The 54239-nt window shown below is 40.0% G+C and carries 49 protein-coding genes and 2 pseudogenes; 35 read left to right on the forward strand and 16 right to left on the reverse strand.

Annotated elements, in window-relative coordinates; translation table 11 throughout:
* Nucleotides 1–441: 441 nt before the first annotated feature.
* The 6 genes and pseudogenes from HT698_RS09570 (at nt 442) to rpsD (ending at nt 6081) form a co-directional block, all read left to right on the forward strand.
* Nucleotides 442–1458 (forward strand): glycosyltransferase family 2 protein, encoded by a 1017-nt coding sequence (locus HT698_RS09570; protein ID WP_173219967.1) that lies wholly within the window; start codon nt 442–444, stop codon nt 1456–1458.
* 115 nt (nt 1459–1573) lie between these two features.
* A pseudogene (locus HT698_RS09575) lies at nt 1574–2986 on the forward strand (PavB family fibronectin-binding SSURE repeat adhesin); the annotation flags it as partial.
* Nucleotides 2987–3109: 123 nt separating this feature from the next.
* Nucleotides 3110–3361, forward strand: a pseudogene (locus tag HT698_RS10555) (LPXTG cell wall anchor domain-containing protein); the annotation flags it as partial.
* A 166-nt stretch (nt 3362–3527) separates the two neighbouring features.
* Entirely contained in the window at nt 3528–4226 is a 699-nt protein-coding gene (locus tag HT698_RS09580) for a response regulator transcription factor (RefSeq protein ID WP_173219973.1), read from the forward strand.
* Entirely contained in the window at nt 4223–5275 is a 1053-nt protein-coding gene (locus tag HT698_RS09585) for a HAMP domain-containing sensor histidine kinase (protein ID WP_173219975.1), read from the forward strand. Before HT698_RS09580 ends, HT698_RS09585 begins: the two co-directional genes overlap by 4 nt.
* A 194-nt stretch (nt 5276–5469) precedes the next feature.
* Nucleotides 5470–6081 carry a 30S ribosomal protein S4 gene (gene rpsD / locus HT698_RS09590; RefSeq protein ID WP_000092756.1) on the forward strand — a complete coding sequence of 204 codons (612 nt, stop codon included), beginning with the start codon at nt 5470–5472 and terminating at the stop codon, nt 6079–6081.
* Nucleotides 6082–6788: 707 nt separating this feature from the next.
* Here the strand turns inward: rpsD and rpmG are convergent.
* The 4 genes from rpmG to HT698_RS09610 form a co-directional block, all read right to left on the reverse strand.
* Nucleotides 6789–6938 (reverse strand): 50S ribosomal protein L33, encoded by a 150-nt coding sequence (gene rpmG / locus HT698_RS09595; protein WP_001265622.1) that lies wholly within the window; start codon nt 6936–6938, stop codon nt 6789–6791.
* Nucleotides 6939–6953: 15 nt separating this feature from the next.
* Nucleotides 6954–7136, reverse strand: coding sequence for a 50S ribosomal protein L32 (gene rpmF, locus HT698_RS09600; RefSeq protein ID WP_000290417.1), 183 nt, complete (start codon nt 7134–7136; stop codon nt 6954–6956).
* A 151-nt stretch (nt 7137–7287) separates the two neighbouring features.
* A complete protein-coding gene (locus tag HT698_RS09605) occupies nt 7288–7488 on the reverse strand; it encodes a PTS ascorbate transporter subunit IIC (RefSeq protein WP_000796544.1) in 201 nt (66 codons plus the stop codon).
* 2 nt (nt 7489–7490) lie between these two features.
* Complete coding sequence (locus HT698_RS09610) at nt 7491–8498, reverse strand: SPFH domain-containing protein (RefSeq protein ID WP_000136847.1); 1008 nt, start codon at nt 8496–8498, stop codon at nt 7491–7493.
* 191 nt (nt 8499–8689) lie between these two features.
* Between HT698_RS09610 and HT698_RS09615 the strand changes: the two genes are divergently transcribed.
* The 6 genes from HT698_RS09615 (at nt 8690) to ilvD (ending at nt 16091) form a co-directional block, all read left to right on the forward strand.
* On the forward strand, nt 8690–10720 hold the full coding sequence (locus HT698_RS09615; protein ID WP_173219978.1) for a BglG family transcription antiterminator: 2031 nt from the start codon (nt 8690–8692) through the stop codon (nt 10718–10720).
* A 3-nt stretch (nt 10721–10723) separates the two neighbouring features.
* A complete protein-coding gene (locus HT698_RS09620; protein WP_000912474.1) occupies nt 10724–11008 on the forward strand; it encodes a PTS sugar transporter subunit IIB in 285 nt (94 codons plus the stop codon).
* Between the two features lie 12 nt (nt 11009–11020).
* Nucleotides 11021–12367 (forward strand): PTS ascorbate transporter subunit IIC, encoded by a 1347-nt coding sequence (locus HT698_RS09625; RefSeq protein WP_173219981.1) that lies wholly within the window; start codon nt 11021–11023, stop codon nt 12365–12367.
* Between the two features lie 3 nt (nt 12368–12370).
* Nucleotides 12371–13228: a transketolase gene (locus HT698_RS09630; protein WP_173219984.1), complete on the forward strand. Its 858-nt coding sequence runs from the start codon at nt 12371–12373 to the stop codon at nt 13226–13228.
* A complete protein-coding gene (locus tag HT698_RS09635; protein WP_173219987.1) occupies nt 13225–14157 on the forward strand; it encodes a transketolase family protein in 933 nt (310 codons plus the stop codon). The genes HT698_RS09630 and HT698_RS09635 overlap by 4 nt, the downstream gene beginning before the upstream one ends.
* A 230-nt stretch (nt 14158–14387) precedes the next feature.
* A complete protein-coding gene (ilvD, locus tag HT698_RS09640; RefSeq protein WP_000137343.1) occupies nt 14388–16091 on the forward strand; it encodes a dihydroxy-acid dehydratase in 1704 nt (567 codons plus the stop codon).
* A gap of 170 nt (nt 16092–16261) precedes the next feature.
* On the opposite strand, the gene HT698_RS09645 is transcribed toward ilvD, so the two are convergent.
* Nucleotides 16262–16603 carry a metal-sulfur cluster assembly factor gene (locus HT698_RS09645; RefSeq protein WP_001204052.1) on the reverse strand — a complete coding sequence of 114 codons (342 nt, stop codon included), beginning with the start codon at nt 16601–16603 and terminating at the stop codon, nt 16262–16264.
* Nucleotides 16604–16726: 123 nt separating this feature from the next.
* Between HT698_RS09645 and HT698_RS09650 the strand changes: the two genes are divergently transcribed.
* The 13 genes from HT698_RS09650 to HT698_RS09710 all read left to right on the forward strand — a co-directional run bounded on the left by HT698_RS09650 (nt 16727) and on the right by HT698_RS09710 (nt 27359).
* On the forward strand, nt 16727–17578 hold the full coding sequence (locus HT698_RS09650; protein ID WP_173218827.1) for an Rgg/GadR/MutR family transcriptional regulator: 852 nt from the start codon (nt 16727–16729) through the stop codon (nt 17576–17578).
* 200 nt (nt 17579–17778) lie between these two features.
* Complete coding sequence (locus tag HT698_RS09655) at nt 17779–19026, forward strand: transporter (RefSeq protein WP_173218829.1); 1248 nt, start codon at nt 17779–17781, stop codon at nt 19024–19026.
* A gap of 190 nt (nt 19027–19216) precedes the next feature.
* The gene (hisS, locus tag HT698_RS09660) at nt 19217–20497 is read left to right on the forward strand and encodes a histidine--tRNA ligase (protein WP_070479542.1); all 1281 of its coding nucleotides are present in this window, start codon (nt 19217–19219) and stop codon (nt 20495–20497) included.
* A complete protein-coding gene (locus tag HT698_RS09665; RefSeq protein ID WP_173218869.1) occupies nt 20497–20961 on the forward strand; it encodes a hypothetical protein in 465 nt (154 codons plus the stop codon). The genes hisS and HT698_RS09665 overlap by 1 nt, the downstream gene beginning before the upstream one ends.
* Before the next feature lie 9 nt (nt 20962–20970).
* The gene (locus HT698_RS09670) at nt 20971–21177 is read left to right on the forward strand and encodes a helix-turn-helix transcriptional regulator (protein ID WP_001176233.1); all 207 of its coding nucleotides are present in this window, start codon (nt 20971–20973) and stop codon (nt 21175–21177) included.
* Complete coding sequence (locus HT698_RS09675; protein ID WP_033681059.1) at nt 21177–21374, forward strand: hypothetical protein; 198 nt, start codon at nt 21177–21179, stop codon at nt 21372–21374. Before HT698_RS09670 ends, HT698_RS09675 begins: the two co-directional genes overlap by 1 nt.
* 2 nt (nt 21375–21376) lie before the next feature.
* Nucleotides 21377–22117, forward strand: a complete 741-nt coding sequence (locus tag HT698_RS09680; protein WP_173218831.1) for a DUF3169 family protein — start codon at nt 21377–21379, stop codon at nt 22115–22117.
* A 10-nt stretch (nt 22118–22127) separates the two neighbouring features.
* Nucleotides 22128–22952, forward strand: a complete 825-nt coding sequence (locus HT698_RS09685) for an ABC transporter ATP-binding protein (RefSeq protein ID WP_173218833.1) — start codon at nt 22128–22130, stop codon at nt 22950–22952.
* A complete protein-coding gene (locus HT698_RS09690) occupies nt 22945–23643 on the forward strand; it encodes an ABC transporter permease (RefSeq protein ID WP_173218835.1) in 699 nt (232 codons plus the stop codon). Before HT698_RS09685 ends, HT698_RS09690 begins: the two co-directional genes overlap by 8 nt.
* A gap of 9 nt (nt 23644–23652) precedes the next feature.
* Nucleotides 23653–24294: a type II CAAX endopeptidase family protein gene (locus HT698_RS09695; RefSeq protein ID WP_173218837.1), complete on the forward strand. Its 642-nt coding sequence runs from the start codon at nt 23653–23655 to the stop codon at nt 24292–24294.
* Between the two features lie 17 nt (nt 24295–24311).
* Nucleotides 24312–24542 carry a hypothetical protein gene (locus HT698_RS09700; protein ID WP_173218839.1) on the forward strand — a complete coding sequence of 77 codons (231 nt, stop codon included), beginning with the start codon at nt 24312–24314 and terminating at the stop codon, nt 24540–24542.
* Between the two features lie 134 nt (nt 24543–24676).
* The gene (aspS, locus tag HT698_RS09705) at nt 24677–26440 is read left to right on the forward strand and encodes an aspartate--tRNA ligase (protein ID WP_173218841.1); all 1764 of its coding nucleotides are present in this window, start codon (nt 24677–24679) and stop codon (nt 26438–26440) included.
* Entirely contained in the window at nt 26418–27359 is a 942-nt protein-coding gene (locus HT698_RS09710; RefSeq protein WP_173218843.1) for a YitT family protein, read from the forward strand. The genes aspS and HT698_RS09710 overlap by 23 nt, the downstream gene beginning before the upstream one ends.
* A gap of 106 nt (nt 27360–27465) precedes the next feature.
* Here the strand turns inward: HT698_RS09710 and HT698_RS09715 are convergent, their stop codons facing one another.
* The 5 genes from HT698_RS09715 to HT698_RS09735 form a co-directional block, all read right to left on the reverse strand.
* Nucleotides 27466–28452: a LacI family DNA-binding transcriptional regulator gene (locus tag HT698_RS09715; RefSeq protein WP_001145438.1), complete on the reverse strand. Its 987-nt coding sequence runs from the start codon at nt 28450–28452 to the stop codon at nt 27466–27468.
* A 9-nt stretch (nt 28453–28461) separates the two neighbouring features.
* Nucleotides 28462–29262 carry a DUF1189 domain-containing protein gene (locus HT698_RS09720; protein WP_173218845.1) on the reverse strand — a complete coding sequence of 267 codons (801 nt, stop codon included), beginning with the start codon at nt 29260–29262 and terminating at the stop codon, nt 28462–28464.
* Between the two features lie 261 nt (nt 29263–29523).
* The gene (locus HT698_RS09725) at nt 29524–30366 is read right to left on the reverse strand and encodes a sugar ABC transporter permease (RefSeq protein ID WP_004236955.1); all 843 of its coding nucleotides are present in this window, start codon (nt 30364–30366) and stop codon (nt 29524–29526) included.
* Nucleotide 30367: 1 nt separating this feature from the next.
* Complete coding sequence (locus HT698_RS09730) at nt 30368–31660, reverse strand: sugar ABC transporter permease (RefSeq protein ID WP_173218847.1); 1293 nt, start codon at nt 31658–31660, stop codon at nt 30368–30370.
* Nucleotides 31661–31770: 110 nt separating this feature from the next.
* Complete coding sequence (locus HT698_RS09735; protein WP_061439896.1) at nt 31771–33042, reverse strand: extracellular solute-binding protein; 1272 nt, start codon at nt 33040–33042, stop codon at nt 31771–31773.
* 554 nt (nt 33043–33596) lie between these two features.
* Here HT698_RS09735 and malQ point away from each other — a divergent pair.
* Together malQ and glgP are read left to right on the forward strand one after the other, a co-directional pair.
* Nucleotides 33597–35114: a 4-alpha-glucanotransferase gene (gene malQ, locus HT698_RS09740; RefSeq protein WP_173218849.1), complete on the forward strand. Its 1518-nt coding sequence runs from the start codon at nt 33597–33599 to the stop codon at nt 35112–35114.
* 25 nt (nt 35115–35139) lie between these two features.
* Complete coding sequence (gene glgP / locus HT698_RS09745) at nt 35140–37398, forward strand: glycogen/starch/alpha-glucan family phosphorylase (RefSeq protein WP_173218851.1); 2259 nt, start codon at nt 35140–35142, stop codon at nt 37396–37398.
* 971 nt (nt 37399–38369) lie between these two features.
* On the opposite strand, the gene HT698_RS09750 is transcribed toward glgP, so the two are convergent.
* From HT698_RS09750 to HT698_RS09760, 3 genes are all read right to left on the reverse strand, one after another.
* Nucleotides 38370–39718, reverse strand: a protein-coding gene (locus HT698_RS09750; protein ID WP_173218853.1) for an IS3 family transposase whose coding sequence is annotated in 2 segments (ribosomal slippage) — nt 38370–39268 and nt 39268–39718 — 1350 coding nt in all. Because the reading frame shifts where the segments join, the coding sequence is not laid out codon by codon here.
* Between the two features lie 93 nt (nt 39719–39811).
* Nucleotides 39812–40000, reverse strand: coding sequence for a hypothetical protein (locus HT698_RS09755; RefSeq protein ID WP_153226407.1), 189 nt, complete (start codon nt 39998–40000; stop codon nt 39812–39814).
* 436 nt (nt 40001–40436) lie between these two features.
* Complete coding sequence (locus tag HT698_RS09760) at nt 40437–41285, reverse strand: putative RNA methyltransferase (protein ID WP_173218855.1); 849 nt, start codon at nt 41283–41285, stop codon at nt 40437–40439.
* A 150-nt stretch (nt 41286–41435) separates the two neighbouring features.
* On the opposite strand from HT698_RS09760, the gene HT698_RS09765 reads away from it, so the two are divergent.
* On the forward strand, nt 41436–41714 hold the full coding sequence (locus HT698_RS09765) for a DUF6110 family protein (RefSeq protein ID WP_000910910.1): 279 nt from the start codon (nt 41436–41438) through the stop codon (nt 41712–41714).
* A gap of 1 nt (nt 41715) precedes the next feature.
* Nucleotides 41716–43779, forward strand: a complete 2064-nt coding sequence (locus HT698_RS09770) for a heavy metal translocating P-type ATPase (protein ID WP_173218857.1) — start codon at nt 41716–41718, stop codon at nt 43777–43779.
* A 76-nt stretch (nt 43780–43855) separates the two neighbouring features.
* Here HT698_RS09770 and tyrS read toward each other — a convergent pair whose 3' ends face one another.
* Nucleotides 43856–45112: a tyrosine--tRNA ligase gene (gene tyrS / locus HT698_RS09775; RefSeq protein WP_173218859.1), complete on the reverse strand. Its 1257-nt coding sequence runs from the start codon at nt 45110–45112 to the stop codon at nt 43856–43858.
* Nucleotides 45113–45253: 141 nt separating this feature from the next.
* Here tyrS and pbp1b point away from each other — a divergent pair, with 141 nt between their 5' ends.
* The 6 genes from pbp1b (at nt 45254) to HT698_RS09805 (ending at nt 52068) form a co-directional block, all read left to right on the forward strand.
* Complete coding sequence (gene pbp1b, locus HT698_RS09780; protein WP_173218861.1) at nt 45254–47737, forward strand: penicillin-binding protein PBP1B; 2484 nt, start codon at nt 45254–45256, stop codon at nt 47735–47737.
* Between the two features lie 82 nt (nt 47738–47819).
* Entirely contained in the window at nt 47820–48731 is a 912-nt protein-coding gene (locus tag HT698_RS09785) for a DMT family transporter (protein WP_173218863.1), read from the forward strand.
* Between the two features lie 228 nt (nt 48732–48959).
* A complete protein-coding gene (gene dapD, locus HT698_RS09790) occupies nt 48960–49658 on the forward strand; it encodes a 2,3,4,5-tetrahydropyridine-2,6-dicarboxylate N-acetyltransferase (RefSeq protein WP_050392043.1) in 699 nt (232 codons plus the stop codon).
* Between the two features lie 67 nt (nt 49659–49725).
* On the forward strand, nt 49726–50856 hold the full coding sequence (locus tag HT698_RS09795) for an N-acetyldiaminopimelate deacetylase (RefSeq protein WP_050392044.1): 1131 nt from the start codon (nt 49726–49728) through the stop codon (nt 50854–50856).
* An 11-nt stretch (nt 50857–50867) separates the two neighbouring features.
* Nucleotides 50868–51407, forward strand: a complete 540-nt coding sequence (locus HT698_RS09800) for a 5-formyltetrahydrofolate cyclo-ligase (RefSeq protein ID WP_050392045.1) — start codon at nt 50868–50870, stop codon at nt 51405–51407.
* Nucleotides 51391–52068, forward strand: a complete 678-nt coding sequence (locus HT698_RS09805) for a rhomboid family intramembrane serine protease (protein WP_173218865.1) — start codon at nt 51391–51393, stop codon at nt 52066–52068. Before HT698_RS09800 ends, HT698_RS09805 begins: the two co-directional genes overlap by 17 nt.
* Nucleotides 52069–52134: 66 nt before the next feature.
* On the opposite strand, the gene galU is transcribed toward HT698_RS09805, so the two are convergent.
* Both galU and HT698_RS09815 read right to left on the reverse strand, forming a co-directional pair.
* Nucleotides 52135–53034, reverse strand: coding sequence for a UTP--glucose-1-phosphate uridylyltransferase GalU (galU, locus tag HT698_RS09810; RefSeq protein ID WP_050392047.1), 900 nt, complete (start codon nt 53032–53034; stop codon nt 52135–52137).
* A gap of 21 nt (nt 53035–53055) precedes the next feature.
* Nucleotides 53056–54072 carry an NAD(P)H-dependent glycerol-3-phosphate dehydrogenase gene (locus HT698_RS09815; RefSeq protein ID WP_173218867.1) on the reverse strand — a complete coding sequence of 339 codons (1017 nt, stop codon included), beginning with the start codon at nt 54070–54072 and terminating at the stop codon, nt 53056–53058.
* Between the last annotated feature and the right edge of the window lie 167 nt (nt 54073–54239).

Raw genomic sequence — 54239 nt, forward strand, 5'->3', positions numbered from 1 at the left:
TTGATTGAGACAGACTATCAGATTAAGACAGGACTTTATGAAAAAGGTTTCCTTTTTGAAAAGGCACTCTTACAGATTGCTAGTCAGGTAAATTGAAATTATTTTTGAAACTATAACCCGTGTCAAGATTATCTTGTCGTGGGTTTCTTGCTGATTTGCTTGTTTTATACTCAATGAAAATCAAAGAGCAAACTAGGAAACTAGCCGCAGGTTGCTCAAAGCACTGCTTTGAGGTTGTAGATAGAACTGACGAAGTCAGCTCAAAACACTGTTTTGAGGTTGTGGATAGAACTGACGAAGTCAGCTCAAAACACTGTTTTGAGGTTGCAGATAGAACTGACGAAGTCAGTATCATATACCTACGGCAAGGCGACGTTGACGCGGTTTGAATTTAATTTTCGAAGAGTATAAGAAAAAATCAGTCCCCTAAAGGAGCAGATTATGAAGTTATTGTCTATCGCCATCCCTAGCTATAATGCCGCAGCCTATCTTCATTACTGTGTGGAGTCGCTAGTGATTGGTGGTGAGCAAGTTGAGATTTTGATTATCAATGACGGATCTCAGGACCAGACTCAGGAAATAGCTGAGCGTTTAGCCAGCAAGTATCCTAGCATCGTTAGAGCCATCTATCAGGAAAACAAAGGCCATGGCGGTGCGGTCAATCGCGGCTTGGCGGAGGCTTCTGGGCGCTATTTTAAAGTAGTTGACAGTGATGACTGGGTGGATCCTCGTGCCTACTTGAAAATTCTTGAAACCTTGCAGGAACTTGAGAGCAAGGGTCAAGAGGTTGACGCCTTTGTGACCAATTTTGTCTATGAAAAAGAAGGTCAGTCTCGCAAGAAGAGTATGAGTTATGAGTCAGTCTTGCCTGTCCAGCAGATTTTTGGCTGGGATCAGGTCGGAAATTTCTCAAAAGGCCAGTATATCATGATGCATTCGCTGATTTATCGGACAGATTTGTTGCGAGCGAGCCAGTTCCAACTGCCTGAACATACTTTTTATGTCGATAATCTTTTTGTCTTTACCCCCCTTCAGCAGGTCAAGACCATGTACTATCTGCCTGTCGATTTCTATCGTTATTTGATTGGGCGTGAGGACCAGTCTGTCAATGAGCAAGTGATGATTAAGCGCATTGACCAGCAACTGAAAGTCAATCGACTCTTGGTAGACCAGCTTGATTTATCCAAAGTGAGCCACCCCAAAATGCGAGAATATTTGCTGAATCATATTGAGATTACGACGGTGATTTCCAGTGCCCTGCTCAACCGAGCTGGAACAGCGGAACATCTGGCAAAAAAACGGGAGCTGTGGACCTATATTCAGCGGGAAAATCCAGAGGTTTTTCATGCTATCCGCAAGACCATGTTGAGTCGTTTGACCAAACATTCAGTCTTGCCAGCTCGCAAACTTTCCAATGTTGTCTATCAAATCACCAAATCTGTTTATGGATTTAATTGATATAAGTATTTTATAAGAGGGATTTAAGAAAAATTTTAACTTTTTCTTAGTCCTTTTTAATTTTAGGAGATTATACTAGAGTCATCAAATAAAGAAAAACTCTAAGGAGAATCCTATGAAATTCAATCCAAATCAAAGATATACTCGTTGGTCTATTCGCCGTCTTAGTGTCGGTGTTGCCTCAGTTGTTGTGGCCAGTGGCTTTTTTGTCCTAGTTGGTCAACCAAGTTCTGTACGTGCCGATGGGCTCAATCCAACCCCTGCTCAAGTCTTACCTGAAGGGGAATCGGTAACGAAAGAGGGTGACTTAGCAGAAACTCAGGGAGACACCGTTCTTGCTCAAGCGAAACCTGAGGCCGTTACTGGAAATACAAACTCACTTTCTACACCTACAGAAGGAACTGAAGTGAGCGAGGAAACAAGCCCTTCTCGTCTGGATACACTTTTTGAAAAAGGTGAAGAAGCTCAAGAAAATCCAGAGCTAACAGATGTCTTAAAAGACGCTGTAGATACAGCTGATGTGGATGGGACACAAGCAACTCCAGAAGATATTAAAAAAGCTGTCGATGAGGATGTTAAAGACAGTATCGATGTCCCAGCGGGCTACCTAGAACAAGCCAAAGCTTCCGGTCCTTTCTTGGCTGGTGTAAACAAACCGCTTAAATATGAACTTTTCGCAGGCGATGGTATGTTGACTCGTCTCTTGCTCAAAGCATCTGACAAGGCTCCATGGTCAGATAATGGTAAGGATAAAAATGAAAAAATTCCACCAGTGAAAAATTTACCTGATGGCAAGTATTACTATCAAGTATCTTTGAATGGTAACACTACAGGTAAGCAAGATCAGGATTTGTTAGATACACTTCGTACTAATGGTACAAATACCTATGAAGCTACCCTGACTGTCTATGAAGCAGCCGGTGATAAACCAAATTTGAATAAGGTTGTCAAGGAACGTAAAGTCAATATTACCTTGAACGGTCTTGTAACAAGAAGCGATGTTAACTCTGCAGTTGAAAACAACGTTAAAGACAGTATCGATGTTCCAGCAGCTTATCTTGAAAAAGCTGAAGGAAAAGGTCCTTTCACTGCCGGTGTAAATCAAGTAATTCCTTATGAATTCTTCGCTGGTGATGGTATGTTGACTCGTCTCTTGCTCAAAGCATCTGACAAGGCTCCATGGTCAGATAATGGTACAGCTAAAAATCCTGCTTTATCTCCATTAGGAGAAAATGTGAAAACAAAAGGTCAATATTTCTATGAAGTAGACTTAAATGGCAATACTGTTGGTAAACAAGGTCAAGATTTAATTGATCAGCTTCGTGCTAATGGTACTCAAACTTATAAAGCTACTGTTAAAGTTTACGGTAACAAAGATGGTAAAGCAGATTTGACAAATGTCGTAGCAACTAAACAAGTTACTATTAAGATAAATGTTAAAGAAACATCAGGCACAGCAAATGGTTCATTCTCACCTTCTAACTCTGGTTCTGGCGTGACTCCGATGAATCACAGTCATGCTACAGGTGCGACTCATCAAACAGCTGCTGACCATAAGGACATGATGGCACCAGCCAAAGAGACTGATAAAGCAATGCCAGCAAATGACCAAATGGAAAAATCAGGTATGAAGACTGAGACTCCAGCTCCAGGTACTACAGATAGCATGCCTGCTGACACCATGACAAGCTCTACCAATACGATGGCAGGTGAAAACATGGCTGCTTCTGCCAATAAGATGGCTGATACGATGATGTCAGACAAGATGATGTCAGATGATAAAGCTATGCTACCAAATACTGGTGAAGCTCAAACATCAATGGCAAGTATTGGTTTCCTTGGGCTTGCACTCGCAGGTTTACTCGGTGGTCTAGGTTTGAAAAACAAAAAAGAAGAAAACTAATCAGCTAAGGAAATAAATGATGGATAGTGGGCTGACTAAGGCTAGTTTACCAACTCAATCAGCTATCAGGACTTTCTTTCAATAGCAGATTAAAATCATCGTAAAACAATAAAAATAGTGTTATACTTAAAGCAGTATAGCACTGTTTTTATCAAAGGAGAGACAGATGGGAAAGACAATTTTACTCGTTGACGACGAGGTAGAAATCACCGATATTCATCAGAGATACTTAATTCAGGCAGGTTATCAGGTCTTGGTAGCCCATGATGGACTGGAAGCGCTAGAGCTGTTCAAGAAAAAACCGATTGATTTGATTATCACAGATGTCATGATGCCTCGGATGGATGGTTATGATTTAATCGGTGAGGTTCAATACTTATCACCAGAGCAGCCTTTCCTATTTATTACTGCTAAGACCAGTGAACAGGACAAGATTTACGGTCTGAGCTTGGGAGCAGATGATTTTATTGCTAAGCCCTTTAGCCCTCGTGAGCTGGTTTTGCGGGTTAACAATATTTTGCGCCGCCTTCATCGTGGGGGCGAAACAGAGCTGATTTCCCTTGGCAATCTGAAAATGAATCATAGTAGTCATGAAGTTCAAATAGGAGAAGAAATGCTGGATTTGACTGTTAAATCATTTGAATTGCTGTGGATTTTAGCTAGCAATCCAGAGAGAGTTTTCTCCAAGACAGACCTCTATGAAAAGGTCTGGCAAGAAGACTATGTGGATGATACCAATACCTTGAATGTGCATATCCATGCTCTTCGACAGGAGTTGGCAAAATATAGTAGTGACCAAACGCCCACTATTAAGACAGTTTGGGGCTTGGGATATAAGATAGAGAAACCGAGAGGACAAACATGAAACTAAAAAGTTATATTTTGGTTGGATATATTATTTCAACCCTCTTAACCATTTTGGTTGTTTTTTGGGCTGTTCAAAAAATGCTGATTGAGAAAGGTGAGATTTATTTTTTGCTTGGAATGACCATCGTTGCCAGCCTTGTCGGTGCTGGGATTAGTCTCTTTCTCCTATCGCCTGTATTTACGTCGTTGGGCAAACTCAAGGAACATGCCAAGCGGGTAGCGGACAAGGATTTTCCATCAAATCTGGAGGTTCAAGGACCTGTAGAATTTCAGCAATTAGGCCAAGCTTTCAATGAAATGTCCCATGATTTGCAGGCAACCTTTGATTCCTTGGAAGAAAGCGAACGAGAAAAGGGCTTGATGATTGCCCAGCTATCGCATGATATCAAGACTCCCATTACTTCGATTCAAGCGACAGTAGAAGGGATTTTGGATGGGGTTATCAAGGAAGGAGAACAGGAGCATTATCTAGCAACCATTGGGCGTCAGACGGAAAGGCTCAATAAACTGGTTGAAGAGTTGAATTTTTTGACTCTAAATACAGCTAGAAATCAGGTGGAAACTACTAGCAAAGACAGCATTTTTCTGGATCAGCTCTTGATTGAGTGCATGAGTGAGTTTCAGTTCTTGATTGAGCAGGAGGAGCGAGATGTCCATTTGCAGGTAATCCCAGAGTCTGCCCGGATTGAGGGAGATTATGCCAAACTTTCTCGTATCTTGGTGAATCTGGTCAATAACGCTTTTAAATACTCAGCACCAGGAACCAAACTGGAAGTGGTGGCTAAGCTGGAGAAGAACCAGCTTTCAATCAGTGTGACCGATGAAGGACAGGGGATTGCCCCAGAGGACTTGGAGAATATTTTCAAACGCCTTTATCGTGTCGAAACTTCACGTAACATGAAGACAGGTGGGCATGGCTTAGGGCTTGCGATTGCGCGTGAATTGGCTCATCAATTGGGTGGGGAAATCACAGTCAGCAGTCAGTACGGCCTCGGAAGCACCTTTACCCTCCTTCTTAACCTCTCTGGCAATGAAAATAAAGCTTAAAACCCCTTTACAAATCTAGCCATTCATGGTAGAATGGATTTTGTGCGAAATATCAGCAGGAAAGCATGAAGCTCGTCAACAGGTGTCTTATGATAAGTAACCTTGGCTGTTTAGGCGAAGGGCATCTGCACGAATCAGGGCTTTCTAAGTGACTATTTCCACCGAAATATTATTTATATCAGGAGGACATTCACATGTCACGTTATACAGGACCATCTTGGAAACAAGCTCGTCGCCTTGGCCTTTCACTTACAGGTACAGGTAAAGAATTGGCACGTCGTAACTACGTACCAGGACAACACGGACCAAACAACCGTTCTAAATTGTCAGAATACGGTTTGCAATTAGCTGAAAAACAAAAACTTCGTTTCACTTACGGTGTAGGTGAAAAACAATTCCGTAACTTGTTCGTACAAGCTACAAAAATCAAAGGTGGAATCCTAGGTTTCAACTTCATGCTTCTTTTGGAACGTCGTTTGGATAACGTTGTTTACCGTCTTGGTCTTGCGACTACTCGTCGTCAAGCTCGTCAATTCGTAAACCACGGTCACATCCTTGTTGACGGAAAACGCGTTGATATCCCATCATACCGCGTAACTCCAGGTCAAGTGATCTCAGTTCGTGAGAAATCATTGAAAGTTCCAGCAATCCTTGAAGCAGTAGAAGCTACTCTTGGACGTCCAGCATTCGTATCATTCGACGCTGAAAAATTGGAAGGTTCATTGACTCGCTTGCCAGAACGCGACGAAATCAACCCAGAAATCAACGAAGCACTTGTCGTTGAATTCTACAACAAAATGCTTTAATTTTAAGAAATATCTTACAGAAAGCCTACAACAGTGGGCTTTTTGCTTTGTCTTAAAACGTTGATTTCTGGGTTTGTATAGAGATTTGTTAGTAAGGTTATTTGTGTATCTAAGTCTATCTATTCCAATAATTAAGTGATGTTGATGATATAAATCTGGTATGATATAATGTTTTGGCCCCCTCAATTTAATGAAGGGAGGTGTTACATATGTTAGAAACTTTACTCACAGTGTTTCTAGCTCCGTTACTTATTAACGTGTTATCTGAGCTTTTCAAGTTATGGCTTAAGAAACGTAAGAAGTAATGGTTAACCCTTTAAGAGGGTAGCAAAAAACCCCATCGGTGGCACGGTGGGGCTTTTTAGTTACATATGCTGTAACTTTACTCACATTGTAAGTTCATTCTAACATATAACACCCAATATTTCAAGTTTTTATTTTTATATTTCCTCAGAGTGTGTTTGTGGTTTGAGTCCATTTTACTGAAATTAGAACCCGTGTTACCAATTTCCATTTTGCATATCAGGTATAATATAGGTAAACAATGATGACATTGGTTAAGTAGAGTCCTAAAATTACCTGAATCAAATCAGTTTTACAAAAAAGATTGTAGGACGAGTAGAGTTTGAATTGAAATATAAGATAATTAACAAAAAGAAAAAACGCTGATCAAGCGTTTTTCTTCTGTATTGATTCGTATTGAATGCTTACTTCACTTCTGTAAACACAACGTGTTTGCGAAGTTTTGGTGAGTATTTCTTCAATTGAAGACGGTCTGGAGTATTACGTTTGTTTTTAGAAGTAAGGTACAAGCGTTCACCAGATTCTTTGTGTTCAAGTGTAATATTTACGCGCATGGTATCTCCCTTCTATTATTCAGCTGATGCAGCTTTAGCGATTTTACGTCCTTTGTAGTATCCTTTAAGTGATACACGGTGAGAACGTGAGTAATCTCCAGTAGTTTCGTCAAAGTTTACAGATGGAGCTGTTACTTTGTAGTGTGTACGACGTTTGTTTTTCTTCGCTTTTGAAGTGCGACGTGCAGGTACTGCCATTTTGATTTCTCCTTTAGGTATTTATATTCGATTCAATCTACTGATTTTCATCAACCATACTAGGATAACACATTTTTTTTGTAAAGTAAAGTTACTTGACAAAAAAAGATGAAAAAATTCTCCTGTCTGACAAGTCGGACAGGAGAAGATGTTAAATATCAATCTCAAATGGTTCGTCAATGGTTTCTGATACGTATTTTCCGTCTTTCTTCCGTTGCTTGACACACTCTGTGAGGAGATATTCGATTTGCCCATTGACTGAACGAAAGTCGTCTTCTGCCCATGATGCGAGTGCAGCGTATAACTTTGTTGAGAGTCGAAGGGGGATCTGCTTTTTTTTAGCTTCAGCCATCTTTAGTAAAGACTTCCTGTGTTGACAATTGGTTGTGCATCATGATTGCCACAAAGAACGACAAGGAGATTTGAAACCATGGCAGCTTTTCGTTCTTCGTCAAGTTCTACCAATTCCCCTTCATTGAGCCGTTCTAGTGCCATTTCAACCATTCCTACAGCACCATCTACAATCATCTTCCGTGCATCAATAATGGCAGATGCTTGTTGGCGTTGAAGCATAACGGCAGCAATTTCTGGAGCATAAGCTAGGTAAGTGATACGTGCTTCAAGGATTTCCAAGCCAGCATCCTCAACACGACTTTGGATTTCTTCACGAATACGGTTAGCAACAATTTCGCTAGAGCCACGGAGACTACCTTCATCTGCTTGCCCGTCACCCGTAGTATCCACATTAGGAGACACATCGTAAGGATAGATGCGGACAATATTACGGAGGGCGCTATCACATTGCAATGAAAGATATTCTTTGTAGTTATCAACGTTGAAGACTGCCTTAGCGGTATCGACAACTCTCCAAGTTACCGCGATACCGATTTCTACAGGGTTTCCTAAGCAATCATTGATTTTTTGACGAGAATTGCTCAAGGTCATGACTTTGAGGGAAATCTGTTTCTTGCCAATTTCAAGATTTACATCATTGCCATTTGATGATTTAGCTCCTAAAAAAGGAGATTTTGTGCTAACATCACCACTTTGTCCAAGTCGAGTGTGGTTTGCAGGGTTGACTGCTACGCTGAAGGGATTGACAAAGTAAAAGCCAGGTTCTTTGATGGTACCTGTATAGTTACCAAAGAGTGTCAGAACCAGAGCCTCCTGAGGTTTGACAACTTTTAAACCAGCATGAGTTAGCGCTGCAATTACGATTAGTAAAGGTCCGATAATAATTCCAAAAATGTTTTCCGAACCAACACCCATTATAAATATAAAGACACCAAGTACGAGCGTCAACTCAATGAGAATCAATGCGAATACACCATTTGGTTTTGAATTGATTAGTTTTTCAGTCATAAGAATGACCTCCCATTATTTGATATCTAAATAATATCGCTTTAATTTATAAATTCAAGAAAAAGTAGAAAAATAATCACTAAAAACTTTCAGCCCAATAATTTCTTTTAAAAGGTGAGATTATATTGTGCTCAAATACTCTTTTATTCTTATAACTTTTACACTATAATTGTAGTTAGAAAGGAAGAGAAATGTTTGATTATAGAGCACTAGTTATTTTGATGACTTTGATGGATCATTGTGAGCTATCATTATATGAATTATCTGTTAAGGTGAGCTTACCTATAAAGGAAGTCAAAGAAGGAATAGATTATTTAGTGCCTTATCTAGCTAATAAGGGGATAGTGCTGGATAAAAAGCAAGGTCGCTATAGTTTATCAAATCGTACGAAGCAGTCTTTGACAGATATTATTAAGTCGGATGAATTGGTTTTACCAAAGTCGACTCGCTTAGCTTTAATCTATCTTTACACTTTTTGCCGATTAGATTTTATATCGAATAATCATTACCAAGACTTTTTGAAAGTAAGTAAGAATACAACCTTATCTGATATTCAATCATTAAGAAAGATTATGTTAGATAATGATTTGGAGCTAGGGTACAGTAGAGCAAAAGGTTATACTTTACACGGTTCAGAGTGGAATAAGCACCGTTTAGCTTTTCAAATGGTTAGTGAGTTGCTGGAATCCTCCATAGGGATTTGGGGTTTGGATTATGTTTTATCCAGTTGGGGGTATTCATTAACTTATGATTTGATAAATCAGGTAGTTAAAGATTATTATGAGAAGCTACAGCTAGTACCTATTGTTAATCAATTAAAAGTTTGCCTTTTCGGTTTAGTATTCATTCTGTGTAGGTATCAAAGGGATGTTGAAAGAGTATGTCTTTCAGAGACATTAGTATCTCCTGTTATTCAAGATATAACCACTATTTTATTGGATACAGTGGTTGATTTGGGAATTATAGATACGGTGTTTTCTGAGGATGATTATCGCTATATCACAGTTTTATTATCAAGTTGCTTTGAAGGTGAAGTAGATGTTGCTCCGGTTTACTTTAATCAATTAACAGAGGCTATTATAAGTAGAATGGAAGATATTTCTTTGTTACATTTTAAACAAAGGGAAGGATTGAGAGAAAATCTTCGCCGCCACCTTATACCGGCTTACTATAGATTAAAGTTCGGCCTACCTAGTTCAAATGAATATGTATTGCATGTTAAAGAACATTATCCTGATTTATTTGAATTAGTCAAAGATTCTTTGATGCCCTTGATGGACGCTATTGACAATCCCATACCTGATAGTGAAACAGCATATTTTGTTATCCATTTCGGAGGTTATTTAAAGAAAGCAGATACTTTGCCTCAAAAATGGTATAAAGCAGCAATCATTTGTCCTAATGGTGTTAGTTCTTCATTGATGTTAAAAGAGAATCTATTAGCATTATTTCCTCAAATTGAGTTTATAGGAACCTCAAAGATTGATGATTTACAGGTGAAAGTTAGTAGTGACTATGATATGGTTTTTTCTACCATAAAGGTGGAGACAGAAAAGCCAAATTATCTAGTTTCGGTTATGATGACTGAAGAGCAAGCAATACAACTAGTAGAACTAGTGTTAAAAGATTTTCCGAATTTAGAGTATGAAGATTTTGAGATTGAACAAATCCTGAATATTGTCAAAAGATATGGAATTATTACACAAGAATTGGAATTAAGATTGGCGTTAAAGAATTATCTTTATCAAAAAAATGATAGAAAGGAAATTGTACCAGTGCTAGAACAACTTATTACCAAAGAAACCTATCAGGTTAGTTCGCAAAAATTAGGATGGAAGGAGGCGATTCGTTTAGCAGCTAAACCGCTTTTGGATCAAGATAAGATAACTGAGAACTATCCTGAGGCAATGATTCGAAAAGTAGAAGAGTTTGGGCCTTTTATTAATTTAGGGAAGGGAGTAGCAATTCCTCACGCTCGGCCAGATGAAGGTGTGAATGAAATAGGAATGTCAATGTTAGTTTTGGAAGAACCGATTTATTTATTGGACAATCCAGAACAAGAGGTAAGATTGTTGATTTGTATTGCAGCCATTGATAATGAGAGTCATTTAAAGGCTTTGTCACATTTAACAACAATTTTAAGAGATAAAAATCATGTTCAAACTTTAATATCATCAAAAAACTATGATGACATTAAAATGATAATTAAACAGGAGGATTAGATAATGTTAAAAATTGGTACAGCTTGTGGTTCAGGATTAGGTTCAAGTTTTATGGTACAGATGAATATTGAATCTGTATTGAGTGATTTGAATGTTTCGGATGTAGAAGTTGAACATTATGATTTAGGTGGAGCAGATCCAAATGCAGCTGATATTTGGATTGTTGGTCGTGATCTAGCTGATTCAGCTAGTCATCTTGGAGATGTTCGTATCTTAAATAGTATTATTGATATGGACGAACTACGAGAATTAATTACTAAAATTTGTGAAGAAAAAGGACTTATATAGGAGGCTAGCGTCATGATGAAGTTCATATTGGATATTGTTAGTACACCAGCTATTTTAGTAGCTTTAATTTCAATCTTAGGATTAGTTCTTCAGAAGAAGAAATTACCTGATATTATTAAAGGTGGAATTAAGACCTTTGTTGGTTTCTTAGTTGTATCTGGTGGTGCAGGAATTGTACAAAATTCTTTAAATCCATTTGGTACCATGTTTGAGCATGCTTTTCATTTATCTGGCGTTGTGCCGAATAATGAAGCAATTGTAGCTGTAGCTTTAACAACATATGGCTCAGCTACTGCAATGATTATGTTTGCAGGCATGGTGTTCAATATCTTAATCGCTCGTTTTACTCGATTTAAATATATCTTTTTAACAGGGCACCACACTCTATATATGGCGTGTATGATTGCGGTCATTTTATCAGTTGCTGGCTTTACTAGCCTGCCTCTTATCTTACTAGGAGGATTAGCACTCGGTATTATTATGAGTATTTCCCCAGCATTTGTGCAAAAATATATGGTTCAATTAACTGGAAATGACAAGGTGGCTTTAGGTCATTTCAGTTCTTTGGGATATTGGTTGAGTGGTTTTACTGGTAGCCTTATCGGTGACAAATCAAAATCAACAGAGGACATTAAATTTCCAAAGAGTTTAGCTTTTTTACGTGATAGTACTGTTAGTATTACTTTATCCATGGCAGTTATTTACATTATTGTAGCTATCTTTGCAGGGTCAGAATATATAGAAAAAGAAATCAGTAGTGGTACAAGTGGTCTAGTTTATGCTTTACAATTAGCAGGTCAATTTGCAGCAGGGGTATTTGTTATTTTAGCAGGTGTTCGCCTTATTTTGGGTGAAATTGTTCCAGCCTTTAAAGGTATTTCAGAGCGTCTTGTACCTAATTCAAAACCTGCTTTGGATTGTCCGATTGTTTATACTTATGCACCCAATGCAGTTCTAATTGGATTTATCTCTAGTTTTGTTGGTGGTTTAGTAAGTATGGCAATTATGATTGCTTCAGGAACGGTTGTTATCTTACCAGGTGTTGTGCCTCATTTCTTCTGTGGAGCGACTGCAGGTGTCATTGGAAATGCATCTGGTGGTGTTCGTGGAGCCACTATTGGAGCATTTTTACAAGGTATTTTAATCAGTTTTCTTCCAGTCTTTTTAATGCCAGTTTTGGGAGGACTTGGTTTCCAAGGATCAACTTTCTCAGATGCAGATTTTGGTCTATCAGGAATTATTTTAGGAATGTTAAATCAATTTGGCTCACAAGCAGGCATTGTGATTGGTCTTGTTCTTATTTTAGCAGTTATGTTTGGAGTATCCTTTATTAAAAAGCCATCTGTAAAGGAGGAATAAGGGATGATTTTAAGTAAAAATAGAGAATATGAGTTAAGAAAATTTGCAACAAAAATCCGATTAAATACTCTTGAAACCTTGAATCATCTTGGATTCGGACATTACGGAGGAAGTCTGTCTATCGTAGAAGTTCTAGCAGTGCTTTATGGTGAAATAATGCCAATGACTCCAGAAATATTTGCATCACGAGATAGAGATTATTTCATATTATCAAAAGGTCACGGAGGACCAGCTCTATACAGTACACTCTATTTGAATGGTTTCTTTGACAAAGAATTCTTATATTCTTTAAATGCAAATGGAACCAAATTACCGTCTCATCCTGATAGAAATCTAACGCCGGGCATAGATATGACAACTGGCTCTTTAGGACAGGGAATTAGTGTTGCAACCGGACTTGCATATGGTCAGAGAATAAGAAAAAGTCCCTTTTATACCTATGCTATTGTTGGAGATGGTGAGTTAAATGAGGGACAATGTTGGGAGGCTATACAGTTTGCTTCTCATCAACAGTTATCCAACTTAATTGTATTTGTAGACGATAACAAAAAACAATTAGATGGTTTTACAAAGGATATTTGTAATCCAGGTGATTTCGTAGAAAAATTTTCAGCATTTGGATTTGAATCCATTAGGGTCAATGGTTCAGATATTAGAGAAATTTATGAAGGGATTGTCCAATTAAAACAGTCAAATAATTCATCTCCTAAGTGTATTGTATTAGACACTATTAAAGGTCAAGGAGTTAGAGAGCTGGAAGAAATGAAATCCAATCATCATCTTCGCCCTACTGTAGAGGAGAGACAAATGTTAACTTCAGTTGTAGAAAGATTAAGTCAGGAATTGGAGGAAACAGAATGATGAGAAGTACGAAGGAATTACGGCATGTATATAGAGACTTCCTTTTAGAGGCTAACCAAAGTTATTCTGATATAGTAGTTTTAGAAGCAGATTTGTCAAGTTCGATGGCTACTAATAATCTTGAAAAGGACTTTGGAGATCGTTATGTGAATGTTGGGATCATGGAAGCAGAGATGGTCGGACTTGCAGCAGGTTTATCTATTCAGGGTTTTAGACCTTATCTTCATACATTTGGCCCTTTTGCTTCACGAAGAGTATTTGATCAATTATTTATTTCTCTTGGATACGCACAATTGGATGCCACTGTGATTGGATCAGATGCAGGAGTAACTGCAGAAATGAATGGTGGGACACATATGCCATTTGAAGAAATTGGATTGTTACGTTTAATTCCTAAATCGATCATTTTTGAAGCAACTGATGATATCCAATTTCGTGAAATCTTGAACCAGACATTAGACTTAAAAGGACTAAAATATATTCGAACAATTCGAAAAGCTCCAGAGGCTGTATATCAAGGTGGAGAAGATTTTTCTAAAGGCTACGTTGAGTTAAGACATGGTGAAGATGTTGTAATCGTTGCTTCTGGCATAATGGTTGCTCCAAGTATTCGAGTTGCAGATGAACTATCTAAATTAGGTTATTCAGTAGGTGTGATAGATTTATTTAGAATCAAACCGATACCAGAACAGATAAAAACAATGTTAAGTGGAAAAACTATATTTACTGTAGAAAACCACAATCAGATAGGTGGAATTGGCAGTGCTTTATGTGAATTATTCTCTGATGATGGAATAACAAAAATTCATCGGATGGGTGTTCAAGAAAGATTCGGTCAAGTAGGGAAAATGGATTATCTTCTTAATGAGTATGGTTTGAGTGAATCGAATATAAAAGAGAAAGTTCTAGAGTTTTATAATGCAAGATAGATGTTAAATACACTTATCTGAAAGAACTTCTGTAAAAATTACATTACGTTATTTAAAGCAAGCGGATTAAAAGCATATTCTGGTAATCAGAAAGTGCCCTGATCCGCTTTGTTGTTTTTAATTTAAAATGTTTATATGTATATAGAATTTTCTGAAAATTCAAGAATTTTCTTCTGTTCATTGCTTTTAAAATGTGCTATAATAGTAAGAACTGAAATGGGAGGGAACAAATGACTGAATTAGATAAACGTCACCGCAGTAGCATTTATGACAGCATGGTTAAATCACCAAACCGTGCCATGCTTCGTGCGACTGGTATGACAGATAAGGACTTTGAAACACCGATTGTGGGAGTGATTTCGACTTGGGCGGAAAATACACCATGTAACATTCACTTGCATGATTTTGGGAAATTAGCCAAAGAAGGTGTCAAATCTGCAGGTGCTTGGCCTGTGCAGTTTGGAACTATCACCGTAGCGGATGGGATTGCCATGGGAACGCCTGGTATGCGTTTCTCTTTGACATCTCGTGATATCATCGCGGACTCAATCGAGGCGGCTATGGGTGGCCACAACGTCGATGCTTTTGTTGCTATCGGTGGCTGTGACAAGAACATGCCTGGTTCTATGATTGCCATTGCCAATATGGATATCCCAGCTATTTTCGCCTATGGTGGAACCATTGCACCGGGAAATCTTGATGGCAAAGACATTGACTTGGTTTCTGTTTTTGAGGGTATCGGAAAATGGAACCACGGTGATATGACAGCTGAGGATGTGAAGCGTCTTGAATGTAATGCCTGCCCTGGACCTGGTGGCTGTGGTGGTATGTATACTGCTAATACCATGGCGACTGCTATTGAAGTTCTCGGTATGAGTTTGCCAGGTTCTTCATCTCACCCAGCTGAATCAGCTGACAAGAAAGAAGACATCGAAGCAGCAGGACGAGCTGTTGTTAAGATGCTGGAGCTTGGTCTCAAACCGTCAGATATCTTGACTCGTGAAGCCTTTGAAGATGCCATCACTGTGACGATGGCTCTCGGTGGTTCTACAAATGCCACTCTTCACTTGCTTGCCATTGCCCATGCCGCAAATGTTGACTTGTCACTTGAGGACTTCAATACGATTCAAGAACGTGTGCCTCACTTGGCTGACTTGAAACCATCTGGTCAGTATGTCTTCCAAGATCTCTACGAAGTCGGTGGTGTGCCTGCGGTTATGAAGTACTTGTTGGCGAATGGTTTCCTTCACGGGGACCGTATCACATGTACTGGTAAGACAGTCGCTGAAAACTTGGCTGATTTTGCAGACCTCACACCAGGCCAAAAAGTTATCATGCCACTTGAAAATCCAAAACGTGCAGATGGTCCGCTTATCATCTTGAACGGGAACCTTGCACCAGACGGTGCGGTTGCTAAAGTATCAGGTGTTAAAGTGCGTCGTCACGTTGGACCAGCTAAAGTATTTGACTCAGAAGAAGATGCTATTCAGGCCGTTCTGACAGATGAAATCGTTGATGGCGATGTAGTTGTTGTTCGTTTCGTTGGACCTAAAGGTGGTCCTGGTATGCCTGAGATGCTGTCACTTTCATCAATGATCGTTGGTAAAGGTCAAGGAGACAAGGTTGCCCTCTTGACAGACGGACGTTTCTCTGGTGGTACTTATGGTCTGGTTGTTGGACATATCGCTCCTGAAGCTCAGGATGGTGGACCGATTGCCTACCTTCGTACAGGTGACATCGTTACGGTTGACCAAGATACCAAAGAAATTTCCATGGCCGTATCGGAAGAAGAACTTGAAAAACGCAAGGCAGAAACTACCTTGCCACCACTTTACAGTCGTGGTGTCCTCGGTAAATATGCCCACATCGTATCATCTGCTTCACGCGGAGCCGTGACAGACTTCTGGAATATGGACAAGTCAGGTAAAAAATAAACTCATACTCTTCGAAAATCTCTTCAAACCACGTCAACGTCGCCTTGCCGTAGGTATNNTTTGAGCAACCTGCGGCTAGTTTCCTAGTTTGCTCTTTGATTTTCATCGAGTATCAAAAAGCAAGCCAACTTCGGCTTGCTTTTTTTCATCTTTAAAAGTTATTGACCTGCTTAACGAGGTGGTAGTCCAAGGGCAATACGGCCATAGCGACTGATTCGTGTGATTTTCCAGGCAGGCGACCAGGTGACTTCAACCTTGACATCTTCGATACCCTCGATTTGTTTCAGACCTGCCACGATTTCGATAGGCAAACTTTCGGCGCAATCGCAGGCGGTGTCGGTGAAGGTCATGACAATCTTACAGAGACCCGTTTCATCCAGATTGATTTCATAAATCAGTCCTAGATTGTACACATCCAATTCCACATCTGTATCAAAAACCTTCTCTAGTTTTTCGATAATTTGGTCTTGCAAGGCCAAAGCACGGTCATTGATTTTGATATCGTCTCTCATTACAGTCCCTCCACGTGATAAATATCCTCTATTTTCTCATAATTCTGACAATTTGGCAAGTTTTTGATGAATTTTCTGAAAAATATGATAAAATGAAGAAAATACTGAATCAAGGGGAAGCCTATGGAGCAGATTGGAAAAGTCTTTAGACAATTACGAGAGTCAAGAAATATCTCGCTGAGACACGCAACTGGGGGACAATTTTCGCCGTCTATGTTATCTCGCTTTGAAACAGGTCAGAGTGAGCTTTCGGTGGAAAAATTTTTATTTGCCCTAGAAAATATATCGGCCAGTTTGGAGGAAATCCTCTTTCTGGCGAGAGGTTTTCAGTATGATACAGATTCTGAGTTGAGAAAAGAAATCATAGATGTCTTGGATCCAAAGAATATAGCTCCGCTTGAGGACTTGTATCGCACGGAGTATCAAAAGCATGCCCATTCTCAAAACAAACAGAAACATATTCTAAATGCCATTATTATCAAGTCTTATATGAAGAGCATAGATGAAAGGGTGGAGTTAACAGCAGAGGAAGGGAAAGTCCTTCATGATTATTTGTTTTCTACCGAGATTTGGGGAATCTATGAACTCAATTTATTTTCAGTCAGTTCACCATTTCTATCTGTTTCTCTTTTCACTGGGTATGTTAGAGAGATGGTACGAAAATCTGATTTTCTAATGGAAATGTCTGGCAATCGAAACCTTTTTCACACTATACTATTGAATGGTTTTTTGGCCAGCATCGAGTGTGAAGAATTTACCAATGCCTATTATTTTAAACGTGTTATCAAAGAGCATTTCTACAATGAAAATGAGACCTATTTCCGAATTGTCTATTTGTGGGCGGAAGGTCTCCTTGATAGCAAGCAAGGCAGAGTCAAGGAAGGTCAGAAAAAGATGGAAGATGCTGTCCATATTTTTGAGATGTTAGGCTGTGACAAGTCTGCTGAATACTATAGAAAAACGACCGATTGTTGAATATCTGCAAACTAAGAAAATAATTTGAAATTTTAAGCGATAGAACTGTTGGGCTCTCTCGTGTCACTGGAGAAATTCTATCGTTTCTTTTTGATCATTTCATTTGTTGCATATATTCAAAAGTTTTTCTTCTAAAATTTCTAAGTGCTATACTATAGTCATACTTCACATAAAACTTCGAACAAGAAGGGAGATTATCTATGAAATTATTGTTTAGAAATCAAGCTTATCGACTCTTGACTTTGTCACGCTTCTTCAATGCTTTTGGTGCTTCGATTTTCAATCTGGTATTTATCGTCTATGCATCGACCTTGTCACAAGCATCTTTTGCTGTTGCTATGGCGAATATCGTCATGATTCTTCCGACTCTCTTTACAGTTTTTGTAGGGATTCGGGCAGATTACACGAGGGACAAGGTCAAATGGATGACCTATAGCGGTTTGTTTCAGGCGATCTTATTTTTTCTGGCAGCCCTAGTTGTTCAGCAAGCTAGTCTCTTTGCCTTTTCTAGCCTGTGTTTAATCAATGTCATTAGTGATGTCATCAGTGATTTTGCAGGTGGCCTGCGCATGCCTCTTATTAAGGAAAAAGTAGCTGAAAATGATTTGATGGAGGCTTATTCTTTTTCCCAGTTCATCACCTATATTTCAGCTATTGGTGGTCAAGCTTTCGGAGTTTGGCTCTTAGGGCTATCGGTCAATAATTTTTCTCTCGTTGCGGGAATCAATGCCTGTTTTTTCCTAGTATCAGCCGTTATCCTCTTTTTAGGAAGAAGCAAATTGAGTCTGTCAATGTCATCTGCTGATGGTGAATCACTAAAAAATGAGAAGCTTTCTATCAAAGACCAGTTCCTAACAATTTACCGAAATTTACGTCTCGTTTTTCTTAAAGGTGGACAGAAAAACTTTGGTTTTATGCTCTTTGCTGTCTTGCTTATCAATGCCTTGGGTGGCGCTTTGGGTGGAATTTATAATATCTTCTTTTTGAGCCATTCTCTCTTGAATTTTTCTTACACAGAGGCACTATTTATCAATCAATTCTGTGTTTTGTTAGCAATCATCATTAGTAGCCTTACGGGCAATGATTATTTTGGGAAGCAGTCCTTGTCTAGATTGATGATGTGGGCTACCGTAGGGCTCACTCTAATTGGTCTGGCTAACGTATTCAATCAAGTCGTGCTTGGTTTGCTATTTCTCTTTTTAACTCTGTATGTGTCTGGTAAAGTTCAACCAAAGATTAGTGCCATGCTCATGAAAAATCTAGCTCCAGAGGTTCTAGCTCGTACCAGTAATTTTTTAGGTTTATTGTTCACCTTATCCATACCTGTGGGAACAGCTTGTTTTTCACTTATAGCTGTATGGAATATACAGTTGACTTGGATTCTATTTGTTGGTCTTTCCTTGCTAGCTATTCTTTTGACAGTTATTAATCTCAAAAATGATATCTAATACTCTTCGAAAATCTCTTCAAACCACGTCAGCGTCGCCTTACCGTAGATATGGTNNTTTGAGCAACCTGCGGCTAACTTCCTAGTTTGCTTTTTGATTTTCATTGAGTATAAATCCTAAATTTTTTCTTACTGTTTTAATCCCTCTATTTATGGTAAAATAAGACTATTAAGTTTAAAGAGGATTCCCTATGAAATTACAAAAACCAAAAGGAACGCAGGATATCTTGCCTGCTGAGTCTGCCAAATGGCAATACGTTGAGGGCTTTGCCCGTGAAATTTTTAAGCGCTACAACTACGCAGAAGTGCGCACGCCCATTTTTGAGCATTACGAGGTCATCAGTCGCTCTGTCGGAGATACAACGGATATCGTAACTAAGGAAATGTACGATTTCTATGACAAGGGTGACCGTCATATCACCCTCCGTCCAGAAGGAACTGCGCCTGTTGTCCGTTCATATGTGGAAAATAAACTCTTCGCGCCAGAAGTGCAAAAGCCAAGTAAGTTCTACTACATGGGACCTATGTTCCGTTATGAGCGTCCACAGGCAGGGCGTTTGCGCCAGTTCCACCAGATTGGTGTTGAGTGTTTTGGCTCTAGCAATCCAGCTACCGATGTGGAAACCATTGCTATGGCAGCTCACTTCCTGAAAGAAATCGGCATCCAAGGTGTCAAATTGCACCTCAACACTCTTGGAAATCCTGAGAGCCGTGCAGCCTACCGCCAAGCCTTGATTGACTATTTGACACCGCTCAAGGAGACCTTGTCTAAGGATAGCCAACGTCGCTTGGAGGAAAATCCTCTCCGTGTCTTGGACTCTAAGGAAAAAGAAGACAAGGTAGCAGTAGAGAATGCACCTTCTATCTTGGACTTCCTTGATGAAGAAAGTCAAGCTCATTTTGATGCTGTGCGTCAGATGTTGGAAAATCTTGGAGTAGACTATATCATCGATACCAATATGGTGCGTGGTTTGGACTACTACAACCACACCATTTTCGAGTTTATCACGGAGATTGAGGGCAATGACTTGACAGTCTGTGCGGGTGGTCGCTACGATGGCTTGGTTGCCTACTTTGGTGGCCCTGAGACTGCTGGCTTTGGTTTTGGACTTGGTGTAGAGCGCCTGCTTCTCATTCTTGAAAAGCAAGGTGTGGCCCTCCCTATCGAAAATGCCCTAGATGTCTATATTGCGGTCTTGGGTGAAGGAGCAAATGTCAAGGCCTTGGAGTTGGTACAAGCCCTTCGCCAACAAGGATTCAAAGCAGAGCGTGATTACCTCAACCGTAAACTAAAAGCTCAGTTCAAGTCAGCCGATGTCTTTGCGGCTAAGACCCTCATCACCCTAGGAGAGAGTGAAGTCGAAAGCGGACAAGTGACGGTCAAGAACAACCAAACCCGAGAAGAAGTACAAGTGTCACTTGATGCTATCAGTCAAAACTTCTCAGAAATCTTTGAAAAATTAGGCTTTTAATAATAGATAAACTGGTCAGGAATCTACTCCTGACCTTTTTCTTTTGCAAAATGACAAAAATCCTAAACTTTTTGACAAATATGCTTGTCAAAAAGAAAAAGATGTGTTACAATAAATTCAAGTTAAGAAATAGGAAGCAGAAAGGAGCTATGATGTGGGTAGTATTTATACTATTTATGATTTTCTTTTATTCTAATAATTCTAAAAAAATCAAGAAATTAGAGAATAAAATCAAAAGAATTGAGCAAAAACAGAAAGGAAATAAAGAAATGTCAAGATTATTAAAAGAATTGATTGGGAAAACACCGACAATCGTTGGACAAGTTTTTGGAACAGATAACTGGGAAGTTGTGGATGTTGATGAGGAATGGGTCAAGCTACGTCGTGTTAATAAAAAAGGAAAAGAAAAATTCAAACTACAACGCATTGAGGATATCCAAACTGTTGAATTTGACGGAAAGTAGGTGTGTAACATGCAACTAAAAAATCGTCTAAAAGAGCTGCGGGCTCGCGATGGCCTCAATCAAACCGAACTAGCCAAGCTAGCAGAGGTTTCCAGACAGACTATCAGCCTATTAGAACGGGACGAATACACCCCGTCCGTTGTGATTGCCTTGAAAATATCTCAGATTTTCAACGAAACAGTCGAATCGGTATTTCGCTTGGAGGAGGACGAGTGATGAACAAGTATAAAGTAATTTATTATGTAGTTGCCATAGCTCTATTAGTCAGCGTATTTCTATTGATTGGGATAGACTTAGGTTGGTTTAGTCCCTATCAAAGCGACCAATTTATCTGGGCCTACTTTGCACTCATCCCAGTAATTGAATGGATTGAAAAGAAATCCAAAAATCTAGCAAGTGAAAAAGGAGAATGAATATGAAAAAGAATAAGAAAGGTGGCTTGTTATTTTTAATGTCTGTTGTCTTGGGAGGCTTCTTGGGCATGTTTGTAGGGATGTTTAAGGCACGTGCCGAATCCTACGAAGTTATTTTAGATGTAAAAGTCTTGATACCTTGGATATCAGCTATTTGTTTAGTATTAGGTTTCATTAGTCTTTTTTTGACTTTCAATTTCTTAAAGAAAAGCAGAAAATTTCATTCCTTGTATCAAGAGGAAATGGATGATGATCTGAATGAAAGCTATTATGTGCAAATGTATCGGAATCTTGAGTTTGGAAGTATTGCTTTTAATAGTGCAAGTGTAGTGATTTTATTGGCTCTCTTCATTTCAGCAAGTGAAGTGGTTATACTAAATAGAAGCAATCTAACCTTATCTCTTTCTTTTTTGGGATTAGTGTTGACTTTTAATGCTCAAAAATATTTTTATAAAACCATTGCGATTGTTCGCCAGTTTGATATGGTATTTTTCTCTATGCCAAAGGATATCTTAGGTTATGTCAATTCTTGCGATGAAGGGGAGCGCCAGGCTAATTTGGAACAGAGTTTTCGGATTTTATTCCAATTACATCAGTATGTCTTGCCAGCTTTGTACTTTCTGATTGCTCTCTTTTCTTTACTGACAGGAGAGATTCAGTTACTAGCCTTCTTGTTTGTCGGAGCAATCCATATTTATATCAATGTGATGCAGTTACCTATGGTGAAACGTTATTTTAAATAAAGGAGTTTCTATGATTCGTGTTGAAAATGTAAGCAAAAGTTTTGGGAGCAAAAAAGCTCTTCATCAGATTTCTTTTGAGATTAAGGAGGGTGAAATCTTTGGTTTTCTTGGCCCTTCTGGCTCAGGTAAAACAACCATGATCAACGTCTTAACAGGACAGTTGGCTGCAGATCAAGGTAAAACAGTTTTGTTAGGCAAGAATTCTCAAGATTTAACCTCAAATGATTTGGAACAAATCGGTATAGTTAGTGATGGCAGTGGTTTTTATGAAAAGATGAGTCTTTACAAAAATCTTCTCATCTACGCTAAGTTATATGGCCTCAAGTCAGATAGAGTAAATCAGGTGCTCCAACAGGTTGGATTGGCAGATGCTAAAGATATTATCGCAGAAAAACTATCTACAGGAATGAAACAACGAATGTTCTTGGCTCGTGCCCTTCTGAATGCTCCTAAGATTCTCTTCCTTGATGAGCCAACCAGTGGCTTAGACCCTACAACATCTAAGATGATTCATACCCTACTCCAAGAATTAAAGCAGGCGGGGACAACTATCTTTCTGACCACGCATGATATGCATGAAGCAACTCTGCTTTGTGATCGCTTATCTCTTTTGAATAAGGGAAACTTAATAGAGTATGGAAGTCCGCAAGATATCATCCAGAAGTACCATGTGGATAAGAAAGTACGTGTAGCTTATAAAGATGGACGAGAACAGATAGTTCCATTTGAAGAATTGCCACATTTAGACACGACAGATTTGATGGTGGTTCACTCTTGTGAGCCAACTTTAGAAGAAATCTTTATCAGATTGACAGGAGAAAAGTTAGATGTTTAGAAAATTAAATGCCCTACTATGGTTAAGAGTGCAAGTTCTTATTAGCAATTCAACTTTGTTGGCGACTCTATTGTTGCCTTTTGGACTGGCTGTTCTATATAATGCATTCATGAATAAGAATGGAGAATTGAGTACGTATCTCCTTTCTATGAGTTTGACGCTGGTCTTGAGTATGGGAAGTGGCTATATGGTATCGATTATGATGGCAGAAGATAAGGAAAAGCGCAATCTTAAATCACTCATCCTAAGTGGCGTGACAGCAACAGAATATACTTTCAGTATGCTCGTTCTCCCTATTTTGATAATGTTGGTTGCTATGATTGTACTTCCCATCTATCTTAAAGTAGATGTATCGAGTTACTTATTTGCCTATGTTATCTATTTGATTCTGGCAACTATTAGTGTTATTTTTCTCAATCTTCTAATCGGTGCGGTGTCAGATACTCAGTCTAAAGCGCAAGTTTATAGTATCTTCCCTATGTTAATTGTCTCTTTTTTACCTATAATTGCTCTTCAAAATGATACGGCTCAGAAAGTGTTAGATTACTCGTTCGTTGGTCCTATTGTAAATCTTTTAAATAAAAAAGGTGGGGAAATATCTTTTTCTAACATTGGTATGTTACTTGCCTGGGTACTTGTATTAGGAATAGCAAACCTCTTTGTATTGAAAAACAGCTATAAAGCAAGATAGGAGACCTTTATGAAATTACTTAAAAACCTCGGCTGGTTTCTTCTAGCCCTTCTATCCTTTGTGTTTATCTATGGTACCGTTCAGAGTGGGGCTGTAGAAGCTTTGAATCTAGGCGCTTCACCCTATGCTACTACCTTGCTCTATGTGGCCTTGGCTGGAGTATATGTGTACGTCATTTATAAATGGTACCAGAAAGCTCCTGTCCATATTGAGAAGAGTAGTTTTAACCGATTTATTTGGCTCCCTGCCTTGGTTTGGTTCTTATCTCTTGTCGTTCAATTTTTCCTACCAAATGATCCTTCGGTAAATCAGCAAACAGCGACAGACCTGACCTTGGCTCAGCCACTTTTCTCATTCTTTGCTATTAATATTTTTGCTCCGTTGACGGAAGAACTCATCTTTAGAGGGATGTTAGCACGCTATCTCTTTTCTAAGCAGGACAATAGCAAACAAACTCTGCTTTTCCTTCTGGTATCGAGTGTTCTGTTTGCCTTGATTCATTCTCCAGGAACTTTGCAACAATTTTTAGTTTATGCTAGTCTTGGTTTTAGCTTGGGCTTGGCTTATATTAGTAGAAAGGGGCTCGCTTACAGTATTTCACTACATGCTTTGAATAATTTAGTCAGCTTTTTGATGATTCTCATGCTATAATAGAGTCAGGAGGTCACATGAAACGAGTAATTTTATTAGCAGTGATTCAGGCAGTCGTTCTATTTTTCATCATTGGAGCGCTAGCTTATACCTTTAAGGGCGATTTCTTCTACAGCCATCTCGCAGTAGTATTCGCCCCTATTGCCGGTATCTGGCGTTTTGGGACAGCTTACACAACGGAAATTGTCTTGCCTCGAAAGGCAGCTGAAATTGCTGAAAAGCGTAAAGCAGGCAACAATTCAAAATAAAAGAGTCCGATGAACTTCATCGGATTTTTGTATGTGCGTTAATTTTTAAAGACTGGCAAACTTTTCTGCTGATTTTCATGAAGAGCCTGCGCTTTTATGGTAAAATAGTAACAGAATAAAAGAGGAGAGAAACAATGAAACGTAGTATGTATGCTGGTCGTGTTCGTGAGGAACACATCGGACAAGAAATGACCTTGAAAGGATGGGTTGGCCGTCGTCGTGACCTTGGTGGTTTGATCTTTATCGACCTTCGTGACCGTGAAGGAATCATGCAGTTGGTTATCAACCCTGAAAAAGTATCTGCAGAGGTTATGGCAACAGCTGAAAGCCTTCGTAGTGAATTTGTTATCGAGGTGACTGGTCAGGTCGCTGCGCGTGAGCAAGCCAATGATAAGTTGCCAACTGGTGCAGTTGAGTTAAACGTGACAGCTCTGACAGTGCTTAATACAGCTAAGACAACCCCATTTGAGATTAAGGATGGCATTGAGGCTAATGACGATACGCGTTTGCGTTACCGTTACCTTGACCTTCGTCGTCCAGAAATGTTGGAAAATCTCAAACTTCGTGCTAAGGTAACCCATTCTATCCGCAACTACTTGGATGAGTTGGAGTTTATCGACGTGGAGACACCATTCCTTTCTAAGTCAACGCCTGAAGGGGCGCGTGATTATTTGGTGCCATCTCGTGTTAATAAGGGGCATTTCTATGCTCTTCCTCAAAGTCCACAAATCACTAAGCAATTGTTGATGAATGCTGGTTTTGACCGTTACTACCAAATCGTCAAATGTTTCCGTGATGAGGACTTGCGTGGAGATCGTCAACCTGAGTTTACCCAGGTCGACTTGGAAACATCTTTCCTTACGGAGCAAGAAATCCAAGATATTACAGAAGGTTTGATTGCGCGCGTGATGAAAGAAACTAAAGGCATCGAAGTCACTCTGCCTTTCCCGCGTATGAAGTATGATGACGCTATGGCTCGTTACGGTTCTGACAAGCCTGATACTCGTTTTGACATGTTGCTTCAGGACTTGACAGAAGTGGTCAAAGGTGTAGACTTTAAAGTCTTTTCAGAAGCACCTGCTGTAAAAGCAATTGTAGTCAAAGGAGCTGCGGACAACTATTCACGTAAAGACATCGACAAGATGACGGAAGTAGCCAAACAATATGGTGCCAAAGGTCTTGCTTGGGTCAAGGTAGTTGATGGAGAATTAAACGGACCAGTTGCCAAGTTCTTGACTGGTATCCAAGAAGAATTGACAACAGCGCTTGCTCTTGAAGACAAGGACTTGGTTCTCTTTGTGGCAGATACGCTGGAGGTAGCCAATGCAACGCTCGGTGCCCTTCGTGGACGTATTGCCAAAGAGCTTGGCTTGATTGATAACGATAAATTCAACTTCCTTTGGGTGGTTGACTGGCCAATGTTTGAATGGTCTGAAGAAGAAGGCCGCTACATGAGCGCCCACCATCCATTCACACTTCCACAGGAAGAGACTGCTCACGAATTAGAAGGTGATTTGGCTAAGGTTCGTGCCATTGCTTACGATATTGTCTTGAACGGTTATGAGCTTGGTGGTGGTAGTCTTCGTATCAACCAAAAAGACCTTCAAGAACGCATGTTCAAGGCTCTTGGTTTCTCAGCTGAAGAAGCAAATGACCAGTTTGGTTTCCTTCTTGAAGCCATGGACTATGGTTTCCCACCACACGGTGGTTTGGCTATAGGGCTTGATCGTTTTGTCATGCTCTTAGCAGGAGAAGAAAATATCCGTGAAGTCATTGCCTTTCCTAAGAACAACAAGGCAAGTGACCCAATGACACAAGCTCCTTCAACAGTCGCTCTCAAACAACTAGAGGAACTCAGCTTACAAGTAGAAGAAGATGAAACAAGCAAAACGAATTAAGCGGTGGCGCTATTATCTGCGCCGCTTTGCTTATCAGATAAAAATTTTACGTGTCTTACAAAGCATCTCTCGGGAAAAATATGATGAGAAGATTTCAGCTTCTCTGGTCTATGGTTTTTTATCAGCAGTAGCGGTCAATTTCTTTTTCCAACCAGGGCATGTGTATTCGAGTGGTGCGACAGGTCTGGCACAGATTATCTCTGCCTTGAGTAATCACTGGTTTGGCTTTCATATTCCGATTTCGCTAACCTTCTACGCTATTAACTTCCCTTTGATGGTCTTGGCTTGGTATCAGATTGGCCATAAGTTCACCGTCTTTACCTTTATCACGGTATCCATGAGTTCCTTCTTTATCCAGTTTGTCCCTGTGGCAACCTTGACGGAGGATCCTATTATCAATGCCCTTTTTGGGGGTGTTGTCATGGGCTTGGGGATTGGTTTTGCTCTTCGCAACAATATCTCCAGTGGGGGAACGGATATCGTCAGCCTGACCATTCGCAAGAAAACAGGTAAGAATGTCGGTAGTATTTCTTTCTTGGTAAATGGGACCATCATGCTGATAGCAGGTTTGACCTTTGGTTGGAAATACGCTCTCTACTCTATGATTACCATCTTTGTCTCTAGCCGTGTGACAGACGCTGTCTTTACCAAGCAAAAACGCATGCAGGCCATGATTGTGACCAATCATCCAGAGAAGGTAATTGAGAAAATCCATAAAAAATTGCACCGCGGCGCAACCATGATCCACGATGCAGAAGGAACCTATAATCATGAGAGAAAGGCAGTTTTAATCACTGTCATTACACGTGCAGAGTTTAATGAATTTAAACAGATTATGACACAAGTGGACCCAGGTGCCTTTGTCTCTGTATCAGAGAATGTTCATATTCTAGGAAGATTTGTTGAGATAGATAACTAGTGACTAGTACTTAAAATGAGTCTTCCCACAATAAAACGCATACTATCAAGTTTTTAAACACCTGATAGTATGCGTTTTTGCTTTTAAAGATTTTTTGACCAGCCTCTTATTTTTCAATAATTTTGTGGGCAATCAACTGGCGGTAGCAGATTTGTCTATTTTCTTTAGAATCATTGATGATACAGAGAATAGTTTCTAAAGAAGTGCGTCCAAGGGCTAGGCTATTGATATCTATATATGCTGCCAAATTGAGCTTGGGATTAACCGAGTCAAAGCTGAGAACAGGGACATCCAGCTGGTGTTTGGCAATATAGTCACAAACACCTTCAGCTAGGAGACTATCGGTTGTGATGATAGCATCAATTTGTGGATCGTGCTTGAATAATCGCTTGCTAAATTTATAGCCCTTTTCTTCCAGAAACTCGTCTGCAAAGTAGATGCGATTGTTGTCAGTGGTAAGTTTGTAATGTTTAAGCGCCTGTTCATAGCCTGTTAAACGGTCTTTGGTCACGAAGAGCTTTTTACTTCCTCCGATAAAGGCAATTCGTTTGCAGCCTTTTTTGATGAAATATTCTGTCGCATCAAAACCAGCTTGAACATTGTCGTTGTCGACAAGTGGGATGAAAGGAGATAGAGATTTACCTAAGATAAGGAAGGGGAACTGTTCTTCTGCGACGAGTTTTACGAGAGGGTCTTCTTCTTGGGCATAGAGAAAGATTAGCCCATCTACACGCTTGCCGTAGACCATTTGTGAAATAGCGTTGAGACGCTCCTTCTCATCTTTCCCTGTTGCGATCTGAATGGCATAGTGGTTTTCAGATGCGACTTGAGAGATGCCACGTAGAACCGATGGAAAGAAAGGATTCTGGTAGAAGGCGTCTGAGTCATCAGGAAGAACCAAACCAATCACCTGAGTATAGCTACTTACCAAGCTGCGAGCATTGAGGTTGGGATGGTAATTGAGCTCTTTCATAGCCTTACGAACGCGTTTTTTTGTTTCGTCGCTAATGGTTGATTTATTTTGAATAACACGGGTTACGGTTGAAGGTGAAACACCAGCAGCCTTGGCCACGTCTTTAATCGTAACGGGCATAAAAATCTCCTATTTATGGTAATCTGGATCACGGAAATGTGTTTTATAAAAGATAGTGACCAGATACAGAACAAAAAGAATATTTTGTACAGTAATCAGGGTTGACATATTTTGGCCAAATAATCCCAAAATAAGTGTAATCAGAGTCGGCAATCCTAAACAATTCAAGATAAAATGGTAGCACTCTTTAAAGGTTCTAAATGAAAAGAGGCGTGATTTCTTAGTGATATAAAGGAGAAGACTCGCTCCTAGAGAGACGATAAAGAAATTCAAACCAAAGAGGAAGCTGGCACCGAGAACTAGGAAGAGACTGATATAGACACGATTCTGCTGGTACCAGTCTTTAGAAATTGCTTGGGTCAAGCTGTCCTTACTTTTGAAACTCTCAGTCTCAATCGCTCGGTAAGAGATTCGGGTCAGTTCCTTATTTTCCTTGCTGATGACCAGTTCTTTTGTGTCGAAATGCAGTTGCAAGTCCTTAGGTAACTCCTTACTTTGACTTGGACCGATCACAATAGAAGGCGCTTGATTAGCTGTTCTTGTATAAGTTAATGTGCCATCGACAATTCTAGCATGTTCAGAGAGATCCTGGACAACCTTATCTGTCAATGGTTCATAGACATTATCGATAAAGGTTTCTAGCGGATAAGTCTCCTGTGAGCTGTTTTGAATGGCAATGGGTACCATAGACAAGCTGATAAGGAAGATACTGGTAAAGAGAAGTTGAAACCAGTTGAGCCCGAAACGTTTGGACAGGGGCTTACGAAATCCCCAAATACTTGAAAAATAGGAAAATGGATATGGAAGCATAGGTATCTTTCTAAAAGGTGTTTTCTATATGAGTATTATTATATAGAGAAATGTGCTTTATTTCAAGTCTAGGAGAAAAATTGCTTGTTGTAAGGACATTACTTACAGTAACAATCGCTAATACTCAATGAAAATCAAAGTGCAAACTAGGAAGCTAGCCGCAGGTTACTCAAAACAGTGTTTTGAGGTTGCAGATGGAAGCTGACGTGGTTTGAAGCGGTTTTCGAAGAGTATAAAATGAAAAAGGGTGGCGGGGATATATTATCCCTTGTCGCCACCACTTGTAAGTCCTGAAACAAAGTTCTTTTGTAGGAAGAAGAAGAGAATACAGATTGGAAGGGCGATGAGGATAGCACCTGCTGAGAAGTAGGCAATCTTCATGTTTTTCACATTGCTAACGAAGGTTTGGAGACCTACGGCAACAGTAAAGTATTCTTTCTCACGAAGCAAGAAACTAGAGAGGATGTAGTCCCCGAAAGGTCCCATGAAGGCCCAGAGAGCTTGTACGGCAACCATTGGGCGAACGAGTGGGAGGACAATTTGCCAGAAGCGACGGAAGTGTCCTGCACCGTCTAGTTTTGCAGATTCGTCTAAAGACATTGGCACTGTATCGAAGTAGCCTTTCATGAGCCAAGCATTCATCGGGATACCACCACCAACGTAGAGGAAGATGAGGAACCAGCTGTGGTTAAGGGCGTTCAACATAAGTGCCATAACGAAGAAGGCTGTCAAAGCGGCCATGGTTGGCACCATTTGGATAATCAAGAAGAAGACCAAACTTTGTTTACGAGCCAAGAAGTTGTAACGGCTGTAAGCATAACCAGCAAGTACGATAATACTTGTTTGAACAGCCATGGTAATCAAGGCGATAATCAAAGTGTTGAGGTACCAAGTACCGTACAAGGTTTCAGTGAAGAGGCCTTTAAAGTTATCAAAATTGAGGTCGATGTTAGTATCTAGTTTAAAGGCTGAGACGTTACCTGCTTTAAAGGCTGACATGATGGTAATCAAAAGTGGATAGATAATGACAATTGATAGACCAATCAGGTAAAGGTAAGTAAGGGTTTGAGTCAGTCTACGTTTGAGTTTAATTGAGTTATTCATCTTAGACGTCCTCCATATCAAATGCGTGTAGTTTCTTGAATGCGATCATAGAGATTGAGATGACAATGATAGAGATAATCAAAGTAACAGCTGCCGCCATTGAGTATTGAGGAGATGTACCTGTTGTCAAACGGTAGATCCATGAGATCAAGATATCGGTTGAACCAGCTCCACCACCGACACTACCAGGACCTCCACCATTGAAGAGGTACATGATAGAGAAGTTGTTAAAGTTGAAGGTGTATTGGCTAATCAAAGTAGGTGCTGCAACAGCCAAGATCATTGGGAAAGTGATGTTGCGGAATTTTTGCCAAGCATTGGCACCGTCAATATAAGCTGCCTCGTAAAGGTCGTTAGGAATAGATTGCAAGATACCCAAGGTCAAAACGTAGATGTATGGGAATCCAAGCCAACCTTGCATCATAATCAAGGCAATTTTTGTCCAAGTTGGATCTGTTTTCCAAGGAATAAGAGCGCCATCAAGGAAAGGAAGGAATTTAGCCAAGATTGGCAATACTTGAGTGTTGATGGCTCCGACACTATCGTTAAACATGTTTGAAAATGTCAAAATAGTGATGAAGGCTGGGACAGCCCAAGGAAGAAGGAAAATAACACCAAAGATACGTTTTCCTTTGATAAATGGTTGGTTAGCAATGATAGCTGTGAAGATACCAATCACGATCTGTAAAGTTGAGGCAGCCAAAGCCCAGATGATAGTCCAAGAAAGAACAGACCCAAAGGCAGAACGGAAGGTACTCAAGCTCCAAATGTTTGTAAAGTTTGTCAAACCAACCCAGTCCAACAATTTGTTTGGTGGCAAGTGTTGGAAGTCGTAGTTGGTAAAGGCAATCATCAAGGTTACGATAACTGGGAAGATGATTGCAAAGGTCATGGCAATGTAAGATGGAATGATCAAGAGGTAAGGGAAACCATTTTCATAGATTCCTTTGACCATTTCTTTAAAGGTAAGTGCTACTGGAATACCATTATTAATGTGTTTGGCAGTTGTATGAGCATCTTTGATATTTGAGAAATAAAAGAGTACATAAACAACTACAAAGATTAAATGGAAGGCACCACGAATCAGCATGAAGAGGGAATTGTCACGACCTGGTTTGTCACCAAGAGTGATGAGATTGCTTAATTCAGGGGCTGCAAGTGCTAGGAAATAAAGGACAAATACGATGGTTACACCAAGGAAGATAAAACCTTTGGCTTTTTGTTTATTGTAAATCTGTCCTAACCCAGGAATGATAGACAGCAGGGCTGCTTTACTAGGTTGTTGCTTTTCCATAATAACTCCTTTCATAGGATACTGCTTTTTATAAGAAAGCTAAATTATTTGTGTCTCTATTGATAAATTCAAAGGGGGATTTGATTTCCACCCCCCCTTGAACAAATTTTTTATTCACCAAATTTTTGTTTGATTGTTTCTTTGATCAATGTTACAGCATCGTTTGCAGCTGTTTTAGCATCTTTCTTACCGCTTACAGCTTCAAACAACATTGTTTTAGCTGGGTCCCAAACTGCTGACATTTGAGAGATGTTTGGCATTGGTTGAGCGTTCTTGAACTGTTTGATAACAGCTGTTGTCAACTCATCGTTTTTACCTTCAGCGTATGAACGAGCTTCAGTGTTAGCTGGGATTTCGTTAGTTGTATCGTAGAAGGCTTTTTGTTCTTCAGTTGAAACAAGGAAGTCTACAAATTTTTGAGCAGCTTCAAGGTTCTTAGTGCTTGATGGGATGATCCAAGCTTTACCACCACCGAATGCTGCGTATTCTTTTCCGTTTGGAAGAGTTGGGATAGTTGCAACACCGTAGTTTACTTTAGCATCTTTGAAGGCTTGAGCTTTCCAAGGTCCATCGATGATAGCAGCTGTTTTGCCTTCTTGGAATTGAGTTTGGATTAGGTTTCCAGCTCCTTCAGTATCTTGCATACCTTTAGGCCATTTTTCATACCAAGATTTAGCGTACTCTACACCTTTGATAGCGCCGTCGTTGGCAAGACCGATATCTTTAGCGTCTTTACCGTTTTGTCCGAATACATAACCGCCGTTACCAGCAAGAAGTCCGTATGCAAAGTAGAAGTTTGTCCAGTCAGCTAGGAAGGCAGTAGTTTTTCCATCTTCTCCAGCGAAGGCATATTTGCTATCTTTAGCAAGGTTTTCCAAGTCTGCAAAAGTTTTTGGAGCTTCTTTTACCAAGTCTTTGTTGTAGTACATAACAAGTGACTCGATAACGGCAGGAGCACCGTAAACTTTACCGTCAGCAGCTGTTACAAGAGATTTAGTTTTATCATCTGTTTTAGCGCCGTCGCTCAATTTAACTTCTGAAAGTTGGCCGTCAGTACCAAGGCTACCTACACGGTCGTATGGTGCCATCATAACGTCAGCAGCTTTACCAGATTGGTTATCTAGAGAAAGGTTGTCAAGACCACCCATTTGGTCTCCGGTTTTGATAGTCACTTTTACGCCAGCTTCTTTTTCGTAAGCTTTTGCAGCTGATTCAGCAAATGCTTTATATTGATCTTCAACGTAGAAAGTGATTTCTTTCGCTTCAGATGAACCAGAATCAGCAGGTTTATCAGCAGTTTTGCTTCCGCAAGCTACCAAAAGCAAGCTAGCAAGTGTAACAGTTCCAAGCACCGCAGCGCTCTTCATGAATTTAGATGACATAGTGTATTCCTCCTAAAGAATAACAAGTTTTATTGATAAGGAAACGCAAACGTTTTCCTTTATGAGCTTAGTATAGCACAAATAGAAAACGGTTGCAAGTGTTTTTGTCAAAAATTTTAAAAAATTTTTAAGCTTGATTTGATAGCATGATTTTGCTTTTTAAATAGAAGAAAAGTGTGAAATAGATAAGAATACAGTATTTTTAATAAAAAATAGATGGAATCTGTCTAAAGAGGGAAATCAGGAGGGGCTATTTCCCTGTTTCTAATCCCTATCTATTTTCTATAGACCTTTGTGCCTCCTTACATCTAAATTCAAGTTTTCTAGGGGATGATTTGTACTTGGTAGACTGTCTCATGAGAGTCAAACTTTAGGATTAGATAGTTTTAAGTTATCTTTGCTAAAATGAGTTAGTCTCCTTAAAAATAATCAAAAAAGTTTTTTTAAAAACGCTTGCAATTATGCTTGAAAAGGAGTATACTTATAAGTAGCGCAAACGTTTGCGTCTGAAAAAATACGCAACGTTCCATTATTTTAACACATGAGGTGCTATTATGAAAAAACGTCAAAGTGGTGTGTTGATGCACATCTCTTCTCTTCCAGGAGCTTACGGAATCGGATCATTTGGTCAAAGTGCTTACGACTTCGTTGATTTCTTGGTTCGTACAAAACAACGTTACTGGCAAATCCTTCCATTAGGAACAACTAGTTACGGGGATTCTCCTTACCAATCTTTCTCAGCCTTCGCAGGAAACACTCATTTTATCGATTTAGATATCTTGGTGGAGCAAGGTTTGTTGGAAGCAAGTGACCTTGAAGGAGTTGATTTTGGTAGCGATGCGTCTGAAGTTGATTATGCTAAAATCTACTATGCACGTCGTCCTCTTTTAGAAAAAGCGGTGAAACGTTTCTTTGAAGTCGGAGATGTTAAAGATTTTGAGAAATTTGCTCAAGATAACCAATCATGGCTTGAGCTCTTTGCTGAGTATATGGCTATCAAAGAGCATTTTGACAATCTTGCTTGGACAGAATGGCCAGATGCAGATGCTCGTGCTCGTAAAGCTTCAGCACTTGAAAGCTACCGTGAGCAATTGGCAGACAAGTTGGTTTACCACCGTGTGACTCAGTACTTCTTCTTCCAACAATGGTTGAAATTGAAAGCTTACGCTAACGACAACCACATCGAAATCGTTGGAGACATGCCAATCTACGTAGCGGAAGATTCAAGCGATATGTGGGCAAATCCACATCTCTTCAAGACAGATGTCAATGGTAAGGCTACTTGCATCGCAGGATGCCCACCAGATGAATTTTCTGCAACTGGTCAGCTTTGGGGTAACCCAATCTATGACTGGGAAGCAATGGATGAAGACGGTTACAAATGGTGGATTGAACGCTTGCGTGAAAGCTTCAAAATCTACGATATCGTTCGTATCGACCACTTCCGTGGCTTCGAATCTTACTGGGAAATCCCTGCTGGTTCCGATACAGCAGCACCTGGTGAGTGGGTGAAAGGTCCAGGCTACAAGCTTTTTGCAGCCGTTAAGGAAGAACTTGGTGAGTTAAACATCATCGCAGAAGACCTTGGCTTCATGACTGATGAAGTTATCGAATTGCGTGAACGTACTGGCTTCCCAGGAATGAAGATTCTTCAATTTGCCTTCAACCCAGAAGATGAAAGCATTGATAGCCCACACTTGGCACCTGCTAACTCAGTTATGTATACAGGAACACACGATAACAATACGGTCCTTGGTTGGTACCGTAACGAGATTGATGATGCGACTCGTGAGTACATGGCTCGCTATACTAACCGTAAAGAATACGAAACAGTTCCACACGCTATGCTTCGTACAGTCTTTTCATCAGTTAGTTTCATGGCAATTGCAACTATGCAAGATTTGCTAGAATTGGATGAGACAGCTCGTATGAACTTCCCATCTACCCTTGGTGGAAACTGGTCTTGGCGTATGACTGAAGAACAATTGACACCAGCTGTCGAGGAAGGTTTGCTTGACTTGACAACAATCTATCGCCGAATTAATGAAAATTTGGTAGAATTAAAGAAATAATACAATATCAGGAGACATCTTAAACATGTTATCACTACAAGAATTTGTACAAAATCGTTACAATAAAACCATTGCAGAATGTAGCAATGAAGAGCTTTACCTTGCTCTTCTTAACTACAGCAAGCTTGCAAGTAGCCAAAAACCAGTTAACACTGGTAAGAAAAAAGTTTACTACATCTCAGCTGAGTTCTTGATTGGTAAACTCTTGTCAAACAACTTGATTAACCTTGGTCTTTACGACGATGTCAAAAAAGAACTTGCAGCTGCAGGTAAAGACTTGATCGAAGTTGAAGAAGTTGAATTGGAACCATCTCTTGGTAATGGTGGTTTGGGACGTTTGGCTGCCTGCTTTATCGACTCAATTGCGACTCTTGGTTTGAATGGTGATGGTGTTGGTCTTAACTACCACTTTGGTCTTTTCCAACAAGTTCTTAAAAACAACCAACAAGAAACAATTCCAAATGCATGGTTGACAGAGCAAAACTGGTTGGTTCGCTCAAGCCGTAGCTACCAAGTACCATTTGCAGACTTTACTTTGACATCAACTCTTTATGATATTGATGTTCCTGGTTACAAGACAGAAACGAAGAACCGCTTGCGTTTGTTTGACTTGGATTCAGTTGATTCTTCTATTATTAAAGACAGTATCAGCTTTGACAAGACAGATATCGCTCGCAACTTGACTCTCTTCCTTTACCCAGATGATAGTGACCGTCAAGGTGAATTGCTCCGTATCTTCCAACAATACTTCATGGTTTCAAACGGTGCGCAATTGATCATCGACGAAGCAATCGAAAAAGGAAGCAACTTGCATGACCTTGCTGATTACGCAGTTGTCCAAATCAACGATACTCACCCATCAATGGTGATTCCTGAATTGATCCGTCTTTTGACTGCACGTGGTATCGAGCTTGACGAAGCAATCTCAATCGTTCGTAGCATGACTGCCTACACTAACCACACAATCCTTGCTGAAGCGCTTGAAAAATGGCCTCTTGAATTCTTGCAAGAAGTGGTTCCTCACTTGGTACCAATCATCGAAGAATTGGACCGTCGTGTGAAAGCAGAATACAAAGATCCAGCTGTTCAAATCATCGATGAGAGCGGACGTGTTCACATGGCTCACATGGATATCCACTACGGATACAGTGTTAACGGGGTAGCAGCACTTCACACTGAAATCTTGAAAAATTCTGAGTTGAAAGCTTTCTATGACCTTTACCCAGAAAAATTCAACAACAAAACAAACGGTATCACTTTCCGTCGTTGGCTCATGCATGCTAACCCAAGATTGTCTCACTACTTGGATGAGATTCTTGGAGATGGTTGGCACCATGAAGCAGATGAGCTTGAAAAACTCTTGTCTTACGAAGACAAAGCAGCTGTCAAAGAAAAATTGGAAAGCATCAAGGCTCACAACAAACGTAAATTGGCTCGTCACTTGAAAGAACACCAAGGTGTGGAAATCAATCCAAACTCTATCTTTGACATCCAAATCAAACGTCTTCACGAGTACAAACGCCAACAAATGAACGCTTTGTACGTTATCCACAAATACCTTGACATCAAAGCTGGTAACATCCCTGCTCGCCCAATCACAATCTTCTTTGGTGGTAAAGCAGCTCCAGCCTACACAATCGCTCAAGACATCATCCACTTGATCCTTTGCATGTCAGAGGTTATTGCTAACGATCCAGCAGTAGCTCCACACTTGCAAGTTGTTATGGTTGAAAACTACAACGTTACTGCAGCAAGCTTCCTTATCCCAGCATGTGATATCTCAGAACAAATCTCACTTGCTTCTAAAGAAGCTTCAGGTACTGGTAACATGAAATTCATGTTGAACGGAGCTTTGACTCTTGGTACTATGGACGGTGCTAACGTGGAAATCGCTGAGTTGGTTGGCGACGAAAACATCTACATCTTTGGTGAAGATTCAGAAACTGTTATCGACCTTTACGCAAAAGCAGCTTACAAATCAAGCGAATTCTACGCTCGTAAAGCTATCAAACCATTGGTTGACTTCATCGTTAGCGATGCAGTTCTTGCAGCTGGAAACAAAGAGCGCTTGGAACGTCTTTACAATGAATTGATCAACAAAGACTGGTTCATGACTCTTCTTGACTTGGAAGACTACATCAAGGTTAAAGAGCAAATGTTGGCTGACTACGAAGACCGTGACGCATGGTTGGACAAAGTTATCGTTAACATTTCTAAAGCAGGATTCTTCTCATCTGACCGTACAATCGCTCAGTATAACGAAGACATCTGGCACTTGAACTAATACTCTTCGAAAATCTCTTCAAACCACGTCAGCTTTATCTGCAACCTCAAAGCGGTGCTTTGAGCAACCTGCGGCTAGCTTCCTAGTTTGCTCTTTGATTTTCATTGAGTATAAGATACAAATTCATACTAATACATTTTGTAAAAAAGCGAGTTTCGATTGAAATTCGCTTTTTTAATGATGTAGATTTGGGTCAATCTTGTCTTAAAAGAAGAGAAACTATAGACGTATTGAAGGTTTAACACTCTCTTTCAACCTCATACCCCTTGTATTCGATTACATAAAGTATTATAATATAATTGTAGGAAAGAAGGTGTTTTTATGATATATACACTTAAATTGGTGTTGTTTATTACCTTTCTTGTAATAAGCTTGTTACCTGATAAGATTTTTGGAAAAAATAAAAAAATTTGGAAAATAGTTTTTGCAATATTGACGGCGGTGGCAGCATTGTCATTTATGTACTAAGTTATTTTAAGAATGTAGGGTTTATTTTGGATTTTATTTATAATTTTGACCTGCCTCTATATAGGTAACTACGATTTGTTTCCTCTCAATCATCAAGAACTCTCTCTTCGTGGTAGTTTCTGGGGTTCGGTACTGGCCTTATTTCACTTGCTATTTATTGATAAGTTTGTTATTTCGAATCGAAAATAAATATGAGGTATATGCCTGACTGCCCACTGTTAGGATTGATTTTGGAGGAAAGATTTTGTCTCTATTATTTATTGCTTTAAATTTATTTATTTTGTACAAGATTTATTCTTTGAGACGGGAGAAATCGAAATACTTGATTTATACGGCCTATATCATATTTGGGGTAAATGTAGTATATGGTATTCAATGGTTATTAAAAGAATTGGTTTCAAAGATTTCCACTTAATGTGTATAGAAACTCCAGTGATTTTTGCATAACAAAACGCATAAGATTAAGGTTTTTGAGTACTGACCCCAAAAAGTTGGACAAATAATTATTGCAAGGATTTAGTTCTGTATTGCACAGGACTGAGTCCTTTTAGTTTTACTTTAATTCGTTTGTTATTGTAATAATCAATATAGTTTACAATGGCTTGTTCCAATTGCTTAAGCGACTGAAATGACTTCTCATAACTGTAAAACATTTCCGATTTCAGAATCCCAAAGAAGGACTCCATCATGCCGTTGTCTGGGCTGTTACCTTTACGTGACATGGATGCTTGAATTCCCTTACTCTCTAGGAACCAATGATAAGAATCATGTTGGTATTGCCAGCCTTGGTCACTGTGGAGAATCGTATTCTCGTAGTGCTTCTCTGTGAAAGCCTGTTCCAACATCGTTTTTACTTGTTCTAAATTAGGCGAACAAGAAAGATTAAAAGCAATAATTTCGCTGTTAAAGCCATCTAAAACTGGTGATAAGTAAAGCTTTTGAGTACTTGCTGGAATGGCAAATTCTGTCACATCTGTGTAGCACTTTTCCATTGTTTTAGAGCCTTCAAATTGACGTTGAATGAGATTCTCTGCCTTCTTGCTAACGTCTCCTTTATGAGAAGAATATTTTCGTTTCTGTCGCATTTTAGCTTGTAAATTGAGTACTTTCATCAAGCGTTGAACTCTTTTATGATTTACCAGATAACCACGATTTCTTAGTTCTAAATGAATTCGACGATAATCATAATTTCCCTTATGTTCGATAAAAATGGATTGAATTTCAGCTTTAAGCTCTTGGTCCTTATCTGGTTTGTCTAGCTGTTTCAAGTGATAGTAGTAGGTCGAACGAGCTAGTTTAATGGCTTTTAGAAGAATATCTAACGAAAAATCAGTCATTAGTTCTTGAACAATTTCTGTCTTTCTTCTTTCTCTTTTTCCTCCTTCAATCGGAGTTCTCTTAACTTTTTTAGGATGGCATTCTCCACTCTCAGGTACTCATTTTCTGCTTGAAGGCGTTCTAACTCTGTCATCTCTTCGGGTTTCTTCTTTGGTTTACGTCCCATTTTAGATGGTCTCCCTTTTGTTTTCTCAACAATAGTATACCCGTTTTTCTTGTATTGCGCTAGCCAATTAAGAAGTATCGTACGACTTGGGAGGCCGTATTCAAGAGAAACTCTATCTTTAGTCCAGCCTTCATGTAAGACTTTATGAATCATTTCTTGTTTTAAATCAGGAGAATAGTAACGATTTTTTCCTTTTTTGACGAACTCTATTCCATAACGATCAATCAATTTAATCATGTACCTAATATTAGAATTGTTTATCCCAAATTTATTTGAAAGCTTCTCTAAGCTATATCCTTGTTTTCTAAGTTCATAGATCTGAACTTTATCATCATAAGTTAATTTCATAATAAAAATACCCCAAAAGTTAGATTTTTTCTGTCTAACTTTTGGGGTGCAGTTCAAAATTACCGTTTTTTGTTTGAATTCTATTACTATTAACTACCTATTATTACTAATATTATTACCAACAGTACTAATATTAGTACTAATTACCCTGAGGCCATCGTTTGTAAATTGACCCAAAACGTCAAATCCGTCATAAATTCCTTTATAAATAAAGAGTCCTAAAATTATAGATGAAATAATAATACTTGCACAAATAAAATATGTACGTTTTTTTTCATTCATAAGATCAATCCTCCTTTTTATTTGTATTCGCTTACATTTTATCATATAATGTTATTGTAGTCAAGAAAAATGTGCTATTATGTTAAAAAATATTTTTCAAAATATAAATGGACGGATTGATTTTTGGAGGAAGATTTTGTCTCTATTATTTATTATTTTAAATTTGTTTATCTTGTACAAGATCTATTCTTTGAGGCGGGAAAAATCGAAATACTTGATTTATACGGCCTATATCATATTTGGGGCAAATGTACTATATGGTATTCAATGGTTATTAAGAGAACTGATTTCAACTATTTCCCCTTAATGTGTATAGAAACTCCAGTGATTTTTGCATAACAAAACACATAAGATTAAGGTTTTTGAGTACCTGTTCTTATGCGTTTTTGTAATATTGAAGATTTTCGGTAAGTTTTCTACTTTTGCGAAGTCTAGTTTAGAATGCTTTTCCAACCAAAATCTCTGCTTCAATGGTAATCTCTGTCAGTTGGCTCCAGTCAATCTTGCTCTGGTCGACGTGAAAGAGGAGTGGAGTCATACTGAGTAGGGCTTGGAGCTGTTCTGCTGTGATAGTCTTAGTCAGAGAGGCCGTTTGGTTAGATAGGATGGTAAAGTGTTCCTGGAAATGCTCCTTGATATCTTGATTAGAATAATCCTTGTTTGTCAGCTGGTCTTGTACCTTCTGACGGATTTCCTTGAGATGATTTTCAGTTGGGATAATCTTTATCAAGATACCGTCTTTGGATAAAACGCGACGAAATTCTCCATAGTTGGCAGGTGAGAAGATATCAAGCAGGATATCCATGCTAGCGTCTTTTATAGGAAGACGAGCCAAGTCACCAACGAACCAGTTGACTGCCCAGTTGGGTTCGCTCTTGGCAGCGATTTGGACTGAATCTTTGGAGATGTCAAAGGCATAGAAAGTTTTTTCAGAGTGACTTTCTTGGAGTTTACGAGAGTAGAAACCTTCACCACAACCGATATCTAAAATTGTTTTGGCATTTTTTGAGCTTGAAAGTAAATCAGAGACGACCTCTAGAATAGCTTGGTAAAATCCAGCTTCTAGGATTTGTTGGCGGTTTTGAAAATTTTCCTTGTCGTAGTTAGCAGATTGCTTAATTTGAGGTGCCAGATTGACATAGCCAAATTTAGCCAAGTCAAAAGAATGACGGTTGCAGCACTTGAGACTAGTCTCTACCAGAGTCAGATTTTCTTGGCAGATAGGGCAGGCAAAGGCAGTCGCAGAAGCAAAACGCTGGAGTTTAGGTTTGAGATTTGTATTCATAGTTTAAGTGTATCAAAAGAGGCAAATGAAAGCAACTTTAGGATGATTTGTAATAAAATTAAATAGTAGTATAATTACTTTTCAAAGTGCCAAAATTAAATTGCTTTTATATCTAAATTGTTATATAATAATAGCTAGGAGGAAATAAGTATGTTAAAAGAAGTATTGACCGTCGCAAAAGTTGCGAAAAAATCATCACTCTTTTTAGGTGGAGTTGCATTTGGTACCCTTGGTTTGAAAATCTTGGCAAGTAAGGAAGCTAAAAAAGGTTATTCTAAAGCTTTGGCTAAGGCTTACAAGTTGAAAGACGGGCTAGACGCATCTGTTTCTGTTGTGAAGCAACATGGAGACGATGTCTTGCAAGATGCCAAATATTTGTACGAGCAAGAGAAAAAAGAAGAGCAATTAGATAGCCTTATAGGAGAATAATATGTCTTTTAAAGTGCTACATAGAGGATACCAACATATCCGACTATCATCTTCTTTTTCACTCACCTTGGATATTCAAGACTATCTTCGTTCCTTGGCGAGAGATGAAAAGGGGATTGAGTCTATCCAGTTTTACATGGATCAACAGCACTTTACTCTACGTATAAAAGAAGGCTTTTCTGTATTAGATAATGCAGAAGCCTTTTTAAAAAGAATTGATAAAGGGAAAGTTTCTGAGTTGATGACTCTTCCCATTCGTAGAGAAGAGAGTGCTTATTCTATTGTTTCAGGTGCAGCGATTAAGCGTATACTTTTTCGTAGTTTTGTGCCGTCTCCTATTCGCTATATATGGACTTGTTATCAAGCTTTTGGCTATGTTAAAGAAGCCTATCAAACACTAGCGCGTAAGGAACTAACGATGGAGGTCTTGGACTGTTCGGCGATTTTATTGTCCTTGTTTATGAACCAATCCAAGACGGCTAGCAATATCATGTTTATGCTTGATTTGGGGAATCATTTAGATCAGTGGTCCTTGAAAAAAACGGCAACAGATTTAGAACAAAGCCTTCTTGCAAAAGAGAGCGACGTATTCCTAGTACAGGGTGATACGGTCGTTAGTATCAAGAGTTCCGATGTTCAAATAGGAGATGTCTTGGTCCTATCTCAAGGAAATGAAATTCTGTTTGATGGACAAGTAGTTTCAGGTTTAGGTATGGTCAACGAAAGCTCCTTGACGGGAGAGAGTTTTCCAGTTGAAAAAAGAGAGTCTGATTTGGTTTGTGCAAATACAGTATTAGAAACTGGAGAATTGCGCATTCGTGTAACCGATAATCAGATGAACAGCCGGATTTTACAGCTGATTGAGTTGATGAAGAAATCTGAAGAAAACAAGAAAACGAAACAACGCTATTTCATCAAGATGGCGGACAAGGTCGTCAAATATAATTTCTTGGGGGCTGGGCTGACTTACCTATTGACAGGTTCTTTTTCGAAGGCTATTTCTTTCCTATTGGTCGATTTCTCCTGCGCTTTGAAAATCTCTACTCCTGTAGCTTATTTGACAGCTATCAAGGAGGGGTTGAATCGTGAAATGGTGATTAAGGATGGGGATGTTCTGGAGAAATATCTGGAAGTTGATACTTTCTTGTTTGATAAGACGGGAACAATCACAACTAGCTATCCGATAGTTGAAAAGGTGTTACCTTTTGGGGACTATAGTGAGGAAGATATTCTCAGAATCAGTGCCTGTCTTGAGGAACACATTTATCATCCTATTGCTAATGCCATCGTCAAGCAAGCCGAGATAGAGGGAATTGAACATGAGGAAATGCATGGGAAACTCCAATATATCGCAAGCAAGGGGATTAAATCTCATATAGATGGGCAACCAGTTCTTATTGGGAATTATGTCTTGATGCAGGATGAACAGATTCATATCAGTTCAGAACAACATGCTTTAATTGAAGAGTACAAGAGTCACTACAATCTCTTATTCTTGGCTTATCAGAATGAATTGATTGGAATGTTCTGTATTCATACTCCTTTGAGAAAAGAAGCAAAAGCAGCCTTGGAGAAACTTAAGGCACAAGGGAAAAAATTGATTCTGGCAACAGGGGACACCTTGGTTAGAACAGAGGAATTAGTCAAAGATTTGCCCTTTGATCAGGTCTATACAGACTTGAAACCTGATGGGAAATTTGAGTTAGTAGAGGAACTGCAGAAAGCAGGTCACATTATTTTGATGGTTGGGGATGGGTTGAATGACTCAGCTGCTCTAACCCTATCAGATATCGGTGTGGTGATGAATGAGAGTGCAGATATTTCTAAGCAGATGAGCGATATCTTATTGTTAGATAATCGTTTGGATTTCTTCCAAGAGTTGGATTGGCTATCATCATCTTTGCAAACACTCATCAAGAAGAATATTCAAGATACCGTTGTCGTAAATAGTAGTTTGATTGGCTTTGGCTTGTTTAATTGGCTCAGTCCTTCAAATCTCTCTATCTTACATAATCTAACAACCTTACGCATTGTCCTGCGTAGCCTGTCTATTAAGACTAGATAGATGTGCTTATCAATAACAAAAAGGAGTTACCTTTCTTGAGGTTAACTCCTTTATTTATAGGTAAATGTTGAACAATTTAGTAAGTCAATACAAAGTATTTTTTCTTCCCACGACGGATAACAGTCAGTTCGTTCTCAAGCTTATCTGCATCACTCAAGACATAGTCAAGGTCTTGGATGCGGTCGCCGTTGACGTAGATAGCTCCGTTTTGAACATCTTCACGGGCTTGGCGTTTTGAGTTAACCACACCAGATGAGACGAGCAGTTCCACGATGTTGTGATTTTCGTCTGCCTGTACTTGGTAGTTTGGCACTCCACGAAGTCCTTGTCTGAGTTCTTTGACAGAAAGGTTTTTGACGTTTCCTGCAAAGAGTTGCTCAGTGATGTTAAGAGCTTCTTTGTAGGCTTCTTCTCCGTGAACAAGTGTGACCACTTCACGGGCCAAGACTTTTTGAGCCAAGCGTTCATGTGGAGCCGCTTCAAACTGTTTACGGATGTCTTCAATCTCATCCAGTGACAAGAAAGTAAAGATTTTCAAGAAGCGAACAGCGTCAGCGTCCATAACATTCATCCAGAATTGGTACATTTCGTATGGAGAAGTCTTTTCAGGATTGAGCCAGACTGCGTTTCCTTCTGATTTACCAAATTTCTTACCAGTTGCATCTGTGATCAATGGAACAGTGATAACGTGACCAGTTTTATCAGCCTTACGACGAAGCAATTCAGTACCAGCTGTCATATTTCCCCACTGGTCAGAACCACCGATTTGTAGCGTTACGTTGTGTTCTTGGTTAAGGACGAAGAAGTCGTAACCTTGCATGATTTGGTAAGCGAACTCAGTGTAAGAAATCCCTGTTTCGATCCGTTTTTTAACAGACTCTTTACTCATCATGTAGTTGACAGTGAAGTATTTTCCAATATCACGGAGGAAGTCAATGAAGCTGATGCTGCCAAACCAGTCGTAGTTGTTGACCATGACAGCTTTATTTTCCCCATTTTCAAAGTCAAGAAAACGAGAAAGTTGTCCTTGGATAGACTTGACCCAGCCATCTACTGTGTCTTTTGTTTGGAGACTACGTTCAGCATCTTTGAAGGACGGATCTCCGATGAGACCTGTAGCACCGCCAACGAGCGCATAAGGTTTGTGACCTGCTAGTTGCAAGCGACGACTTGTTAAGATTGCGACAAGGTGGCCTAGGTGAAGGCTGTCAGCAGTTGGATCGTAGCCAGTATAATAAGAAACTCGACCTTCTTCTAGGGCTTTACGCAAAGCTTCTTCATCAGTCGTTTGAAAAATCAAACCACGCTCTTTTAGCTCATCAAAAATGTGCATGTGTCTTTTCTCCTTTTTTAAATTATTGTTTCTACCTATTGTATCACAAACTTGGGCAATAGCCTAGCAGAATAGGGAAGAAAGTGGCTATTTTATTGAAAGTTTCCCTTTTATGGTATAATAGATAGAGTGAGGAAATCCATGCAAAATCAATTAAATGAATTAAAACGAAAAATGCTGGAATTTTTCCAGCAAAAACAAAAAAATAAAAAATCAGCTAGCCCTGGCAAGAAAGGTTCAAGTGCCCAAAAATCTAAATCACTAGATAGGCCAGCCATTTTTCCAGCTATTTTACTGAGTATAAAAGCCCTATTTAACTTGCTCTTTGTGCTCGGTTTTCTAGGAGGAATGTTGGGAGCTGGGATTGCTTTGGGGTACGGAGTGGCCTTGTTTGACAAGGTACGGGTGCCTCAGACAGAAGAATTGGTGAATCAGGTCAAGGACATCTCTTCTATTTCAGAGATTACCTATTCGGACGGGACGGTGATTGCTTCCATAGAGAGTGACTTGTTGCGCACTTCTATCTCATCTGAGCAAATTTCGGAAAATCTGAAGAAGGCTATTATTGCGACGGAAGACGAACACTTTAAAGAACATAAGGGTGTAGTGCCCAAGGCGGTGATTCGTGCGACCTTGGGGAAATTTGTAGGTTTGGGTTCCTCTAGTGGGGGTTCAACCTTGACCCAGCAACTGATTAAACAGCAGGTGGTTGGAGATGCGCCTACCTTGGCTCGTAAGGCGACAGAGATTGTGGATGCTCTTGCCTTGGAACGCGCCATGAATAAAGATGAGATTTTAACGACCTATCTCAATGTGGCTCCCTTTGGCCGAAATAATAAGGGACAGAATATTGCAGGGGCTCAGCAGGCAGCTGAGGGGATTTTCGGTGTAGATGCAAGTCAGTTGACGGTTCCTCAAGCAGCATTTTTAGCAGGACTTCCACAGAGTCCCATTACCTATTCTCCTTATGAAAATACTGGAGAGTTGAAGAGTGATGAAGACTTAGAAATAGGCTTGAGACGGGCTAAGGCAGTTCTTTACAGTATGTATCGTACAGGTGCCTTAAGCAAAGACGAGTATTCTCAATATAAGGATTACAATCTTAAACAGGACTTTCTCCCTTCAGCTACAGTCATAGGTGTGTCACGAGGCTATTTATACTTTACAGCCTTGGCAGAAGCTCAAGAACGTATGTATGACTATCTAACTCAGAGAGACAATGTCTCCGCTAAGGAGTTGAAAAATGAGGCAACTCAGAAGTTTTATCGCGATTTGGCATCCAAGGAAATTGAAAATGGTGGTTATAAAATTACTACTACCATAGACCAGAAAATTCATTCTGCTATGCAAAGTGCGGTTGCTGACTATGGCTATCTTTTAGACGATGGAACAGGTCGTGTAGAAGTAGGGAATGTCCTGATGGACAACCAAACAGGTGCTATTCTAGGCTTTGTAGGTGGTCGTAATTATCAAGAAAATCAAAACAATCATGCCTTTGATACCAAGCGCTCACCAGCTTCTACTACCAAGCCTTTGCTGGCCTACGGTATTGCTATTGACCAGGGCTTGATGGGAAGCGAAACGATTCTATCTAACTATCCAACAAACTTTGCCAATGGGAATCCGATTATGTATGCTAATAGTAAGGGAACAGGAATGATGACCTTGGGAGAAGCTCTGAACTATTCATGGAATATCCCTGCTTACTGGACCTATCGTATGCTTCGTGAAAAGGGTATTGATGTCAAGGGTTATATGGAAAAGATGGGTTACGAGATTCCTGAGTACGGTATTGAGAGCTTGCCAATGGGTGGTGGTATTGAAGTCACAGTTGCCCAGCATACCAATGGCTATCAGACCCTAGCAAATAATGGTCTATATCATAAAAAACATGTGATTTCTAAAATTGAAGCAGCAGATGGTAGAGTGGTGTATGAATATCAGGATAAACCAGTTCAAGTCTATTCAAAAGCTACTGCGACGATTATGCAGGGCTTGTTGCGAGAAGTTCTATCCTCTCGTGTGACAACAACCTTCAAGACGAATCTGACTTCTTTAAATCCTACTCTGGCTAATGCAGATTGGATTGGGAAGACTGGTACAACCAACCAAGACGAAAATATGTGGCTCATGCTTTCGACACCTAGATTAACCCTGGGTGGCTGGATTGGGCATGATGATAATCATTCGCTGTCACGTAGAGCAGGTTATTCTAATAACTCTAATTACATGGCTCATCTGGTAAATGCGATTCAGCAAGCCTCCCCAAGCATTTGGGGGAACGAGCGCTTCGCTTTAGATCCTAGTGTCGTAAAATCCGAAGTCTTGAAATCAACAGGTCAAAAACCAGGGAAGGTTTCTGTTGAAGGAAAAGAGGTAGAGGTCACAGGTTCGACTGTTACCAGCTATTGGGCTAATAAGGCAGGAGCGCCAACGACTAGTTATCGCTTTGCTATTGGTGGAAGTGATGCAGATTATCAGAATGCTTGGTCAAGTATCGTTAGCACACTACCAACTCCATCAAGCTCCAGCAGTTCAAGCAGTTCAAGTAGTTCAAGTAGTAGTTCTAGTGATAGCAGTAACTCAAGTACTACACGACCTTCTTCTTCAAGGGCGAGACGATAAGTTCTATGAACTGTGCTAAATGAAGTGGCCAATCAATGGATTGCCACTTTTTTCTTTTTTCCTTTCGTGTTACAATAAAGGTATGAATCAGTATCAGAAAAAGATTGTTAAAGGAACCATTTATTCTCTTCTATCCGGCCTAATCTGGGGAATCTGTGGGATTTTAGGAGAGTACTTCTTTACTCATTATCAGGTGTCTTCGGGCTGGATTACCTCTATGCGTTTGACACTGGCAGGAAGTCTTGTACTCATTTGGTCTGCGATGCAATTAAAATCGCAAGTGTTTGATATTTGGCGAGACAAGAAAAATTACCTGCCCTTTTTGGCCTATGCTATTTTGGGGATTTTTTCAGTCCAATATTTTTTCTATCTCTGTGTAGAATACTCAAATGCAGCGACAGCGACTATTTTACAGTTTATTAGCCCTGTCTTTATCCTCTTTTACAATCGCTTGGTTTATCAAAAACGAGCGTCAAAAAGTGCTATTTTCTATGTTTTGATTGCTATGCTGGGTGTTTGCCTGATGGCGACAAAAGGCGATCTCTCTCAGTTATCCATGACGCCACTAGCCCTTATAACAGGTCTGTTGAGTGCCATGGGGGTTATGTTTAATGTTATCTTACCCCAACCTTTTGCGAAACGCTATGGTTTTGTACCTACGGTTGGGTGGGGGATGATTTTGGCAGGTTTATTTAGCAATGTCCTCTCGCCGGTTTACCAGCTTTCCTTTACTCTGGATATTTGGGGTATCTTGATTTGCCTCATTATCGCTTTTTTCGGGACGGCTTTTGCCTTTTTCATTTCCATGAAGGCAGTGTCCTTGGTTTCTCCTTTGGTGGTTTCTGTTATCAGTGCCAGTGAACCTCTCTCTTCTGCTCTCTTGAGTGTTTTGTTCTTAGGATTGGTAGTGGATTGGTCCCTTCTTCTAGCGATGGCCTTGATTATTTTGCCTATGATATTTTTGTCTATAGAAGAAGCGAAAGAAAGTAGATAAAAGTCTTTTCTTAATTCTAAAAGTGTGCTATACTAGAATAGTCAATAAAACACGGGGAGATAGTTGTGAAGAGTGTTTTTAGGTTGTATCGGTAGGGGCTTGCTTTTACCGACAGCACGTTTTATCTCACATCCCTAAAAAATCATACCTAAAAACAGACAAAAAGGCTTCAAATTTGAGGCCTTTTTTGGTAGAATAGTTATCATTATAAAGAATGAGAGGCCTTTTATGACTGCTACAAAAATGAGCGCACAAGAAATTATTCAATTTATCGCCAATGCTGAAAAGAAAACCAGTGTGAAAGTAACCTTTGAGGGAGAACTTGCAACTGCTGTACCTAGCTCTATTGTTAAACTAGGGAATGTCTTATTTGGAGACTGGAAAGATGTTGCTCCGCTTCTCGATGGTTTGGTAGAAAATCAAGACTATGTTGTTGAGCAAGACGCTCGTAATTCTGCCGTTCCTTTGCTAGATAAACGTGCTATCAATGCTCGTATCGAGCCAGGTGCGATTATCCGTGATCAAGTTGAAATTGGTGACAGTGCTGTTATCATGATGGGAGCAGTCATCAATATCGGTGCTGAAATTGGTGCAGGAACCATGATTGACATGGGGGCTATCCTTGGTGGCCGTGCTATTGTTGGGAAAAACAGTCACGTTGGTGCAGGTGCCGTTCTTGCAGGTGTGATTGAGCCAGCTAGCGCAGAACCAGTCCGTGTTGGAGATAATGTTCTTATCGGCGCTAATGCAGTGGTCATCGAAGGAGTTCAAATCGGTAGTGGTTCAGTTGTCGCAGCAGGAGCTATTGTTACCCAAGATGTCCCAGAAAACGTAGTAGTAGCAGGTGTTCCAGCTCGTATCATCAAAGAGATTGATGCCCAAACCCAACAAAAAACAGCGCTAGAAGATGCGCTTCGTACCTTATAATTGTAAAAGAAAAATAGAGGCGGAACCCTTCTTCCAGCCTCTTTCTGCTATATAGGAGGACAGATAGATGTTAGATTTGATTCAGACTAGACGAGATTTGCACCAGATTCCAGAGATTGGCTTGGAGGAGTTCAAGACTCATGCTTATTTGCTAGATGTGATTGAGAAATTGACTGCGGGCAAGAAGTTTGTTCAAGTTCGTACTTGGCGGACAGGTATTTTGGTCTATTTGCAGGGAAGTCAGCCAGAGAGGACCATTGGTTGGCGGACAGATATTGATGGTCTGCCTATCGTTGAACAAACAGGATTTCCTTTCGCTTCTCAGCACCAAGGTAGTATGCATGCTTGTGGACATGATTTCCACATGACCATTGCCTTGGGCTGTCTTGAGCGCGCCCTTGAGGAGCAACCAAAGAACAATCTACTCTTCCTATTTCAGCCTGCTGAAGAAAATGAAGCTGGTGGCATGCTCATGTATGAGGATGGCGCTTTTGGAGACTGGTTGCCAGACCAGTTTTATGGCCTCCATGTCCGTCCAGATCTGAAAGTTGGCCAGATTGCGACCAATACTCATACACTTTTTGCAGGGACTTGTGAGGTGAAGATTCGTTTCAAAGGCAAAGGTGGCCACGCAGCCTTTCCGCATGAAGCCAATGACGCTTTGGTGGCGGCTAGTTACTTTGTAACCCAAGTGCAGTCAGTTGTCAGCCGCAATGTCAACCCAATCGAGGGAGCAGTGGTGACCTTTGGCGTTTTTCAGGCTGGAACAACCAACAATGTCATCACAGACACAGCCTTTTTACATGGAACTATTCGTGCCTTAACTCAGGATATGAGCCTCTTGGTGCAAAAGCGGGTCAAAACAGTTGCAGAAGGAGTTGCAGCTGCCTTTGATATGGAAGTTGAAGTGGAACTCAAGCAAGGTGGATACCTACCTGTTGAGAACAATCCAGCCTTGGCGCGTGAACTGATGGATTTCTTTGAAGAAAAAGACGGAATCGAGCTGATTGATATCGAGCCTGCTATGACAGGTGAAGACTTTGGTTATCTTCTTTCAAAGGTTGATGGTGTTATGTTTTGGCTAGGTATCGATAGTCCCTACGCTCTTCATCACCCTCAAATGAGTCCTAAGGAAGAGGCTTTATCTATTGGGGTGGATGCGGTCTCTAGTTTCCTGAAAAAGAAGGCAGCAGAGTAGAGGAATTGTCTATGAAAGCAGAATTACGCAAGCAAGTCTTGCAAGAAATGAAGACTATATCTCAAGAGCAAAAACAGGCTATAGAGCAAGCTTTAACCGAGCGATTGTTACAACACCCCTTTTACCAAGAAGCCAAGGTTATTGCAACCTATCTCTCTTTTCCTCATGAGTTTCAAACGCAGGGATTGATTGAGCAGGCGCTGAAGGATGGCAAGAAGGTTCTGATACCCAAAACCTATCCCAAGGGGCACATGGACTTTGTGGTCTATGATCCGCAGCAGTTGGTAAAAACTTCCTTTGGCTTACTGGAACCACAGGGAGATTTGGAAGTATTGGATGCCTCTAAGATTGATTTGATTCATGTTCCGGGGCTGGCTTTTACGACAAAGGGTTATCGAATTGGCTATGGCGGAGGTTATTATGACCGCTATCTGGAACAGTTTACTGGTCATACTTTGAGTACGGTTTATCATTATCAAGTTCAGGACTTTATCCCTGAAAAGCATGATATTCCTGTTCAGGAGGTTCTGATTGATGAAAGAAATCTTTGATAGGCGTTACCCTGTGACGAGTTTCTTCCTCTTAGTGACGACCTTGGTATTTCTACTAATGTTGGTGACCACAGGAGGAAACTTTTACAGGGCAGATACCCTATTTCGATTTGGAGCTATGTATGGGCCTGTTATTCGGCTCTTTCCCGAGCAGGTTTGGCGTCTCTTCTCTGCTATTTTTGTTCATATTGGGTGGGAGCATTTCATTGTTAATATGCTTTCGCTCTATTATCTTGGTAGGCAAGTAGAGGAGATTTTCGGATCCAAGAAGTTTTGCTTTCTCTATCTCTTATCTGGAATGATGGGCAATCTCTTTGTTTTTGTATTTAGTCCAAAATCCTTAGCAGCAGGAGCTTCTACTTCTCTCTATGGGCTATTTGCTGCGATTATTGTTCTTCGCTATGCAACGCGTAATCCTTATATCCAGCAGTTGGGGCAATCTTATCTGACACTTTTTGTGATTAACATTATTGGAAGTGTTCTGATTCCAGGAATCAGTCTAGCAGGTCATATCGGAGGTGCAGTTGGTGGCGCATTTCTAGCAGTTATCTTTCCAGTTAGAGGAGAAAGACGGATGTATGGCGCTAGTCAGAGACTGGTAGCGTTAGTGTTGTTCGTAGGACTCGCAGTCTTACTTCTCTACAAGGGAATGGGGTTGTGACGAAGTTGAAAGAAAATTTGTATAATGAAAAAAGATAAGGCATTTTTTGAACCTTATCTTTTTATGTTATTCTTTTTCAGCTAATTCTTTTCCAAGTTGGATGAGGTAATCTTTCAAGTCATCTTTGACTTGTGGATGTTTGAGGGCGTAGTCAATAGATGTTTTCATAAAGCCAAACTTATCCCCAACGTCGTAACGAGCTCCTGTAAATTCACGGGCGAAAACACGTTGTGTTTTATTAAGGGTATCAATAGCGTCGGTAAGCTGGATTTCATTTCCAGCGCCTGGAGCTTGCTTTTCGAGAATATCAAAAATTTCTGGTGTGAGAAGATAGCGACCGATGATTGCCAAATCACTTGGAGCATCTTCGGGAGCTGGTTTTTCAACGAAAGTTTCAACGCTATAGAGTCCATTGATTCCTTCTCCTTGAGGAGCAATGACCCCATATGATGAAACGTCTTCGTGTGGTACGGGCATGACAGCAATGGTTGATGCGTGTGTCTTTTCGTAATCATTCATCAGTTGTTTTGTCAAAGGAACGGCATTCTCGTCTGTGATGTCCATAAGGTCATCACCCAGCATAACAACGAAGGGTTCATTCCCCACAAAAGCTTTGGCTTGTAGGACAGCGTCTCCAAGACCACGAGGGTGAGTTTGGCGAATGAAATGGAGGCGCATACCAGTTGCTTCATCTACCAATTTTAACAAATCCGTTTTGCCTTTTTCTTTGAGGTTGTACTCAAGCTCAAAGTTTGAATCAAAGTGGTCCTCAATAGAACGTTTTGATTTACCAGTGACAACCAGAATATCTTCGATACCTGATTTAAGAGCCTCTTCTACGATAAACTGGATAGTTGGTTTATCTACAATTGGCAACATTTCTTTAGCAAGTGCTTTGGTTGCTGGTAAAAATCGAGTTCCTAGTCCAGCGGCAGGAATGACTGCTTTTCTAACTTTCAGTGCCATAAGAATCCTTTCTTTAGAGGGTTAAGACCACTCATTTTCTGCTTTAAATTCATTGTTCATGATATCATAAATGGCATCTTTGATATTGGTTCCGTTGTAAATAACTTGGTAAATGGCCTGCGTAATGGGCATATAAACTCCAAGTTCTTGCGCTAGTTCATAGGCTGCTCGAGTCGTTGAAATTCCTTCGATTACCATGCCCATATTGGCTTCGATATCAGCTAGGGATTCTCCACGACCAAGAGCATCTCCGGCTCTCCAGTTACGAGAGTGGATGGAGGTTCCCGTTACGATCAAGTCTCCTACACCAGACAAGCCACTATAGGTCAGTGGATTAGCCCCGAGTGCTACCCCTAGGCGGGTGATTTCTGCCAAGCCTCGAGCGATGATGGCTGCCTTGGCATTGTCACCAAATCCCAAACCATGTAAAGCTCCAGCGCCGACAGCAATAATATTTTTAAGAGCGCCAGCAGTTTCGACCCCGATAACATCCGTATTGGTATAAAGTCGGAAGTAGTGATTACTAAAGAGCTCTTGAACGTATTGAGCTGTGTGTAAATCTTTAGAAGCAGCAGTGATTAAAGTCAGGTCACGCACAATGGTCTCTTCTGCATGGCTAGGTCCTGAAACAACGACAATATCACTGCGGAGATGTTCAGGAATTTCTTCTTCAAGGATGGTTGATAATCGTTTATGGCTATCGGGTTCTAATCCCTTTGATGCGTGCATGATGATAGCCTTATGGTCTAAGGTTTTTGCAACTTGTTGGGCAACAAGTCGTGTCACTTTTGTTGGGACAACAAACAAAATCGCATCTACATCTTTTAATGCCTCTGCTAAGTCGGTGTAGGCAATGATATTTTCGTCTAGAACGACATCTTTAAAGTAGTGCTTGTTAGTATGATAGGTATTAATTTCATTGATTTGTTCGGGAATGTTTCCCCAAATACGTACCTCGTGTCCATTGTCATTTAAGACTTGTGAAAGGGCAGTTCCCCAAGAACCAGGCCCCAAGACGGCGACGGTTTGTTTTTCCATGATTTCCTCCTTAATAGAGTCCTTTCCCTTATTCTATCATATTTTAGAGGATTTTGCACTTGCATTGCTGGGGGAGTGGTGGCTTTGTTACTTGAAAAATATACAAAAACCGAGACGAAGTATTAAACTTTCAGTCTCGGTTTTGATATTATGTGACTATTAGTCTG

Origin of the sequence: Streptococcus sp. 3109 (assembly GCF_013276905.1) — a bacterium.
Lineage (GTDB): Bacteria > Bacillota > Bacilli > Lactobacillales > Streptococcaceae > Streptococcus.

Bases quoted from the DNA above. Each gene is read 5' to 3' on its own strand.
- HT698_RS09755 (WP_153226407.1), bottom strand. From the start codon at position 40,000: ATGAATGAAAAAAAACGTACATATTTTATTTGTGCAAGTATTATTATT.
- HT698_RS09800 (WP_050392045.1), top strand. From the start codon at position 50,868: ATGAAAGCAGAATTACGCAAGCAAGTCTTGCAAGAAATGAAGACTATA.
- hisS (WP_070479542.1), top strand. From the start codon at position 19,217: ATGAAATTACAAAAACCAAAAGGAACGCAGGATATCTTGCCTGCTGAG.
- HT698_RS09680 (WP_173218831.1), top strand. From the start codon at position 21,377: ATGAAAAAGAATAAGAAAGGTGGCTTGTTATTTTTAATGTCTGTTGTC.
- HT698_RS09715 (WP_001145438.1), bottom strand. From the start codon at position 28,452: ATGCCCGTTACGATTAAAGACGTGGCCAAGGCTGCTGGTGTTTCACCT.
- HT698_RS09690 (WP_173218835.1), top strand. From the start codon at position 22,945: ATGTTTAGAAAATTAAATGCCCTACTATGGTTAAGAGTGCAAGTTCTT.
- HT698_RS09605 (WP_000796544.1), bottom strand. From the start codon at position 7,488: ATGGCTGAAGCTAAAAAAAAGCAGATCCCCCTTCGACTCTCAACAAAG.
- HT698_RS09615 (WP_173219978.1), top strand. From the start codon at position 8,690: ATGTTTGATTATAGAGCACTAGTTATTTTGATGACTTTGATGGATCAT.
- HT698_RS09700 (WP_173218839.1), top strand. From the start codon at position 24,312: ATGAAACGAGTAATTTTATTAGCAGTGATTCAGGCAGTCGTTCTATTT.
- HT698_RS09670 (WP_001176233.1), top strand. From the start codon at position 20,971: ATGCAACTAAAAAATCGTCTAAAAGAGCTGCGGGCTCGCGATGGCCTC.
- HT698_RS09585 (WP_173219975.1), top strand. From the start codon at position 4,223: ATGAAACTAAAAAGTTATATTTTGGTTGGATATATTATTTCAACCCTC.
- HT698_RS09580 (WP_173219973.1), top strand. From the start codon at position 3,528: ATGGGAAAGACAATTTTACTCGTTGACGACGAGGTAGAAATCACCGAT.
- HT698_RS09625 (WP_173219981.1), top strand. From the start codon at position 11,021: ATGATGAAGTTCATATTGGATATTGTTAGTACACCAGCTATTTTAGTA.
- HT698_RS09685 (WP_173218833.1), top strand. From the start codon at position 22,128: ATGATTCGTGTTGAAAATGTAAGCAAAAGTTTTGGGAGCAAAAAAGCT.
- galU (WP_050392047.1), bottom strand. From the start codon at position 53,034: ATGGCACTGAAAGTTAGAAAAGCAGTCATTCCTGCCGCTGGACTAGGA.
- glgP (WP_173218851.1), top strand. From the start codon at position 35,140: ATGTTATCACTACAAGAATTTGTACAAAATCGTTACAATAAAACCATT.
- aspS (WP_173218841.1), top strand. From the start codon at position 24,677: ATGAAACGTAGTATGTATGCTGGTCGTGTTCGTGAGGAACACATCGGA.
- HT698_RS09650 (WP_173218827.1), top strand. From the start codon at position 16,727: ATGGAGCAGATTGGAAAAGTCTTTAGACAATTACGAGAGTCAAGAAAT.
- HT698_RS09805 (WP_173218865.1), top strand. From the start codon at position 51,391: ATGAAAGAAATCTTTGATAGGCGTTACCCTGTGACGAGTTTCTTCCTC.
- HT698_RS09720 (WP_173218845.1), bottom strand. From the start codon at position 29,262: ATGCTTCCATATCCATTTTCCTATTTTTCAAGTATTTGGGGATTTCGT.
- HT698_RS09620 (WP_000912474.1), top strand. From the start codon at position 10,724: ATGTTAAAAATTGGTACAGCTTGTGGTTCAGGATTAGGTTCAAGTTTT.
- HT698_RS09795 (WP_050392044.1), top strand. From the start codon at position 49,726: ATGTTAGATTTGATTCAGACTAGACGAGATTTGCACCAGATTCCAGAG.
- HT698_RS09610 (WP_000136847.1), bottom strand. From the start codon at position 8,498: ATGACTGAAAAACTAATCAATTCAAAACCAAATGGTGTATTCGCATTG.
- HT698_RS09815 (WP_173218867.1), bottom strand. From the start codon at position 54,072: ATGGAAAAACAAACCGTCGCCGTCTTGGGGCCTGGTTCTTGGGGAACT.
- pbp1b (WP_173218861.1), top strand. From the start codon at position 45,254: ATGCAAAATCAATTAAATGAATTAAAACGAAAAATGCTGGAATTTTTC.
- HT698_RS09695 (WP_173218837.1), top strand. From the start codon at position 23,653: ATGAAATTACTTAAAAACCTCGGCTGGTTTCTTCTAGCCCTTCTATCC.
- HT698_RS09730 (WP_173218847.1), bottom strand. From the start codon at position 31,660: ATGGAAAAGCAACAACCTAGTAAAGCAGCCCTGCTGTCTATCATTCCT.
- rpsD (WP_000092756.1), top strand. From the start codon at position 5,470: ATGTCACGTTATACAGGACCATCTTGGAAACAAGCTCGTCGCCTTGGC.
- rpmF (WP_000290417.1), bottom strand. From the start codon at position 7,136: ATGGCAGTACCTGCACGTCGCACTTCAAAAGCGAAGAAAAACAAACGT.
- HT698_RS09635 (WP_173219987.1), top strand. From the start codon at position 13,225: ATGATGAGAAGTACGAAGGAATTACGGCATGTATATAGAGACTTCCTT.
- HT698_RS09630 (WP_173219984.1), top strand. From the start codon at position 12,371: ATGATTTTAAGTAAAAATAGAGAATATGAGTTAAGAAAATTTGCAACA.
- malQ (WP_173218849.1), top strand. From the start codon at position 33,597: ATGAAAAAACGTCAAAGTGGTGTGTTGATGCACATCTCTTCTCTTCCA.
- ilvD (WP_000137343.1), top strand. From the start codon at position 14,388: ATGACTGAATTAGATAAACGTCACCGCAGTAGCATTTATGACAGCATG.
- dapD (WP_050392043.1), top strand. From the start codon at position 48,960: ATGACTGCTACAAAAATGAGCGCACAAGAAATTATTCAATTTATCGCC.
- HT698_RS09765 (WP_000910910.1), top strand. From the start codon at position 41,436: ATGTTAAAAGAAGTATTGACCGTCGCAAAAGTTGCGAAAAAATCATCA.
- tyrS (WP_173218859.1), bottom strand. From the start codon at position 45,112: ATGCACATTTTTGATGAGCTAAAAGAGCGTGGTTTGATTTTTCAAACG.
- HT698_RS09760 (WP_173218855.1), bottom strand. From the start codon at position 41,285: ATGAATACAAATCTCAAACCTAAACTCCAGCGTTTTGCTTCTGCGACT.
- HT698_RS09675 (WP_033681059.1), top strand. From the start codon at position 21,177: ATGAACAAGTATAAAGTAATTTATTATGTAGTTGCCATAGCTCTATTA.
- HT698_RS09655 (WP_173218829.1), top strand. From the start codon at position 17,779: ATGAAATTATTGTTTAGAAATCAAGCTTATCGACTCTTGACTTTGTCA.
- HT698_RS09725 (WP_004236955.1), bottom strand. From the start codon at position 30,366: ATGAATAACTCAATTAAACTCAAACGTAGACTGACTCAAACCCTTACT.
- HT698_RS09645 (WP_001204052.1), bottom strand. From the start codon at position 16,603: ATGAGAGACGATATCAAAATCAATGACCGTGCTTTGGCCTTGCAAGAC.
- HT698_RS09710 (WP_173218843.1), top strand. From the start codon at position 26,418: ATGAAACAAGCAAAACGAATTAAGCGGTGGCGCTATTATCTGCGCCGC.
- rpmG (WP_001265622.1), bottom strand. From the start codon at position 6,938: ATGCGCGTAAATATTACACTTGAACACAAAGAATCTGGTGAACGCTTG.
- HT698_RS09735 (WP_061439896.1), bottom strand. From the start codon at position 33,042: ATGTCATCTAAATTCATGAAGAGCGCTGCGGTGCTTGGAACTGTTACA.
- HT698_RS09570 (WP_173219967.1), top strand. From the start codon at position 442: ATGAAGTTATTGTCTATCGCCATCCCTAGCTATAATGCCGCAGCCTAT.
- HT698_RS09785 (WP_173218863.1), top strand. From the start codon at position 47,820: ATGAATCAGTATCAGAAAAAGATTGTTAAAGGAACCATTTATTCTCTT.
- HT698_RS09770 (WP_173218857.1), top strand. From the start codon at position 41,716: ATGTCTTTTAAAGTGCTACATAGAGGATACCAACATATCCGACTATCA.